The organism is Streptomyces caeruleatus, assembly GCF_001514235.1.
Taxonomy (GTDB): domain Bacteria; phylum Actinomycetota; class Actinomycetes; order Streptomycetales; family Streptomycetaceae; genus Streptomyces; species Streptomyces caeruleatus.
In genome coordinates this window covers 113707-171377 of the sequence record NZ_KQ948927.1, presented here as the reverse complement: position 1 = coordinate 171377, position 57671 = coordinate 113707, and the positions used below count along the sequence as shown (strand labels likewise).

The following is a 57671-nucleotide window of genomic DNA, read 5'->3' as shown; positions in this document are numbered from 1 at the left end:
GGTTCTTCGACTTCGTGGACGAGCACGGCCCCGGTTTCTCCGCGCTGATGCGGGGCGGCCCGGCCGTCGGCTCCACGCGGACGAACGCGCTCATCGACTCCGTGCGGCAGGCGGCGTATGTCCAAATCCTTTCGCATCTGAACGTGGAGAACCCGCCCGCGCGTCTGGAACTGGTCGTCCGCTCCTGGATCTCGCTCGCCGAGTCCACGGCCCTGATCTGGCTCGACGGCCGGCGCATCCCGCGCGCCGAGCTGGAGGTGCAGCTGGTGCACGACTTCGCCGCGCTGGCCGCGGTCAGCGCCGCCAGTGACGAGGAGATGGGCGCTCTGTTGCGCCGCATGCTCAAGGACGAGCCGGCCGACGGCCCGTTCAACGAGCTGATCGGCCGGCTGATCTCGCTGGCTTCCTAGGGCGAACGCCCTAGCGTTCGAACTTGCGATACGACGGGTCGAGGTCGCGTACCTCGGCGGAGGCGTGCAGGACGACACCGCCGTCCTCCACGTGCTTGCGCAGCAGTTCCAGGACGGCCTCGGTCAGCCTGGCCTTCGTCTCGTCGGTGCGCCCGGCGAGCAGGCCGAGCGTGACGTGCACGATCGCGTGGCCCTGCGCCTCGGGGTCCTCGTAGCCGAACGCCGTGTACTGGCTCTGCCGGAACTGCGTCTTGCACGCCTCCGGCTTCGCCGCCGCGATCTCGACCGTGGCCGCGTGCAGCGCCCGCGCGAAACTCTCCCGGTCGAAGGCGTCGGCCAGTACGCCGGAATAGTCGACGGTGATCTGCGGCATGGGCACTCCTGTTCTACAGCGGCAACTGGGCTCACCCTAACCGCAGGGCCAGCATCGCGATGTCGTCCTCCTGGTCCCGCCCGAAGCACTCAAGCAACGTGTCGCACAGCTCGTCCCCGCCGGTCGGGGCGTCCGCGGCGGCCTTGCGGAGCTGCTCCAGGGAGACGGAGAGGTCGGTGCCGCGGCTCTCGATCAGACCGTCGGTGACCATCAGCAGGCAGTCCTCCGGGGTCAGCACCAGCTCGGTGGGCGCCGGCCGGTCCAGGCCCAGGCCGAGCAGCGGACCGTCCACGGGAACGTACGCGGTGTCGCCCTCGGACCGCACGATCAGCGGCGGGATGTGGCCCGCGTTGGCGATCCGGGTGCGTCCGGTGCCGGGGTCGACCAGGGCCAGGCAGACCGTGGCGGTGACGTCGGGGTGGTAGTGCAGCAGCATCCGGTCGAGGCGTTCGGCCAGCGTGCCCGGGTCGCTCTCCTCGACGCAGTAGGCGCGCAGCGCGTGCCGGATCTCGACCATGACGGTCGCCGCGTCCAGGGAGTGTCCGACGACGTCGCCGACCGCGGTGAGTAACCCGTCCGGGGTGCGCAGGGCGGCGTAGAAGTCGCCGCCGATCTCGGCCTGCCGGGAGGCGGGGACGTAGCGGACGACGACCTCGACGCCGGGGAGGGAGGGGAGGCGGTAGGGCTGGGGCAGGAAGCTGTGCTGGAGGGTGAGCGCGACGTGGCGCTCCGCTTGGTAGCGGAGGAGGGGTTCTGCGGCTAGGGCGGTGGCCTGAGCGAGGCGCTCCTCGGGTTGCGCCGCGGTAGGTGGTGCCGGGTTGTGCAGTCGGGCGGGTGCGGGTTCGTGGTGGCTGGTCGCGCCCCGCGGCGGAGCCGCATATCGATACAGCCCCGCGCCCCTTAGGGGCGCTGCCGGTGTCGCGATGCAGACTCGGGCTCGGTTCTCCTGGCCCGAGGCCAGGATCAGGTGGGCATCCTCGCGGACGCCTGGGTGGAAGAAGCCGGCGGGCCAGAGGGAGGCGGGGACGATGGTGCTGTGTACCTCGGTGCGGCCGGTCCGGCCTTCCGCGAGGCGGGTGATCAGGCGGGCCGCCGCGATGTGCGGGGCGGTGTCCGGCACGGCGGTGGGGGCGTCCGTCGGGCGGGTGAAGCCGTGGCCTCGGGGGCGGTTGAGGGAGGTGCCCCAGTGTGGTTCGCCGTCCGGGCCGATGACGAAGACGACCGCGGGTGTGCCGGTGAGCCGGGACATGCCCATCGCGGCCGCGTCGGCCAGTTCCCCTAGGCAGCGCGCGGTCTGCACGGTGACGATCGCCTCGGACAGCAGCGTCAGCCGGTGTGCGAGCACCTCGGCCGCGCTGCGCCGGCGCGCCCCGCGGACGGCGGCCCGTACCACCGCCTCGATCTCGCTCGGCTCGGCCGGCACGGTGAGGTAGGCGTCGGCGCCCGCGTCGAGGCCCCGCCACCGGTACCCCGCGTCCACGGCCATGGCGGAGAAGTGGACGACGGGCAGCGCGGCCGTGGACGGCCGGGCCTTGACCAGGCGGCACAGTTCGAATCCGCTCATGTCGGGCAGTCCGACGTCGACGAGGGCCAGGTCGGGCAGGGCGCCCGCGCGCAGCCGTAGGTCGAGCTCGCTCAGCGCCTCGCCCGCGCTCGCGACGGGGACGACGTCGTGGCCGGCGCGGCGCAGTACGGCGCCCATGGCGAAGCGGCTGGTCGGGACGTCGTCGACGACCATCACGGTCGTACCCGACTGCTTGCCGAATCCGTCCATCGTCGGGAGCCCTTGGAGACGCGTGAGTGGGGCGGCCCCGCTGCACCGGGACCGCCCCACTCACGTTAGTGCGGTGTCAGGACGTCCGTGAGAAGACCGCGACAGTACGCCCCGGAACGGCGAACGTGCCCGATTCCCTCTCGAACGACGAGGACTTGACGATAGGGTCCGCGCCCGAGGCCTGCACCGGATGCAGCCGGTAGCCCTCACCGGCCAGCGAGGCGACCTTCTGCTCCTGCTTCTCGGGCGTCGCGTTGAAGACGACGACCAGGTCACCGAGGCGCATGGTGATCACGCCGGGCGTCTCGTCCTTCCCGGACAGCGGGAAGGAGAGCTTCGACTGCACCTGACCGGCCGTGTCGAGAGAGAAGGCGCTCTCCGTCGTACGGATCCGCAGCAGGTCCTGGTACGCCGCCGAGCTGCCCTCGATCTGCTCGCAGCCGACCTTGACGGTGCCGAGCAGGGGCTTGGCGTACGGCCACTTGGACGCGTTGTCGGCCGCCGGCGGCAGCCCCCGTCCGAAGCCGTTGCCGTCGGCGCAGTTCCAGTGGATGGCGTTGAACCAGTCGCCGCTGTCGTAGGAGTTGCGGTCGAGGGACTTGGAGCGCAGCAGGTCGGTGCCGGCCTGGGAGAGGGCCGGGCCCTGCGACAGGGTGGCCGTGGCCATGGCGAGGACCTGCATCCGGGCGCGCTCGGCGGCGCTCACCGAGGTGGGCAGCTTGAAGGCGAGGGCGTCGAAGAGCGACTCGTTGTCGTGCGCGTCGGCGTAGGCGAGGGCGTCGCCGGGGGCGGCCGCGTAGCCGGCGGGTGCGCCGTTGTAGTCGACCTCGGAGCCCTTGACCTCCTTGCCGTCGGTGTCGGTGAAGCGGTAGTCGGCGAGGTTGCCGGACAGGCCGACCTTGATCAGGTCCTGGTAGTGCAGCAGGCGGGCCTTCTGTTCCGCCGAAGTGCCGTTGTTCTTCGAGGAGTTGGGGTCGGTGTACAGGCCGGAGGCGAAGCCCTGGACGCCGGGGTCCTCGTCGAAGGGGCCGCCGCCGCGCACCGCGTCACGGGCGCGGTCGGAGAAGGTGGCGATACCGGTGCCGGCCATGTTCTTCTGGGTGGCCTGGACGAAGCGGGCGTCGTCGGCGATCTCGCCGAAGTTCCAGCCCTCGCCGTACAGGATGATCTTCTTGCCGTCGACGCCGTCCTTGGCGGGGGTCAGCTCGTCCAGGGCCTTGCGGACGGCCAGGATGTTGGCCTTCGGGTGGTGGCCCATCAGGTCGAAGCGGAAGCCGTCGACCTTGTACTCCTTGGCCCAGGTGACGATCGAGTCCACGACCAGCTTGCCCATCATGGCGTTCTCGGTGGCCGTGTTGGAGCAGCAGGTGCTGTTGGCGACCGAGCCGTCCGCGAGGAGCCGCTGGTAGTAGCCGGGGACGATCCGGTCGAGGACGGAGGTGTCCGCCTGGCCGCTGGCCGCCGTGTGGTTGTAGACGACGTCCATGACGACCCGCAGGCCGTCCTCGTTCAGCGCCTTGACCATCTCGCGGAACTCGACCGTACGCGCGGTGCCGTCGGGGTCGGAGGCGTACGAGCCCTCCGGGACCGTGTAGTGGTACGGGTCGTAGCCCCAGTTGAAGGCGTCCTTCGCCGCGATCTTCGCCACGCACTCCTGCTGCTTTTCGGAGTCGGCCGGGAAGGAGGCCAGGTCGCAGTCGGTGGTCGCCTGCTCGGACTTCTTCTCGGGGATGGTGGCGATGTCGAAGGCGGGCAGGAGGTGGACGTACGACGTGCCCGCCTCGGCCAGCCGCTTCAGGTGCTTGGAGCCGTCGCTGAGCTTGTCGGTGAAGGCGCGGTAGGTGCCCCGGTCCCCCGCCGGCACCGTCTTGTCCGCCACCGAGAAGTCCCGGATGTGCAGCTCCTGGATCTGGGCGTCCTTCAGCGGTACGGCCTTGGGCTTGGTGTACGTGGACCAGCCGCTCGGTGCCAGGGACCGGTCGGCGAGGTCGACGACCAGGCTGCGCTCGGAGTTCGCGGTGAGCGCGACGGCGTAGGGGTCGGTGACCTTGTTGGTGACGACCTTGCGGACGCTGGGCGCCCAGACCTGCACGACGTACCGGTACGGCTTGTTCTTCCAGGACGCCGGGCCGGTGACGGACCAGACGCCGGTGCTGTCGTTCCGCTTCATGGCGACGGTGGCCCCGGTGGAGCCGCCGATCTCCAGCTTCACCGACTGGGCCGTGGGCGCCCAGACGGCGAGCGTCGGACGGCCCTTGGCGAAGGTCGGACCGAGGTCGGCCTTCGTCGCCCCGGGGTACAGGTCGTCCAGCACGCCCGCGATCTGTACGCCCGTCGCGGCCAGGACGGCACCGTTGGCCGCCCGCTGGGAGGCCACGAGCTGGCCGCGCAGGGCCTCGCGGACCCGGTCGCGGTCACGCGGGTCGACGGTCCAGGCGGCGTAGTTCTTCAGGTGCGGGAACCTCGCCTTCTGGGCGTCGGTGAGCGTGGACTTGGACAACCGGAGCCAGCGCTCGTCGTCGCTGGTCAGCGCGCCGTCCTTGACCTCGATCGAGCCGTCGCGCGAATACAGCAGCTGGGTGGAGGCGGCGGTCTCGGCGCCGTTCCAGGCAACGGTGTCCCGGTCGATCCAGATCGCCTTGGAGGTGGTCAGGTCGAGCGCGGCGGCGGAGCCCGCGGGCTGCGGGAGCAAGTACTTCTCCTGGCCGCTCAACAGCCACACCTCATGGCCGTTCGCCGTGAGGTCGAGCGACTGGTCGGTGGGCAGATCCTTCTCGTCGCCCTTGTGGAGGATGTAGCTGAGGCTGCTGGCACCGTCGGTGAGCGGTACCTCGAAGACTGCGCCATAGCTGTCAGTCTTGACCGGCTTGAGGGGGTTCGACCAGTCGGTGGGGCCGGCGGCACCCGTCCAGACGTGCAGGCCCCAGCCGTCGTAGTTCCCGTCGGCGCGCTGGTAGTGCAGGACGGCCTTGGTCTTGTCCGGGGCCGGGTAGTCGGCCGCCGGCTTCTCGGTGCGGACGGTCTCCTTGCCCTGCTCGATCCAGATCTCGCCGGTCTTGGTGACGTCGATCGTGCGGTCGGCGGAGACGTCCTTGTTGCCGTCCTTGTCGATGACGAGAAAGCCGACGCTGGAGGCGCCCGGCTTCAGCTTGACGTAGGCGAAGGCACCGTAGGCGTCACGGCCGACGAAGGGGTGGCTGTCCGGCCAGTTCGTGGACTCGCCGTCGGCGAGGTCGCCCCAGGCGTACAGGCCCCAGTTCGCGTAGTCGCCGTCGGTGCGCTTGTAGTGGACGACCGCGTAGTCACGGGAGGAGGCGGAGGGCGTCTCGGGGACGGGCGGCGTGCCGGTGGTGCTCTCCGCCGTCGCGCTCGCCGTGCGGCCCGCCGAGTCGATCACGACCGCCTTGTAGCGCAGGGCCGTTCCGGCCGGTACGTCCTTCCCGATGGCCTGCGTGACCTTGTACGGGGCGTGGTCGGCGGAGCCCAGGGTCTTCCACTTGCCGCCGCCGACCTGCGCGGCGAAGACGACGCGGTTGAGCCCGCCGCCGTCGACGTCGGCGTCGATCTCGACGGTACCGGTGGCGCCCGCTGCCGGGGCCTTGAGGGTGATCGTCGGCTCGGTGGCCGGCTTGGCGGGCCTGCCTGCCGCCTTGAGGACGATCGCCGAGCCGGCCGGGACGGTGACGGTGAGCTTCTTGTCGCCGCCGCTGCGGAGCGAACCGTCAGTCCCGTAGAGGCCCTTGTACGTCATGTCGGCCGCACCGGTCGCGAAGGTCGCCGACTTCGCCTCGCCCGCGTTGTTGAAGGCGACGACGTACTCGGTGCCGGTCCTGGCGTCGGTGCGGGAGAAGGCGTAGACGCCGGGGCCGTCGGCTGCGTGGCGCTCGGTCTGGATGCCGTCGGCGAGGGCGGGGTTGGCCTTGCGGAGCTTGGCGAGGGCGCTGATCTGCCGGTAGAGCGGGGCGCCGGTGTCGTAGGCGTCGCTCGCGTGGGTGCGGTCGGTGCCGAGCTGGTCGTCGTCGAGGTAGTCGGCGGTCTTCGAGGCGAAGAGGGTCTGGCGGGCGTCCTTGTCGCCGCCGGCGCCGGTGAAGCCCTGCTCGTCGCCGTAGTAGACGACGGGGTTGCCGCGGCTGAGGAACATCAGCTCGTTGGCGAGCTTGTCCTTCTTCAGCAGTTCGGCGTCGGTGGCCTTCGGGTTGTCCTGGTTCAGGAAGTACCCGATGCGGCCCATGTCGTGGTTGCCGAGGAAGGTGACCTGCTCGTAGGCGTTGGCCTTGTCGGTCGTGTACTTGTAGTCGTCGCCGAAGACGCTCGCGAGCTTCTGCGCGCTGCCGCCCTGGGAGGCGTACTGCCGTGCCGCCTCCTGGAAGGGGAAGTCAAGCGTGGCGTCGAGGCGGCCCTGGGTCACGTACGGGGCGGTGACGTTCGTGTCGGCGGAGTAGACCTCGCCGAACATGAAGAAGTCGTCTCGGCCCTTCTTGGCCGCGTAGGAGTCGAGGGCCGTGGCCCACTGGGTCCAGAACTCCGGGTTGACGTGCTTCACGGTGTCGATGCGGAAGCCGTCGATGTCGAAGTCCCTGACCCACCGCTGGTAGATCTTCTCCATGCCGCTGACGACCTCGGGACGCTCGGTCCACAGGTCGTCGAGGCCGCCGAAGTCGCCGTGGGTGGAGCTCTCACCGGCGAAGGTGGAGTCGCCGCGGTTGTGGTACATCGTCGGGTCGTTGAGCCACGCCGGGACCTTGGCGTTCTTCTTCGCGGCGGGGACGGTCGGGGTGCGCGGGAAGGAGTCGGCGTCGACGGCCGGGAACCGGGACTTTCCGTCCGCGTAGTCGGCGTCGTCGAAGGGCCTGCCATCCTTGGTGAGGTAGGGGAAGGCGCCCTTGGAGAGGTAGTCGTAGGACTTGCCCTCGTAGTCGACGACGTCGGCCGTGTGGTTGGTGATGACGTCGAAGAAGACCTTCATGCCCTTGGCGTGGGCCTTGGAGATGAGGGTCTCCAGGTCCTTGTTGGTGCCGAAGTGCGGGTCGACCTGGGTGAAGTCGGTGATCCAGTAGCCGTGGTAGCCGGCGGAGGCGTCGCTGCCCGTCCCCTGCACGGGCTGGTTCTTGAAGATCGGCGCCATCCAGATGGAGGTGGTGCCGAGGCCCTTGATGTAGTCGAGCTTCTTGGTCAGACCCTTGAGGTCGCCGCCCTGGTAGAAGCCCTTGTCGGTGGGGTCGTAGCCGGTGGTGAGGCGCGAGCCGGTCAGACCGCCCTTGTCGTTGGACGAGTCGCCGCCTGCGAAACGGTCCGGCAGGACGAAGTAGAACTGCTCCCGGGTGGCGTCGTGCCGGGCGGGCTCGGCGGCCAGCCTGGCGTCGGACGGGGGCGGAGGCGGGGTGTCCGCCCGCGCCGCGAGAGGCTGGACGAGCGCTGCGGCCAGCGCGGTCACGGTGACCGCAGCGACCCGCCCGGCATGAGCTGTTCGGCGCCTCGACGGCGACGGCCATCTCGGTATCACAGATGGACTCCTTGCGATTGCGGCTCTCTTGGGTCCGACCCCGCGTGACCGTATCGCCGTCGAAAGGTTTACAGCAAGACTTCTGAAACCACTGGAAAGAACTTTCAGCAGAGGGAGTTCGTCTGCGTCAGCAGGCCCAGGCGCCAGGGCAGGGTGTTGTAGGGGCCGCTCGCCGAGGGGTCCAAGCCCTGGTAGAGGAACTGGAGCCGGCACGGGTTGATGGTGAGGGACTGGTCGCTGGAGTGGCGGACCATCTCGCCGTGGCTGATGTCCTGGCTCCAGGGTGTGCCGCTGAAGGCGACGTTGTTCGACCGCGCGAAGGGGTTGGACTCGGTGTCGGCCAGCGGGGTCCAGGTGCCGGCGATGCTGTTCGACGTCCAGGAGCGGAAGTACCGCTTGCCGTTGCCGCCGATCGCCTCGTTGAGCAGCAGGTAGCTGCCCGAGTCCTTGAGTTTGTAGACGTTGGCCGCCTCCCACAGGCGGTACTTGTTGGCGTCCTGCAGCGCGATGACAGTGTTGGTGAAGCCGTTCGGGAAGTTGGCCAGCGAGGTCTCCGAGCGGTACAGGTGCCCGTTGTCGTCGGAGGAGAACAGATAGCACTTGGAGCCGTCGCAGATGTTCCAGAAGTCGACCCAGTAACCGCTGCCGATGTTGTCCCTGATGATCTGCGGCATGCCGTTCGCGTAGAACTTCTTCGGCGCGGTCCACGAGGCGGGGTTGGAGATGTCGGCCGTGGTCGAGTACGCCGCGTTGTCCCCGGTCTGGTAGACGAGGTACCACAGCTTCTGCGGCGCGAACCAGAACACCTGCGGCGCCGCCTTGTACCCGGCGCCGATCGCTGTCCGGTCCAGGTAGTGGTGCTGCGCGGCGCCGGCCTCATGCCAGCTGGCGAAGTTCAGGTACACCATGCTGTACGTGCCGCTGGTGGACGCGGTGCTGGCGAACACGTGCCACCGGCCGTTGTGGTACACGACCGACGGATCCTTGATCGCACTGAGCTGGTGGGTCGCGTCCGACTTCGGGGAGATCAGCACCCCGCTGGAGTTCCACTGGAAGCTGTTCGGCAGTGCGGCGGCCGACGGCGACGCCATGGCACCGAGCAGCAGGGCGAGGGCTCCGGCCAGGATCCCGAGCACTCTGGTCACACGCATGGCGACTCCTATCGCTTGACGGTGTAGGTGACGAGGGAACGGGCCGGGACGGTGGCCGTCAGCGAGCCTCCGCTCACGGGGACGGCGGCCTGCCGGGCCATGCTGCTGGAGCTGTTGGTGAGGTACGGCGTCGCGGTCCCGGTGGCGATCCCGGTGTTCTGGAGGCTGTACGACACCTGCTGGGCGGCGGTGCCCGCATTGAGCGCCACGACGGTCAGCGTGCCGTCGGTGTTGCGGAACGCCGACAGGCGGAGGTTGGCGTCGGGGGTGGTGGCGGCGATGCGGGTGGCGCCGGGCCGGATGAAGCGGCTGTAGTTGGCGAGCGCCCACAGCCGCTTGGAGACGTGGTAGTTCGCCCCGTCCATCTGGATCAGGCCGCGGGTGGCACCGACCGAGGCGCCGTACCAGTACACATAGCCGCTGGTGTTGCCCTTGGTGAGGGCGTCGTGGACGGCGGAGGCGACGGTGAAGCCGTCGTAGCCGCTGCCGTCGTCCCAGTTCTCGTTCCAGGTGGTGCCGTCGGGCGACCACTCCGACATCCAGGTGCGCTTCTGGGTCGGCAGCGGACCGTCGACCCGGCTGGCGTAGGTGTGGCCGGTGTGGGTGGCGACGAGGTTGCGGGCGGTGGCGTCGGCCTCGATCGCGCTGGTGTAGGCCTTCTGCTGGTTCCAGCCGAAGGAGTCGCAGCAGGCCACCTTGTACCCGGCCGCGCTCGCGACCGGCCCGAAGACCTTGGTGAACTCGACGGCCTGGGCGGGGGTGAGCCGCATGGAGTCGTACGTCGCCGTCCAGTCGGGCTCGTTCGTGAAGCCGAGGTCGGTGATCCCGATGCCCTCCTGGCCGTAGAACCTCGCGTACTGGACGAGGAAGTTCGCGTACGCCCGCCGCCAGTCACCGCTCGCGCAGGTGGCGCCGGAGAGTCCGCACAGGGTGCCGCCGCCCGCGTCCGTGCCGTTGGTCTTCATATAGCCGGGCGCGGTCCAGGCGTCGGCGTAGAAGCGGTTCACCCCGTATGCCTTGGCCTGCTGGGCGAGCCACACCTGGCCCTTGTCCTGGCGGTCCCAGACGTACTTGGGGGTGGCGTTCGGGCCGCCGGGGTCGGTGGGCTGGATGCCCGAGTCGATGCCGAGGCGCAGGATGCTGAGGCCGGCGCCGGTGGTGCGGCTGAGCAGCAGGTCGAGGAGCTCGCGCTGTTTCTGGGCCGGTAAGCCCTGCGAGCCGCGCATGATGTCGGCCCGTCCGAAGTGCTCGGAGAAGCCGAAGCCGTCGATGGGCTGGTGGGTGGTGGAGGCGTTGATGGTGGCCGTCGTGGCCGCGTAGGCGTTCGGTGTGCCCGCCGCGGTGAAGCCGGCCGCTGTCAGCAGCACCGACAGCGACGTCAGCGTCCAGTTCCTGAGTCTGCGTGTCATGATCCGCCAATCTTGGGAGCGCTCCCATTCACAGGGCGGAACGTAGGACGATGTTCTGAACACGTCAATCCCACCGCTGCCGCCCTCGTCGGGCGATCTGGTCCTCGACGTCGTGGACGGCCGGATCATGTACATCGAGATACTCGGACGGCCACCCCTGCGCCGGCGTGGTCAGCCGTGACCGGGGTGGCCGCATCGCGCGTGCGGGGAACTCAGCAGCTCGACTTGCCGGAGTAGATCGCGAGGGCGGTGTTGGAACCCAGGGTGGCCGTGAACTGGCCGCTGGAGTTCACCGTCACCGTCGTGTTGTTCTGCACGTTGCAGTACGTGCCCGCCGCCAGTGACGTCTGGTAGGTGCGGGTCAGGCCGCTCGACTCGTGGTTGATGGCCACGTAGCCCTTGCCGCCGCGGCCGAAGGCGATGGCGTCGCCGCCGTTGTCCCACCAGTTGGTGACCGACTCGCCGCGGGTGGCGTTGCGGAAGGCGACCATGCGGAGGATCTCCGGCCAGGCGTGCTGGCACTTCCAGCCGTCCTGCCAGCAGGCGGTCACGGAGCCGTTGTTGGGCGGCCCGGCGTCCGTGCTGGACCACTCGTAGCCGGAGTTGATGTCCGGGGCGCCGTAGGGGTAGGCGAGCATGAAGACGTTGGCGAGGGTGTAGTTCGCCCCGTCCTTGTAGTTCAGGGTGCTGCCGTTGCGCTCGGTGTCGTGGTTGTCGACGAAGACACCGGAGACGCCGCTGCTCATGTAGCCCCAGCCCTCGCCGTAGTTCTTCAGATACGCGAGGTTCTCGTTGTTGAAGACGCGCTTGAGGTCGTAGGCGTAGCGGAACTCCTGGACGTCGCCGTTGCCCGTGTACTCGGTGGGCTGGACGGCCTCGCCGCTGCCGTAGATGGCCTCCTGCTTCCAGTACACCGACGGGTTGCTCAGACGCGACTTGATGTTGGCGAGGTCGGCGGCGGGCATGTGCTTGGCCGCGTCGATGCGGAAGCCGTCGACGCCGTAGCCGAGCAGGGTGTTCAGGTAGCCGGCGATGGTGGCGCGGACGTACTCCTCGCCGGTGTCCAGGTCGGCGAGGCCGACGAGTTCGCAGTTCTGGACGTTGGTGCGGTTGGTGTAGTCGCTGATCGTGGCCGTGCAGTCGTTCATGTCGGCCGCGGAGTACAGGCCGGGGTAGTCGTACTTCGTGTACGACGAGCCGCCGGTGCCGGTGCCGTTGCCCGCGGACATGTGGTTGATGACGGTGTCGACGACGACCTTCACACCCGCGTTGTGGCAGGTGTTCACCATGTTCCGGAACGCGGTGGCGTCACCGAGGCGGCCGGCGATCTTGTAGCTGACGGGCTGGTACGAGGTCCACCACTGCGAGCCCTGGATGTGCTCCTGGGGCGGGGAGACCTGCACGTAGCCGTAGCCGGCCGGGCCGAGGGTGTTGGTGCACTCCTTGGCGACCGAGGCGAAGTTCCACTCGAACATCACCGCGGTGACGTCCTTGGTGCCGGGCGGGGCGGCGGAAGCGGTGGTGCCGGGGACCATGACGACCGCCGCGGCGGCTGCGGCGAACGCGGTGAGGGCGGCGGTAACGGTACGGCGCCTCGGGGGCGCCTGCCATCTCGATATCACGGGCGAACTCCTTGCGAATGCGGCTCAGTTGGATCCCCCCTGCACCGCGGCACGGCTTCCTTGCCGGGCGTGGCGGAAACGTACCGCCGCGAAAGATTTACTGCAAGAGAGTTGAAATTCATAGCAAGTAGTTTCATCCGCAACCTTGACGTGCCCTCCCCAACTCCCTCACTCTCACCAGTGGTTGGACCCCTGAGCGCAAGCAAAGAACCCGCTGCTCCTCCCCGGAGCAGCGGGTCCCCTGCTGATGACGGGCCGTCAGGCGGTGGTCCACCACACCGTCGTGTCCCCCGGCACCTTCGCCTCGCCGTCCGTCTCGCTGATCTCGCCGCTGGCGAGCAGGAGACGGCCGTACGCCGGGGTCGTCACGGACTCGCCGCCGGTGTTGGCGACGCAGACGAACTCGCCGCGGCGGAAGGCGAGGACGCCCTCGGGAGCCTTCAGCCACTCCACCGTCTCGCCGGCGCCGAGGTCGGGCTGCTCGCGGCGGGCGGCCAGCGCGGCGCGGTACAGCTCCAGGGTGGACTCGGGGTCACCCGTCTGCGCCTCGACGCTCAGCTCGCCCCAGCCCGCCGGCTGCGGCAGCCAGCTGCCGCCCGCGCCGAAGCCGTACGACGAGCCCTCGCGCGTCCAGGGGATCGGCACCCGGCAGCCGTCGCGGAAGCCGTCCTGACCCTCGCCACGGAAGTACGCCGGGTCCTGGCGGACCTCGTCGGGCAGGTCGACGACGTCCGGCAGGCCCAGCTCCTCGCCCTGGTAGACGTACGCCGAACCGGGCAGCGCGAGCATGAGGAGCGTGGCGGCGCGGGCGCGGCGCAGGCCCAGCTCACGGTCGCCGGCCGTGCGGATCTGGGTGCCGAGGCCGGGCGGGTTGGCGAAGCGGGTGGCGTGGCGGGTGACGTCGTGGTTGGACAGCACCCAGGTCGCCGGGGCGCCGACCGGACGCATCGCCTCCAGGGTGCGGTCGACGACCTTGCGCAGTTCCTCGGCCTCCCACTCCGTCGACAGGTACTGGAAGTTGAAGGCCTGGTGCAGCTCGTCCGGGCGGACGTAGTTCGCGGTGCGCTCGACGGTCGGCGTCCAGGCCTCCGCCACGAAGATCCGCCCACCCGTCTCCCACCACCGCCCTTCTGACGAAGGCCCTTCGGGCCCCTTCCTTTCTGCGTACTCGTCGAGGACCGTGCGCCACTGCCGGTAGACGTCGTGCACGCCGTCCTGGTCGAAGAACGGCATGACATCGTTGCCCAGCAGCTTGAGCTGGTCGTGGGATCCGAGGTCCGGCAGCCCCTCCGCCTTCACCAGGCCGTGGGCGACGTCGATCCGGAAGCCGTCGACGCCCATGTCGAGCCAGAAGCGCAGGATCGAGCGGAACTCGTCCCCCACCGCCGGGTGCTCCCAGTTGAAGTCGGGCTGCTCGGGCGCGAAGAGGTGCAGATACCACTCCCCGTCGGCGACGCGCGTCCAGGCCGGGCCGCCGAAGATGGACTCCCAGTCGTTGGGCGGCAGTTCACCGTCGGCGCCCTTGCCGGGGCGGAAGTGGTAGCGGTCCCTGAGCGGGGAACCGGGCCCCTCCGCGACCGCCCGCTTGAACCACTCGTGCTGGTCGGAGGAATGGTTCGGGACCAGGTCGACGATGATCCTCAGCCCCAGCTCGTGGGCGTCCCGGATCAGCGCGTCCGCGTCGAGGAGGTTGCCGAACATGGGGTCGACGGCCCGGTAGTCGGCGACGTCGTAGCCGGCGTCGGCCTGCGGGGAGGCGTAGAAGGGGCTGAGCCACACGGCGTCCACGCCGAGGTCGCGCAGGTACGGCAGGCGGGAGCGTACGCCTTCCAGGTCGCCCATGCCGTCGCCGTTGCTGTCGGCGAAGCTGCGGGGATAGACCTGGTAGATCACCGCGTCCCGCCACCAGTCGCCACGCTTGGCTTTGGCGGGGTTCGGGGCCGGGGCGAGGGCGGAGTGCTGCTGGCTCATGGCGTCCTTGGAACGTAAGGGGGTCATGGGGTCAGGTCGTACGTACGAGTTGGTGACGAGACGGCCGCGGTAGCAGCGGGGTCGGATGGCCACCGCGACCGCCTCGGGTTCAAGGGAAGGGGAGGGCAGCGCCCCTGCTTTTCAGGGGCGCGGGGCTGTGTTCGATGTGCGGCTACCGCCGCGTGGGCGCGACCAGCCACGACGGCGCCGCAGCAGAACGACGGCCCATCACTGCTGAAGCGGCGCTCAGCCCTTCGTGCCGCCCGCGGTAAGCCCCGTCACCAGGTTCTTCTGCACGAAGTAGAAGAACGCGGAAACCGGTATGGCGACCAGCACGGCCGTGGCGGCCATCAGGTTGCGCTGCGCGTCATGCTCACTGATGAAGGTCTGCAGACCGACCGCGAACGTGTACTTCGTGTCGGACAGCATGAACGTGGACGCGAACGCCACCTCACCGAAGGCCGTGAGGAAGCTGTAGAACGCGGCGACCGCCAGGCCCGGCTTGGCGAGCGGAAGGATCAGTCGCGCGAACGTGCCGAAGGGGGTCAGCCCGTCGACGCGTCCTGCCTCGTCGATCTCGAACGGGATCGTGTCGAAGTACCCCTTCATCAGCCAGGCACAGTACGGCACGGTTGTCGTGCAGTACACGAGGACGAGGCCAAGGTAGCTGTCGATGAGCTGGAGCTCGGACAGGATCTGGTACATCGGAACCATGAGGACGGCGACCGGGAACATCTGGGTCACAAGCAGCACCCACATGAACTTCTTGTAGCCCGGAAAGCGCATGCGCGAGACCGCGTAGCCGGTGGTGGCGGCGATGACGACGCCGATGAGCGTGGTGCCCAGCGTGACGATGAGGGTGCTCGTCAGCCAGTCGAGGAACTTCGTCTCCGTCAGGACGTACGTGTAGTTGTCCAGCGTCATCTTTTCCCAGATGCCGCCGGGGTGGAGGTAGTCGTCCTTGTCCGGGCCGAGGGACAGGAAGAGCAGCCAGACGACGGGGAAGAGCGCGATCAGGCTCGCCAGGACGAGGATGCCGTGCGAGACGAGGGAGGTGCCGCGGCCGCGGGTCCTGCGCGGGGGCGCGGCAGGCACGGAGTCCTGCTTGTTCACCGGGGTCTCAACAGTGGTGGTGGTCATGGGGACTCCTGCCTCAGATCGCGAGCTGCTGGTCGTTGCGGTTCAGCCAGCGGCGGTAGAAGGAGGTGAAGACGATCAGGATGGCCAGCAGCAGCATGCCGTAGGCGGCTGACTGCGCGAAGTCACGTGGCTGCTGTCCGAAGCCGAGGCGGTAGGCCCAGGTGACGAGGATGTCGGCGTCCGGGGCGGTCTTGCCGAACAGCAGGAAGATGATCGCGAACTGGTTGAAGGTCCAGATCACGCCGAGCAGTACGACGGTGGAGCTCACGGACCGCAGGCCCGGCAGGGTGACGTACCGGAACTGCTGCCACTTGCTCGCGCCGTCCATCTCGGCGGCCTCGTACAGCGCGGAGTCGATGGACTGCAGTCCGCCGAGCAGCGAGAGCATCATGAACGGCACACCGCACCAGGTGTTGACCATGACCGCGGCGAACCGCTGCCAGAAGGTGTCCTCCAGCCACAGCGGGGTCGGCAGGTGAAGTGTCTCCAGGAAGGAGTTCACGACGCCGCCGTCGGCGAGCATGATCCGCCAGCCGAAGACGGTGACGAAGGTCGGCACGGCCCACGGCAGGATGAGGATCAGCCGGTACAGGGTGCGCCCGCGCAGCTTCTGGTTGAGCAGCAGGGCGAGGCCGAGGCCGATCGTGTAGTGGAGGGTGACGCAGGCCGCCGTCCACACGACCGTCCAGATGAAGTGCGACCAGAAGCGGTCGTAGGCCGTCTCGCCCCACAGGATGTCGGCGTAGTTGTCGAAGCCGATGAACTTGTAGGTGGCCTCGATCTCGTTGACGCCGATGGTGCGGGCGCTGTTGAGGCTGGTGGCGTCGGTGAGGGTGAGGTAGAAGCCGTAGACCAGGGGGTACACGACGAGCACGCCGAGGACGATCACCACGGGGGCGATCATCGCGTAGGCGTACCAGTGCTTCTGGTAGCCGTGCTTCAGGCGCTGGCCGAGCCCACGGCGTGGCCCGCGTTCGCCTCGGGTCTTCCCGGTCGCGCGGTCGATGGCGACTGTCATGGTTCGACAACCTTCATAAGGATCGACAGATCAGGGTGTACGGCGCACAGCCGGTGGCCGCCGGATCCTTCCCCCCATGATCAGGAGGATCCGACGGCCACTCGGGGTCACTTGCTGAAGTCCGGGACCAGCTTGGTGATCTCGGTCTCCGCGGTGCTCAGGCCCTTGTCGAGGGACTCCTTGCCCCCGGCGATCTTGAGCAGCTCGGTGTCGAGCGGAACCCACAGCGAGCTGTACTCGGGCAGGGCCGGCCGCGGCTGGGCGGCGGCGAGGACGGTCTGGTAGCCGGCGATGCCCGGGTCGGCCTTGACCTTGTCCGTGTAGGCGTCGTCACGCGTGGGCAGCGTGGAGTTCTTCAGCGCGATGGTCTCCTGGGCCTTCGCCGACGTCATGAAGTTCACGAACTTCAGCGCGGCCTTCTGGTGCGCCTCGTCGGAGCCGGCGTACACGGAGAGGTTGTGGCCGCCGGTCGGGGCGCCCGCCTTGCCGGCGGAGCCGGCCGGGACGGTGGCGATGCCGAGGTTGGCCTTGTCCTTGAACGCCGAGCCCTTGTAGAAGTTGGTGATCTCCCAGGGGCCCTGCGTGATCGCGGCGACCTTGCCGTTGACGAACGCCTCCTGGATGTGGGCGTAGGCGTCGGCGGTGGTGTCGGCCTTGTGCAGGCCCTTGCCGTCGAAGAGGCTCAGCCAGGTGCCGTAGCCCTTCTTGGCCTCGGCGGAGGCGACGGTGATCTTCTTGGCGTCGGCGTCGACGGTGTCGGTGCCCTCGCCGTAGAGGAACGTCTGGGCGTAGTAGGCCTGGGTGGAGCCCCAGTAGCCGTCGACGCCGGTCTTGTCCTTGATCGTGGCGGCGGCCTTCTTCAGGTCGTCCCAGGTCTTGGGGGCCTCGACGCCGGCCTTCTTGAACAGGGCCTTGTTGTAGACGAAGGCGAGGGTGTCCGTGGTGAACGGGACGCCGTACGTCTTGCCCTCGTACTTGGCCTGCTCGATCAGGCTGGGCTGGAACTTGGCCTCGTCGGTGAGGGCCTCGGTGCCGTCCAGCGGCGCGAAGAAGCCCTTCTTGGCGAAGGCGGGGGTCCAGCCGACCTCGGAGCGCAGGACGTCCGGGGCACCCTTGGAACCGGCGGCGGTGTCGAACTTGTTCTGCGCCTGGTCGAAGGGGACGTTGACGTACTTGACCTTGACGTCCTTGTTGGCGGCCTCGAACTCCTTGACCAGGGCCTGGTACGTCGGCGCCTCATTGGTGGCGTTGGAGGTGTCCCACCAGGTGATGGTGACCGGCCCGCTCGAGTCGCTGCCACTGTCGTCCCCGCCGCACGCCGTCGCCGCGAGAGCGAGGGACGCCACCAGCGCGGTGGCCGCTATGCCACGCCGCATGAGTTCTCCTTGAGGGTGAAAGCCCGTGTGGTGCAGGGGCGGCCCCGTCTGCCTGCCCCTGCTGTCTTGCCGACTGCGCCGTTGCGGCCGCCGGGCGACGTGAACGTAACAGCGTTGAAAGATCGACGAAAGACCTTGCAGAAAAAAAGTGCAAGAGATCTCCGAAGTTATCCGCGTGTGACCAGTCGGCGACCGGCATGAGACGCTTCTTTCCCAGGGTGGAGCACCACGCGAGCCACTTGTGCAAGACTCTGCAAGCTCTTGCCACCACTTTCACGAGGGAGCGCGATGACGCAGCAAACCGGAGCGGGCCGGCCAACAGGTCGCCCCCGGCGTCCGATTGGTGTGCAAGGCGACTTTCGGCCGGTACAGTCCAGTGCCGTGACCACACGGCTTGCAGACATCGCTGCTCAGGCGGGGGTGAGCGAAGCGACCGTCAGCCGCGTCCTCAACGGGAAGCCGGGCGTCGCCGCCACCACTCGCCAGTCCGTGCTGGCCGCGCTCGACGTGCTCGGCTACGAGCGCCCGGTGCGGCTGCGGCAACGGAGCGAGGGCCTCGTGGGCCTGATCACCCCGGAGCTGGAGAACCCGATATTCCCGGCCCTGGCCCAGGTCATCGGCCAGGCGCTGACCAGGCAGGGCTACACCCCCGTGCTGGCCACGCAGACGCCGGGCGGCTCCACCGAGGACGAGCTCACCGAGATGCTCGTCGACCGCGGAGTGGCCGGCATCATCTACGTCTCCGGCCTCCACGCCGACACCACCGCCGACATGCAGCGCTACGAGCGGCTGCGCGCCCAGGGCGTCCCCTTCGTCCTGGTCGACGGCTTCTCCCCCAAGGTCCAGGCGCCTTTCATCTCGCCGGACGACCGCGCCGCGATGAGCCTGTCGGTCACGCACCTCGCCTCGCTCGGCCACACCCGCATCGGCCTCGCGCTCGGCCCCAAGCGGTTCGTGCCGGTCCAGCGCAAGATCGAGGGCTTCGTCCGCACCATGCAGGACCAGCTGAACCTGCCGCCGGACACGATCGAGGCGGACCTGATCCAGCACTCCCTCTACACACTGGAGGGCGGTCAGGCGGCCGCCACGGCCCTGATCGACCGCGGCTGCACCGCGATCGTCTGCGCCAGCGACATGATGGCGCTGGGCGCGATACGCGCGGCCCGGCAGCGCGGCCTGGAGGTCCCCAGGGACATCTCGGTCGTGGGCTTCGACGACTCCCCCCTGATCGCCTTCACCGACCCGCCCCTCACCACCGTCCGCAAGCCGGTCCCGGCGATGGGCCAGGCCGCGGTACGCACGCTCCTGGAGGAGATCGGCGGGACCCCCGCCCCCCACAGCGAGTTCGTGTTCATGCCGGAGCTGGTGGTGCGCGGTTCGACGGCTTCGGCACCGGGGAACAGAAACCATCCCTAGGACGGGGAATCCCCGCGCCCACCACACCGTTGGCAGGAGAACGGGGCTCTACGCCCGCCGTAGAACGTGCGTCCTGCCCCCGACCGGAGGATGATCGGTCGGGGAAGTCTTTTCTGGCAGACTCTGTGCCCATGGGTGACACGACCGTGACGACACTGGAAGGCCGGGAAGCGGCCGTTCTTCCCCCCGTCGCGGACGAGACGGGGCGGGGCCCCCTGCGCCGTCTGCGCAGTCCCCGCCGCCCCCGCCTCTGGTTCGAGATCCTGCTGATCGCGGTGAGTTACTGGACGTACTCACTCATCCGCAACGCGGTCCCGGAACAGAAGGCGGAAGCCCTCCGCAACGCGGACTGGCTCTGGAACCTGGAACACCACCTCGGAATCGCGGTCGAGCAGTCGGTGAACCACGCCGTGAACTCGGTGACTTGGCTCATCGTCGGCATGAACTACTACTACGCGACGCTGCACTTCATCATCACCCTGGCCGTCCTGGTCTGGCTCTACCGCAGCCACCCCGGCCGCTACGCGGCGACGAGACTGGTCCTCTTCGCCACCACAGGCGTAGCCCTGATCGGTTACTACCTGTATCCGCTCGCTCCCCCACGGCTGATGACCAACACCGGCTTCATCGACACGGTCCTGGTCCACGACACCTGGGGTTCCATGGCCTCCGGCGACCTGAAGAACATGTCCAACCAGTACGCCGCCATGCCCTCCATGCACATCGGCTGGTCCGTCTGGTCAGGCCTGACGATCTTCGCCCTCGCCAGAATCCCCTGGGTCCGCCTCCTGGGCCTCCTCTACCCCGCGGCCACCCTCCTGGTGATCGTGGCCACGGCCAACCACTTCTGGCTCGACGCGGTAGGCGGCCTGATCTGCCTGGCCTTCGGCTACACGGTGGCCCGCCTCTGGTACGGCGCCCTCCCCCACGCACTGCCGAGGCGGGTGGCACCACCACAGACCCACCCGCAGTCGCCCACGGCGGAGAGGGGACGTGCCGGGGGGTGCCCGCCCGCAGCGGCGGGCGTCAACGCCGAGCACTCTGCTGAGGAACCGAGCCGCCCGACCGAGGACGGACACCCCCCGGCACGGCCCCGCACCACACCCCACGCTTAGGCGCTACGCGCACCTCCACCGAACCCGCGCAGGCCGCCGCAGGCACCCCGGCCCAACCGCCGGAGGCACCGGTCACCCCCCGTAGAACAGCTCCTCCACGACCCCCCGAGCCCTCCGCGCCGTACGCCGGTACGCATCGAGCATGTCCCCCACATGCCCGGGCTCGTACCCCAGATACCGCCCCACCGCGGCCAGCTCACGACTGTCCGAGGGAAACGTGTCCCCGGCCCGCCCCCGCACCAGCATCACGGCATTGCGCACCCGAGTGGCCAGCACCCACGCCTCGTCCAGGATCCCCGCCTCCTCCTGCGGGATGAGCCCGGCCGAACACGCGGCGGCGAGAGCTTCCCGGGTCCGCGTGGTCCGCAGCCCGGGCTCGTCCCACCCGTGCTGCAACTGCAGCAGCTGCACGGTCCACTCCACATCGGACAGCCCCCCGGGCCCGAGCTTGGTGTGCAGCTTGGGATCGGCCCCGCGCGGCAGCCGCTCGGACTCCATCCGGGCCTTCAGCCGCCGGATCTCCCGCACGGCCTCGTCCCCGAGCCCCTCCGCCGGATACCGCAGCGGATCGATCAACTCGACGAACCGAGCCCCCAGCTCGGTGTCCCCCGCGACCGGCACGGCCCGCAGCAGCGCCTGCGACTCCCACACCAGCGACCACCGCCGGTAATACGCCGCGTACGACTTCAGCGTACGAACGAGCGGCCCCGACTTCCCCTCCGGCCGCAGATCGGCGTCGATCAACAGCGGCGGATCCGCACTCGGGAGCTGCAGCAGCCGCCGCATCTCCTCCACGACCCGGTTCGCCGCCACCGCGGCCTCGTGCTCGTCGACCCCGTCCCGCGGCTCGTGCACGAACAGCACATCGGCGTCACTGCCGTAACCCAGCTCCTGCCCGCCGAACCGCCCCATGCCGATGATCGCGAACCGGGTGGGCAGCGTGTCGCCCCATCCTTCCCGCACGACCGCCCGCAGCGTCCCCGCCAACGTCGCCGCCGTCAGGTCGGACACCGCGGCCCCGACCCGGTCCACCAGCGCCCCCTGGTCGGCCTCGGCCGGCTTGGTCTCGGTGCCGTAGGAGTCGACGACGTCGGCGGCGGCCGTACGGAACAGCTCCCGCCGCCGCACACCGCGGGCCGCCGTGACGGCCTGCGCGGCGCCGTCCGCGCGGCGCACCGCGGCGAGGATCTCCTGCTCCAGGTGGCCCCGCGACCTCGGCTCAAGACCGGTGCCGCCGTCGCCGTCCCCGAGCAGTGCCACGGCCTCCGGGGCCCGCATCAGCAGATCGGGGGCGAGCCGGCCGGCCGACAGCACCCGGGCGAGGTTCTCGGCGGCGGCGCCCTCGTCCCGCAACAGCCGCAGGTACCAGGGCGTCTTGCCGAGGGCGTCCGACACCTTGCGGAAGTTCAGCAGACCGGCGTCCGGATCGGCGGAGTCCGCGAACCAGCCCAACAGCACGGGCAGCAGGGTCCGTTGGATGGCCGCCTTCCGCGTCACCCCGGAGGCCAGCGCCTCCAGATGCCGCAGCGCGGCGGCCGGGTCGGCGTACCCGAGCGCGACCAGCCGCTCGCGGGCCGCCCCTGCGCTCAACCGGGCCTCGCCCGGGGCGAGTTGGGCGACGGCGTCGAGCAGCGGCCGGTAGAAGAGCTTCTCGTGCAGCCGCCGTACGACACCGGCGTGCCGTCTCCACTCGCGGCCCAGCTCGGCGACCGGATCGACGCGCAGGCCGAGGGAGCGGCCGATGCGCCGCAGGTCGGCGTCGTCCTCCGGCACCAGGTGCGTCCGGCGCAGCCGGTAGAGCTGGATGCGGTGCTCCATGGAGCGCAGGAAGCGGTAGGCGTCGTCGAGCTGCGCGGCGTCGGCGCGGCCGACGTAGCCGCCGGCGGCGAGGGCCTGGAGGGCGTCCAGGGTGGTGCCGCTACGCAGTGACGCGTCGTCCCTGCCGTGCACCAACTGGAGCAGCTGGACGGCGAACTCGACGTCCCGCAGTCCGCCGGGGCCGAGCTTGAGCTGCCGGTCCAGCTCGCCCACCGGGATGTTCTCGACGACCCGGCGGCGCATCTTCTGCACGTCGGCGACGAAGTTCTCCCGCTCGGCGGCCTTCCAGACGAGGGGTTCCAGCGCGGCGACGTACTCCTCGCCCAGCTCGATGTCGCCGGCGACCGGGCGGGCCTTGAGCAGGGCCTGGAACTCCCAGGTCTTGGCCCAGCGCTGGTAGTAGGCGAGGTGACTGCTGAGGGTGCGGACCAGGGGGCCGTTCCTGCCCTCGGGCCGCAGGTTGGCGTCGACGGGCCAGATCGATCCCTCGACGGTCGTCTCGGAGCAGATCCGCATCATGTGCGAGGCGAGCTTGGTGGCCGACCGCAGGGCCTTGCCCTCGTCGGCGCCGTCGGCGGTCTCGCCGACGAAGATGACGTCGACGTCGGAGACGTAGTTGAGCTCGTGGCCTCCGCACTTGCCCATCGCGATCACCGAGAGCCGGCACTGTGCGGCGTCCTCGGGTGCGGCGGCGCGGGCGAGGGCCAGGGCGGCGCGCAGGGTGGCGGTGGCGAGGTCGGCGAGTTCGGCGGCGGTCTGGGCGACGCCGGTGGTGCCGCACACGTCGCGGGCGGCGATGGACAGCAGGCAGCGCCGGTAGGCGACGCGCAGGGAGACCGGGTCGGTGGCCTCGGCGAGGCCATGCTCGAACTCCTCCACCTCGGGGTGCAGGTCCCGCGGCTCGTACATCACCAGGGCCTGCCAGTCGCCGGCGTGCTTGGCGAGGTGGTCGGCGAGGGCGGCGGAGGCGCCGAGGACGCCGAGCAGGCGGTCGCGCAGGGGTTTGGCCGCTATCACCGTGTCGAGCAGTTCGCGCTGGGCGGCGTGGCCGGGCTGTGCTTCGAGCAGGCGGACGAGGCCGTGCAGGGCGAGGTCGGGGTCGGCGGTGGCGCCCAGGGCCTCCAGCAGGACCGGGTCGTTCTTGATCGGCGCGAGCTCGGGGCTGTCCAGCAGCCGGTCGGCGGCCGAGGGGTCGGTGAATCCGTGCCGCAGCAGCCTGCTGAAGGTACTGCTTCTGCGCCCCGGCGCCGTCATGCTCGCCCTCCCGTCCGATCGGGGTACGCACCCGATCAAGGTCGTACGCGTTCGAGCGTAGCCGCTGCGCTGGGCTTGGGCGGGGTGCCTGTGCCTCCGGCGGTTGAGCGGGGGTGCCTGCGGCGGCCCGTTGCGGTGGGTGGGGGCTGGTCGCGCAGTTCCCCGCGCCCCTGATATGCCTGCGGTGGCCCGTCTCGGTAGGTGGGGGTACGCGCCATGAGGGTTCGCCCGCCTCGCGGCCGACGCCGGTCCGGGTCTTTCAGCCCGTCCGGCGTTTGAGGACGAGGCCCCTTCAGGGCCGAAGCGGGGGCCTGGGGGCGGCAGCCCCCAGCAGGGTCCCGCAGCGGCGCCGGTGTCCTCGAAAGATGCGGAACCTGAACCTCACGTGGCGCAGAGCATCGTTTTCCGCTTCGGTTGGGGGGAGCCGTTCAGCCAGACCCGCTGGCGATTCCCCATGGAGGACCGGTAATGGACTTCACCCTCGAAGTGATCCCGCTGCCCGTGAGCGACATCGACCGGGCCCGTGACTTCTACCGGGACAAGGTGGGCTTCCACGTCGACATCGACCAGGAGGTCATGCCGGGCATGCGCATCGTCCAGCTGACCCCGCCGGGCTCCGGCTGTTCGATCGCCCTGGGCGACAGCATCTGGGACCTGACCAAGGGCGAGACGGTCCCCGAGCCCGGCTCCTACCAGGGGCTCCAGCTCTGCGTCGCCGACATCAAGGCGGCACACGCGGAGCTGGTGGAGCGGGGCCTGGAGATCTCGGAGCCCGTCCAGTACTCCCCCGACGACGGCGCCACCTTCATGTACTTCAAGGACCCGGACGGCAACGGCTGGTCGATCCAGGAGTACCGGCGAAGGGCGACGGAACCCCTGCATCAGGTCCTTGCGGATCTGGCGAACAAGCGCGAGCAGTGACACCGTAATGGGGCGCGGAGCCGCATATGGATGCGAATCCCGCGCCCCACGGCGATCAGGCGCTAGAGGACAGGCAGGTTCTTCCGCAGCTCGAACGCCGTGACCTCGCTGCGGTACTCCTCCCACTCCTGCCGCTTGTTGCGCAGGAAGAAGTCGAAGACGTGCTCCCCCAGCGTCTCGGCGACGAGGTCGCTGCGTTCCATCAGTGTCAGGCCCTCGCCGAGGTTCTGGGGCAGGGGTTCGATGCCCATGGCGCGGCGTTCGGCGTCGGAGAGGGCCCAGACGTCGTCCTCGGCGCCCGGAGGGAGCTCGTAGCCCTCTTCGATGCCCTTGAGGCCGGCGGCGAGGAGGAGGGCGTAGGCCAGGTAGGGGTTGGCGCCGGAGTCCAGGGAGCGGACCTCGACTCGGGCGGAACCCGTCTTGCCGGGCTTGTACATCGGGACGCGGACGAGGGCCGAGCGGTTGTTGTGGCCCCAGCAGATGTACGAGGGGGCCTCGCCGCCGGCGCCCGCGGTGCGCTCGGAGCCGCCCCAGATGCGCTTGTAGGAGTTGACCCACTGGTTGGTGACCGCCGAGATCTCCGCCGCGTGGCGGAGGAGGCCCGCGATGAAGGAGCGGCCGACCTTGGAGAGCTGGTACTCGGAGCCGGACTCGTAGAACGCGTTCCTGTCGCCCTCGAAGAGGGAGAGGTGCGTGTGCATGCCGCTGCCCGGGTGCTCGGAGAACGGCTTCGGCATGAACGTCGCGTGGACGCCCTGTTCCAGCGCCACCTGCTTCATGACCAGGCGGAACGTCATGATGTTGTCCGCCGTGGACAGCGCGTCGGCGTAACGCAGGTCGATCTCCTGCTGGCCGGGGGCGCCCTCGTGGTGGGAGAACTCGACCGAGATGCCCATGGACTCCAGCATGGTGATCGCCTGGCGGCGGAAGTCCATGCCGACGTTGGTCGGGGTGTGGTCGAAGTAGCCGGAGTTGTCGGCCGGCTGCGGCCGTGAGCCGTCCAGGGGCCGGTCCTTCAGCAGGAAGAACTCGATCTCCGGGTGGGTGTAGAAGGTGAAGCCCAGGTCGGAGGCGCGGGCCAGGGCGCGCTTGAGGACGTAGCGCGGGTCCGCGAAGGACGGGGAGCCGTCCGGCATCAGGATGTCGCAGAACATGCGGGCGGTGCCGGGGGCCTCGGCGCGCCAGGGCAGGATCTGGAAGGTCGAGGGGTCCGGCTTGGCGATCATGTCGGACTCGTAGACCCGGGCGAAACCCTCGATCGCCGAGCCGTCGAAGCCGATGCCCTCGTCGAATGCCTGCTCCAGCTCGGCCGGGGCCACGGCGACCGACTTGAGGAAGCCCAGCACGTCCGTGAACCACAGGCGTACGAACCGGATGTCGCGCTCCTCCAATGTCCGGAGCACGAACTCCTGCTGCTTGTCCATCTTCCGCTTCCCCATCCTTGCTGGTCAGGCCGCCTGTCTCCGGTCCAGCGGGAGGCGGTCGGGCACCTGAGCATCACACCACAACACCGTTTCAGGCGCGTTGCGCACCTTGATCGCCGAAGCGACCTCGGGTCGAACTCCCGGCATACGGCGGGTGTCCCGCCGTGGTGCCGGTGCACTGCTCTGCCGCCCATCTTGCCTGCTCGGACCGACATCCGTAATGCCCGGCCCCACAGGACCCACCCCGCTTTAATTTGCATCTTGGATGCAAGTTTTAATGGTGGCACCGGATCGGCCCGATCGAGCCTGAGGAGACCCGATGCTGTCCGAGCAGTCCGCCGCCACCGTGCGTGCCACCCTTCCCGTCGTCGGCGGGGCCATCGGTGAGATCACCGAGCGCTTCTACGCCCGCTTGTTCGCCGCCCGCCCCGAGCTGCTGCGCGACCTGTTCAACCGCGGCAACCAGGCGGCCGGCACCCAGCGGCAGGCCCTCGCCGGGTCGATCGCCGCGTTCGCGACGTACCTCGTGGACCACCCCGAGGAGCGGCCCGACGCGATGCTGGGCCGCATCGCCCACAAGCACGCCTCCCTGGGCGTCACGGCGGAGCAGTACGCGCTGGTCCACGAGCACCTCTTCGCCGCCATCGTCGAGGTGCTCGGCGAGGCCGTCACGCCCGAGGTCGCGGCCGCCTGGGACGAGGTCTACTGGCTGATGGCGAACGCGCTGGTCTCGATCGAGAAGCGGCTCTACGAGGAGCGGGGCGGCAACGAGTGGCGGGAGTGGGAGGTCGTCGGGCGGGTCGAGGAGACCTCCGATGTCGCCACCTTCCGGCTGCGTCCGGCCGACGGGCGCCCGGCGCCGGACTTCCGGGCCGGGCAGTACGTCTCCGTCCAGGCCGAGCTGCCGGACGGGGCCCGGCAGATACGCCAGTACAGCCTCTCCGCCGCCCCCGGCTCACCCGTACGCCAGATCAGCGTGAAGCGGGTGGTGGGTGACGCGGCTCCCGACGGCGAGGTCTCGAACCACCTGCACGCGCGCGTGCGGGTCGGCGACCGGCTGAGCCTGTCGGCGCCGTCCGGCGATCTCGTGCTCGGCGACACGGACGCAGCCGCCCCGCTGCTCCTCGCCTCCGCCGGCATCGGCGTGACGCCGATCGTCGCCATGCTGGGGCACCTCGTGGACACCGGGCACGAGGGCCCGGTGCTCGTCGTGCACGGCGACCGCTCCCCCACCGAGCACGCCCTGCGCGCCGACCACGAGGCGTACGCGCGGAAGCTGGCGGACGCGTCCGTCCACTTCTTCTACGAGGCGGGCGCCGACGACGCCGAGGCGTCCCACCGCACCGGCCTGGTCGACCTCGCCGACGTCGCCGTACCGCGGGGCACGCGCGCGTACCTGTGCGGGCCGCTGCCCTTCATGCGGGCGGTACGGGCGCAGCTGATCGGCAAGGGGGTCGCGCCGGCCGACATCCACTACGAGGTGTTCGGGCCCGACCTCTGGCTGGCGCAGGCGGGCTGAGCCGAGCCGGGGCTCAGGGCGTGCGGCCGATCTGCAGCAGGAGCGGCCCGGTGGGGTCCGCGGTCACGTCGGTCACCGTCAGCGGGTCCAGTGAGGCGTAGAAGGCCTCCTGGGCCCGCCGCAGCGCGCCGCGCAGCCGGCAGCCGGAGTGCAGCGGGCAGGGGTGGTCGCCCTCGCACTCGACGACGTCGCCGTCGCCCTCGAAGGCCCGCACGACCGCGCCGACCGACGCGGTACGGCCCCGGTCGCTGAGCGAGAGCCCGCCGCCGCGCCCCCGGCGGGCGTCCACCAGGCCCATGTGCTGCAGTTCGGCGACGACCTTGGCGGCGTGCGTGTACGGCACCTCCATGTCCGCGGCGACCTCGCGGGTCGTCGGGGTGGCGTCCCCCAGCACGGCGAGCCGCATCAGAAGGCGCAGTGCCAGGTCGGTGGAGCGCAACAGCCGCATGTTCCGCAGCGTAGATAATGCGCATCCGCGATTCAAAATATTGGCCGGATCGGAACGATCCGGCCGTTCCGCCGGCCTTTCCCGCGCCCGCCCTACGAGAGGTCCGACCTTCCCCCTTACGATCAGCGGACCCGACCGTCCCTTTCGCCAGAAGGACAACGCCTCATGGGCTCCGCCAAGAACAAGGGCAACACCTCGCGCCAAGCGCGGATAGAAGAGATGCGGCGTGCCGAGCGTGCTCGGGAGCGCCGCAACCGCATCCTCACGATCGTGACCAGCACGGTGGTCGTCGCCGGTCTCGTCGTCGGCGGTGTCGTGCTCATCCGGTCGCAGTCCGACGACGGCGCCGCGGCGGTCGACTCCAGTTCCCCCGGCAAGTTCGTCACCGGCAAGGACGGCGTGCGGACCTGGGAGGGCAAGCTCGGGCGCACCCATGTCGCCAAGAGCGTGAAGTACTCCTCGGAGCCCCCGGTCGGCGGTGACCACAACCAGGTGTGGATGAACTGCAACGGCGACGTCTACACCAAGGAGCTGAAGAACGAGCACGCCGTGCACTCGCTGGAGCACGGTGCCGTCTGGGTGACGTACACGTCCAAGGCGTCCAAGAGCGACGTCGAGGCGCTGGCGGCGAAGGTGAAGCAGACGCCGTACACGCTGATGAGCCCGGACGAGAAGCAGCAGGACCCGATCATGCTGACCGCGTGGGGGCACCAGCGCACGGTGACGGGTGCGGCCGACCCGAACGTCGCCAAGTTCTTCGAGACGTACGTCCAGGGCAAGCAGACGCCCGAGCCGGGCGCGCCGTGCACGGGTGGTCTGCCGGAGTGAAGAGGCACGTCGGCTGGATCGCCGGGACCGCGGCGGCCGTCCTCGTCGCGGTCGGCGCGCTCACCTACGCCGTCGCCGAGGACGGCGGTTCGAGCGATACGCCGGGCGCCGACTCGGCGGACGCCGGGTTCGCGCGGGACATGGCGGTGCACCATCAGCAGGCCGTGGAGATGTCGTACATCGTGCGGGACCGCACGGACGACAAGGAGGTGCGGCTGCTGGCGTACGACATCGCGCAGACGCAGGCCAACCAGCGCGGCATGCTGCTGGGCTGGCTGGATCTGTGGGGGCTGCCGAAGGTGTCGGCGCAGCCGCCGATGACGTGGATGGGCATGGGCGACATGCCCTCCGCCGGGGACGGCTCGCTGATGCCGGGCATGGCGACCGACGCGCAGATGAAGAAGCTTCAGGGCCTCAGCGGCAAGCAGGCCGAGGTCTTCTACCTCCAGTTGATGACGGCCCATCACAAGGGCGGCATCCACATGGCCAAGGGCTGTGTCGACAAGTGCGACGTCGAGGTGGAGAAGCGGCTCGCGCAGGGCATGGTGGACGCGCAGCAGTCGGAGATCGACCTGATGACGGACCTGCTGAAGAAGCGGGGCGCGAAGCCGGAGGCGTAGTGCGTACGGCGGTGGTCCGTACTGTGAAATGGCGTTGTCATTAGGTTAGTTGGGACCTTCTTGGTCCGGGCATTCCCCTGGCGTGAACGGTTCGGCGATTGAGTGGCCACCGTCGGGTGATCCACTCGCACACGAATCGCACAGGGGGTTCCATGAGATCTCGACGTGCCGCGCTGCGCACCTCCGTGAGTCTGGCGGCGACACTGCCTCTGCTCACCGGCGCACTGGCGCTCGGCATACCGGTGGCGCACGCCGCGGACAACCCGGGGCGTGACCGGCTCGCCGGGACCAAGCCCGCGTGGGCCACGGCCAAGGCGGACCAGGGCGCGACCTCGGACGGCTCCCGGGTCGCCGTGCGCGTCTACCTCGCGGGCCGGGACGCGACCGGCCTCGCCGCCTACGCCAAGGCCGTGTCGGACCCGCGCTCGGCCTCGTACGGCAAGTACCTGTCGGCGGACCAGGCGCGGGCCCGCTTCGGCGCGACCAAGGCTCAGGTCGCCGCCGTCAAGGAGTGGCTGACCTCCGCCGGGCTGAAGGTCACGGGCGTCACGCAGCACTATGTCGCCGTCTCCGGCGATGTGGCCGCCGCGGAGAAGGCGTTCGGCACCCAGCTGCACAACTACACCAAGGGCGCCAGGACTTACCGCGCTCCCATGGCCGCCGTCACGGTGCCGGACGCGCTGAAGGGCGCCGTCCTGACCGTCACCGGCCTGGACACCGCCCCGCACCTGGCGAGCCACAAGGACCAACTGCCGCCGCCGGAGACCGTGTTCCGCAACTCCGGGCCGTTCTCGACGTACCACGGCTCGAACGTGGCGAGCACGCTGCCGGACGCGTACGGCACGAAGATCCCGTACGCCGTGAAGGGTTACACGGGCAGGCAGCTGCGCGCCGCGTATGGCGCGGGCAAGCACACCGGCAAGGGCGTGCGCATCGCCATCACCGACGCGTACGCCTCCCCGACCATCGCCTACGACGCGGCCACCTACGCCAAGCGCAACGGCGACGCGGCCTGGACCACCGGCCAGCTGCGTCAGGACCTGCCGGCGAAGTACACCCGGACCGAGGAGTGCGGGGCGGCCGGCTGGTACGGCGAGGAGACCCTCGACGTCGAGGCCGTGCACGCGGTCGCGCCCGGCGCGCAGGTCACGTACGTGGGCGCGGCCTCCTGCTACGACGAGGACCTGCTCGACTCGCTCGGCAAGATCGTCGACAACCACCTGGCCGACATCGTCTCCAACTCCTGGGGCGAGACCGAGGCCGCCCAGACCCCGGACCTCGCGGCCGCCTACGACCAGGTCTTCCAGTTCGGCGCGGTCGAGGGCATCGGCTTCTACTACTCCTCCGGCGACGACGGCGACGAGGTCGCGAGCAGCGGCACCAAGCAGGTCGACATCCCGGCGAGTTCGGCGTGGGTGACGGCGGTCGGCGGCACCTCGCTGGCGGTCGGCAAGGGCGACAAGTACCTGTGGGAGACCGGCTGGGGCACCGAGAAGGCGGGCCTTTCGGCCGACGGCAAGAGCTGGACCGGCTTCCCGGGCGCGTTCACCTCGGGCGCGGGCGGCGGCACCAGCAGGACCGTCGCCGAGCCGTACTGGCAGCAGGGCGTCGTGCCGGACGCGCTGGCCAGGGCCAACAGCGCCGACGGCAACCGGGTCGTCCCGGACATCGCGGCCATCGCCGACCCGAACACCGGGTTCCTGGTGGGCCAGACGCAGACCATGCCGGACGGGAGGACGCAGGCGTACGACGAGTACCGGCTCGGCGGCACCTCGCTGGCGGCGCCGGTCATCGCGGCCGTCCAGGCCCTCGCGCAGGAGGCCGGCGGCGGGAAGCCGATCGGTTTCGCCAACCCGTCGATCTACGCGCGGTACGGGTCGAAGGCGTACCACGACGTCACGGACAACCCGACGGGGGCCGGGCTCGCGGTGGCGCGTGTCGACTTCGTCAACGGCTATGACGCGACGGACGGTCTGGCCACGTCCGTACGCTCCCTCGGCAAGGACAGCTCGCTGAGCGCCGTGAAGGGCTACGACGACGTCACCGGCGTGGGCACGCCCGCGGCCGGCTACGTGGAGTCGTACCGCCGCCGCTGACCGGCGTCGCGGCGGGGGTGGCGCGGCACGGGGGGACGCGCCACCCCGGTCGTTCACCGGGTGATCGGGGTGGCGCCGGTCGCCGCCACGGACAGGTCCCACAGCCGTGCCGCGGCTTCGGGGTCGACGGCGTAGGCGCGGACGCCGCCGTCGTCCATGGGCTCGTCGGGAGCCGAGATCCGCGTGACGTCGCAGTCCTCCAGGTAGAGCCCGCCGTGGCCGTCTAGAAGGGGTGAGGTGGCTGCCCACAGGCCGGTGGCGGCTCCCTGGGAGGGCGTCTTGAAGCCGGCGCCGATCACGGTGCCGTGCTCGTCGACCCAGCCGCGTTCGATCTGCTCCTGAAGGGTCATCTCGCGCTGGAGGCCGGTGATGATCCGGCCCGGGTGCAGGGCGAACGCGCGGATGCCGTCGGCGCGGCCGAGCGCGTCGAGCCCCACGGCGAACAGGGAGTTGGCCGTCTTGGACTGGCCGTAGGCGAGCCACTTGTCGTAGCCGGTGCGGAAGTGCGGGTCGTGCCAGCGGATGTCGGTGAGGGCGTGTCCGGCGGAGCTGTTGACGACGACGCGGGCTCCGTCGGCGGCGGCCAGGAGCGGGTGGAGCGCGCAGGTGAGGGCGAAGTGTCCGAGGTGGTTGGCGGTGAACTGGCCTTCCCAGCCCGGTCCGACGCGGCGTTCGGGGGTGGCCATGACGCCGGCGACGGCCATGAGGAGGTCGATCCGGTCGACGGAGTCGGCGATCCGCGCGGCGGCGGCACGCACACTGTCGAGGTCCGTCAGGTCCATGGGGACGACTTCGCACCGGTCCAGCTCCGCGAGAGCGGCGCGGGCGGTCCCGGGCCGGCGGGCCGGAAGGACGACCCGGGCTCCGGCGGCCGCCAGACCCCGGGCGGTCTCCAGGCCCAGCCCGGAGGAGCCTCCGGTCACCACGGCGGTCGTACCGGAGAGGTCGAGGCCCGCGAGGACGTCCTCGGCGGTGCTGGAGGCGGAGTAGGGCGAGCCGAGCGGCTGTTGAGCGGTGGTCGTGAGGGTGGTCATGCCGATGACGCTAGGAACTAGAGCGGGGTCTAGATCAAGTCCTGGGCCGGCTCCTAGGCTGGGCCGTATGACGACTGCCGAGACTCGCGGGGAGTCACTGAGCATCGGCGAGGTCGCCGAGCGGACCGGACTCAGCGTGCACGCCCTGCGTTTCTACGAGCGCGAGGGGCTGCTGGTCGGACCGGTGCGGCGTACGACGGGCGGTCGGCGCCGGTACACGCGCGTGGACGTCGACTGGCTGCTGATCTGCGTCAAGCTGCGTGAGTCCGGTATGCCGCTCGCCGACCTCAAGCGCTTCGCCGAGCTGGTGCGGCAGGGCCCGGGCAACGAGACCGAGCGCCTGCGGCTTCTCGACGCCCATCAGCAGCGCGTCGAGGAGCAGATCCGGGCGTTGGAGGAGTGCCGGTCGGTCATCGCCTGGAAGGTCGGCGTCTACGCCGACCACCTCGCCCGCGGACAGGCCGACGGCCTCTGGGACCCGACGGCCTGAGGGAAGCACGGCCCAGCCCTTCCCTCCCGCCCCACACAGCAACCATCAATTGAGCCACCACGACGGCGAGCAACCACCTCCGCGAGAGCGGCGCCGGCTTAGGCGCAAAGGCAGACAGCCCGCCGACGGGGGAAGATCGGCGGGCTGTCGTGGTGGTGCCGCAGTGGCTCTGTGGGCCCCGGTGGGGCTCAGTGGACGGAGTGCTCCTCCAGCGGGAACGTTCCGCCGACGACGTCGTCCGCGAACGCCTTCGCCGCGTTGCCCATGACCTCGCGGAGGTTGGCGTACTGCTTGACGAACTTGGGGACGCGGCCGCCGGTCAGGCCCAGCATGTCCGTCCAGACCAGGACCTGCGCGTCCGTCTCCGGACCGGCGCCGATGCCGACCGTCGGGATGTGCAGGACGCGGGTGACCTCGGCCGCGAGCTCCGCCGGGACCAGTTCGAGGACGACCGCGAAGGCGCCCGCGTCCTGGACCGCCTTGGCGTCGCGCAGCAGCTGCTGGGCCGCCTCCTCGCCGCGGCCCTGGACGCGGTAGCCCATGGCGTTGACGGACTGGGGGGTCAGGCCGATGTGGGCCATGACCGGGATGCCGGACTCGACGAGCAGGCGGATCTGGTCGTGGGAGCGCTCGCCGCCCTCCAGCTTGACCGCGCCGACGCCGGCTTCCTTGACCAGCCGGGTCGCCGAGCGCAGCGCCTGCACCGGGCCCTCCTGGTAGGAACCGAAGGGCAGGTCGCCGACGATCAGGGCGCGCGAGGTGCCCCGTACGACGGCGGCCGACAGCATGGTCATCTCGTCGAGCGTGACGGGCACGGTGGTCTCGTATCCGAGGTGACAGTTGCCCGCCGAGTCGCCGACGAGCATGACCGGGATGCCGGCCTCGTCGAAGACGGACGCGGTCATCGCGTCGTAGGCGGTGAGCATGGGCCACTTCTCGCCCCGCTCCTTGGCGAGTGCGATGTCCCGGACAGTGATGCGGCGGGTGCCCTTCCCCCCGTACAGCGCCTTGCTGCCGTCGGAGGTCTTCGCCTGTGGCGTCTGGGCAGCCGAAAGCTGCGTCATTGCAACGGCTCCTTCACGTCATCTCGAGGCGCCCTGACGGCGTCCCCGGACTCCCCTCCATGGTGGCACTTCGTGCCAGGGAGGGCTAGGCCGTGCCGCGTGACTTCCGCCGCGTGGCCGCCGCACGTAAGTTCTCGGTAAGAAATTAAGATACGAGACGGTTCCGTATCGTAAATCAGGTACGTTCGACAGCATGACTTCTCCCGCCGCCACAGCCCCCCGCATACCGGAAGCCGTGCACCGGCGCCGCTGGGCGATCCTCGGCGTGCTGATGCTGAGCCTGCTGATCGTCGTCCTCGACAACTCCATCCTCAACGTCGCCATCAAGACCATCTCGACCCCGGCCCCGACCGGCCTGGGCGCCACCCAGAGCGAGCTGGAGTGGGCGATCAACGCCTACACGCTCGTCTTCGCCGGCCTGCTGTTCAGCGCGGGCATCCTCGGTGACCGGCTCGGCCGCAAGAAGGTCCTGCTGGGCGGGCTCGCGGTCTTCGGCATCGGCTCCGCCCTCGCCGCGTTCTCCGGCTCGCCCGGCGAGCTGATCGCCTTCCGCTCGGTGATGGGCCTCGGTGCCGCCTTCGTCATGCCGGCCACCCTCGCCGTCCTCATGAACGTCTTCGAGCGCGACGAGCAGCCCAAGGCCATCGGCATCTGGGCGGGCGGCGTCGGGCTCGCCATCGCCATCGGGCCGATCACCGGCGGTGTGCTGCTCGACCACTTCTGGTGGGGGTCCGTCTTCCTCATCAACGTGCCGATCGTGCTGCTGGCGCTCGCGCTGATGCTGTGGCTGGTGCCGGACTCGCGTGATCCGAACCCGGGGCGGATCGACCCGATCGGCGTCGTGCTCTCCGTCGTCGGGCTCGTCCTGCTCGTCTACGGCATCATCAAGGGCGGCCAGCTCGCCGACTTCACGGACGCCACCGTCCTCGCGACGATCGCCGCCGGGCTCGCCGTCCTCGCCGCCTTCGTGGTGTTCGAGAAGCGCAGCGACCATCCGTCCATCGATGTCACGTACTTCCGCAACAAGGTCTTCTCGGCCGCGATCGGCGTCATCGCGCTGGTCTTCTTCGCCCTGATGGGCGTGACCTTCTTCTCGGTCTTCTACACCCAGAGCGTGCGCGGCTACTCGCCGCTGGAGACCGGTCTGCTGATGCTGCCGCTCGCCGCCGCCCAGATGATCTTCGCGCCGCGCGCCCGGCTCGTCGTCGACCGGTTCGGCAACCGGGCCACGACCACCGGCGCCATGCTGCTGATCGCGCTCACGCTGGCCGCGTTCGCCACCTTCGAGGCGGACACGCCGATCTGGCTGCTGGAGGTCGTGTTCTTCCTGATGGGCGCTGCGATGGCACACATCATGACCCCGGTCAGCGTCGTCATCATGCAGGCCCTGCCCCGCGAGAAGGCCGGCTCCGCCTCCGCCCTCAGCAACACCTTCCGCCAGGTCGGCGGCGCACTCGGCATCGCCGTCCTCGGCTCCGTCATGTCGACGGCCTACCGCAACGGCATCGAGGACCGGCTCACGGTGCTGCCCGAGGGCGTACGGCACACCGCGGGCGAGTCCATCGAGGCCACGCTCGGCTTCGCGGACCGGCTCGGCCCGAAGGGCGACTCCCTCGTCGGCGCGGCCCACGACGCCTTCCTGCACTCCATGCACGTCACGGCGCTGTGGGGCGCGGGCGTCGCGGTGCTCGGCGCGGTGGTCGTGGCGCTGTTCCTGCCGGGGCGGCCGACGCCGGCTCAGGAGGACGAGGGCAAGCGGGAGTTGGTGTCCACCGAGTAGCAGCGGGCGGGGCCGTCGGCGGGCGCCGCGTGCGGGACCTGTCGTACCGGGAGGAGAACCGGGGGGAGAATCAGCACAGCCCAGCGAAAGGACCAACCACGTGAGCCTCGCCGACAGCCACCCCCGGCACGACGGCCCGGTCAGGGGCCGCCCCCGCAGCGAGGCCGTGGAACGGGCCATCATGGAGGGCATCCTGAAGCTGCTGGAGGACGGCGTGCCGCTCGCAGAGCTCTCCATCGAGCGCATCGCCCGGACCGCGGGCGTCGGCAAGGCCACCATCTACCGTCGCTGGCGCGGCAAGGAGGAGCTCTTCGTCGACGTCGTGCGCGCCGCCGAACCCCCGGACCCCGAACTGCCCGGCACCTCCATGCGCGACGACCTCGTGGCGCTGCTGGAGCAGTTGCGCCAGCGCGGTCTGATGACCCGTTCGTCGGTGCTCCTGCACAACGTCATCGCCCAGATGAAGAGCACCCCGAAGATCTGGGACGCCTACCACGCGATCGTCGTCGAGCCGCGGCGCAGGAAACAGCACGCGATCCTGCGCCGTGGGCAGGCCAACGGCGAGTTGCGCACGGACCTCGACGTCGACGTGATGAACGACATGATCTTCGGCCCGATGCTGGTGCGTGCCGTCATGCGGCCGGACGCCGACCTTCCGGAAGGGCTCGCGGAGCAGATGGCCGACGCCGTGCTGGAAGGTCTACGGCCCGTCAGTTCGCCCTCCCCGTAGCTCACATGTGCGCGTTTCGTCACAGAGCGCGCTTTCCCCCGCCGCAACCGGAACTCCCGAAGGCGACTTGTACGTCCTCGCCCCCGTACGGCCGTCATGAGTACGGCATGAACGGAGCCGATCATCCCCTAGGGTTTCTGTGGGCGCGGGGGGACGACGGTGTGCACGGCAGGTAGTGAGGCGACGGTATGGCGCAGCAGGCGTACGTGACGGAGACGGACAACGGCGGCTCGGGACCCGAGCGCCGGGAATCCGGGCTTCGGCGCCTGACGAACCGCCTGAAAGGCCTGGCAGCGGGCTGGCGCGGCGATCGGCGGATCTGGCGTCGCGGGATCGTGCTGGCCGCGCTCGCGGCGATCCTCGCCCTGGTGATGGGGCTGCACGCGAAGATCCCGAACGCGATCGGCAACCTCGGCAGCCTGACCGAGACGTTCCTGCCCTGGCTGGGCCTGTGCATCCCGGTGCTGATCCTGCTGGCCCTGGTGCGCAGGTCCGCGACCGCGCTCATCGCCGTGCTGCTCCCGGCGATCGTCTGGCTGAACCTCTTCGGCGGCCAGCTCACCGACAAGACCGGCACCGGCGGCGACCTGACGGTGGCCACGCACAACGTCAACGCGGACAACGCCGATCCGGCCGGCACCGCCCGGGACGTGGCGGCGTCCGGCGCCGACGTCGTCGCGCTGGAGGAGCTGACGACGGCTGCGGTCCCGACGTACGAGGCTGCGCTGGCGGCGACGTACAAGTACCACACGGTGCAGGGCACCGTCGGACTGTGGAGCAAGTACCCGCTGAGCGGCGTCAAGCCCGTCGACATCAAGCTGGGCTGGACCCGCGCGATGCGGGCCGCGGTGGCCACGCCGGCCGGGCAGGTCGCGGTGTACGTCGCCCATCTGCCGTCGGTACGGGTGAAGGTGGAGGCCGGGTTCACCGCCCGGCAGCGCGACAAGAGCGCCAACGCGCTGGGTGAGGCCATCGCAGACGAGCCGGTGCGGAATGTCGTCCTGCTCGGTGACCTGAACGGCACGATGAACGACCGCGCGCTGCGCGCCGTCACCGCGCAGATGCGTTCCACGCAGGGCGCCTCGGGCAGCGGGATGGGGTTCAGCTGGCCGGCGTCGTTCCCGATGGCGCGGATCGACCAGATCATGGTGCGGGGGGTCGAGCCGATGAGCTCGTGGACGCTTCCGGCGACCGGGAGTGACCACCTGCCGGTGGCGGCGCGTGTGAAGGTCGACACATCCGCGTCCTGACGCGCTTGTGAAAACCCCTGGTCAGCCCGTGGTGGGCGGCTGACCGGCCGCGTCTGGACGGGTTTCGGCAACCTGATCGTCAGCTGCCGGAATACTGGGCCTGAGAGGCTTTGTTCCGTAACTGAACATACAAAGTTCGGAACCCTGCTCTCGACCCCCTGAAAGGCACAGGCTCTTTTCATGCCCCTGGCCCTGCTCGCCCTGGCCGTCGGCGCCTTCGGCATAGGTACGACCGAGTTCGTGATGATGGGCCTCCTGCCCGAAGTCGCGAACGACCTGGACATCTCGATCCCCACCGCCGGGCACCTGGTCTCGGCGTACGCGCTCGGCGTCGTCATCGGCGCCCCGCTGCTGGCGGCGGTCACGGCCCGGATGCCGCGTCGCACGGTCCTGATCGGCCTCATGGCCCTGTTCGTCACGGGCAACGCCCTGTCGGCCTTCGCCCCGACCTACGACTGGCTGATGGCCGCCCGCTTCCTGAGCGGTCTGCCGCACGGCGCCTTCTTCGGCGTCGGCGCGGTCGTGGCGACCGGCATGGTCGCGCCGGAACGCAAGGCACGCTCCGTGTCGCTGATGTTCCTGGGCCTGACGATGGCCAACGTCGCGGGCGTTCCCGTGGCCACGCTGATGGGGCAGAGCCTCGGCTGGCGGGCCACCTTCCTCGGCGTGAGCACCATCGGTCTGGCCGCGATGGCCGCGCTGGCGCTGCTCATCCCGCGCGGCAAGGCGCACGCCGCTCCGCCGGCCGGCCTGCGCGGCGAGCTGGCCGCCCTGCGCTCCCTGCCGGTGTGGCTGGCGCTCGGCACGACGGTCGCGGGCTTCGGCGCGCTGTTCGCCGCGTACAGCTACATCACGCCGATGCTGACCGACGCCGCCGGGTACGCCGACGCCAGTGTGACGGTGCTGCTGGCGCTGTTCGGTGTGGGTGCGACCGTCGGGAACCTGCTGGGCGGGCGGCTTGCGGACCACTCGATGCGCAGGACCCTGTTCGGGGGCCTGCTGTCGCTGGTCGCGGTGCTGGCGCTGTTCCCGCTGCTGATGTCCACGGCGTGGAGTGCGGCGCTGGCGGTGGCGCTGCTCGGCATGGCGGCGTTCGTGACCGGGTCCCCGCTCAACCTGATGGTGATGGAGAAGGCGTCGTCGGCCCCGTCCCTGGCTTCCTCGGCCAACCAGGCCGCCTTCAATCTCGCGAATGCCGGCGGCGCGTGGGTCGGTGGCCTTGCCCTGGCGGCCGGGTTCGGTGTGACGTCTCCGGCGCTGGTGGGCTCCGGGCTGGCGGTGCTTGGGCTTGGGGTCGCTTCCGTCGCGTATGCCGTCGATCGGCGTCGTGCTCCGCGGGGCGCTTCGCTGGGGGCGCGGGAGCGGGTCGTCGCGGGGCGTGTTCCGGAGCGGGTCGAGGCGGTTCGACACTGACGGTTCGACTACGGATGTGCCGCGGTGTGTGGTCTGTCGGGTGCTGCGCCGTCGTGGCTGGTCGCGCAGTTCCCCGCGCCCCTAGGGGGCCCTCCGGGCCCCTGGGGCGGCGGGTCGGCTGTCGGTGAGCTGTCGGTGGTTTGTCGGTGGGGGCTGGCACCGTCGTTCTCATGACGCGAATGGAGAAGGAACCGGGCGGTGCCGGTGTGGCTGTCTCGGTACGGGGGTTGGTCAAGCACTACGGCGAGACCAAGGCGCTGGACGGGGTGGATCTGGAGGTGCGGGAGGGCACCGTGATGGGGGTGCTCGGGCCTAACGGGGCCGGGAAGACCACCCTGGTGCGGATCCTGTCCACGCTGCTGGCGCCGGACGCCGGGAAGGCCGTCGTCGCCGGGTACGACGTCGTACGGCAGCCTCGGCAGTTGCGGCGGGTGATCGGGCTGACCGGGCAGTACGCCTCCGTGGACGAGAAGCTTCCCGGGTGGGAGAACCTGTATCTGATCGGGCGGCTGCTCGATCTGCCCCGCAAGGACGCACGCGCGCGTGCCGATGAGCTGCTGGAGCGGTTCTCGCTGACCGAGGCGGCCAAGCGGCCCGCCGGCACGTACTCCGGTGGCATGCGGCGGCGGCTCGATCTGGCCGCATCCATGATCGGGCGGCCGTCGGTGCTGTTCCTGGACGAGCCGACCACCGGCCTCGACCCGCGCACCCGCAACGAGGTGTGGGACGAGGTCAAGGCCATGGTGGGGGACGGTGTGACCGTGCTGCTGACCACCCAGTACATGGAGGAGGCCGAGCAGCTCGCCTCCGAGCTGACCGTCGTCGACCGGGGCAAGGTCATCGCGGGCGGCGGCATCGAGGAGCTGAAGGCCAAGGTCGGCGGGCGGACCCTGCGGATCCGGCCGGCCGACGCCCTGCAGCTGCGGCCCCTCGCCGGCTACCTCGACGACCTCGGCATCACCGGCCTCGCGACCACCACCGTGGACACCGAGGCCGGCACCCTGCTCGTCCCGGTGCTCAGCGACGAGCAGCTCACCGCCATCGTCGGCGCGGTCACCGCGCAGGGCATCACGCTCGCCTCCATCACCACCGAACTGCCCAGCCTGGACGAGGTGTTCCTGTCCCTCACCGGCCACCGCGCCAGTGCCCCGCAGGACGCCACGCCCGCCGACGCCCGCGAGGAGGTCGCCGTATGAGCTCCCACCCGTCGCCCACCACCACCCTGAACGAGGCGCTTCGCGCCGCCCCTTCGAACACTGTCACCCCGGCCCCCGTGGCCACCGGCACCGACGACGCCCGCATCACCCTGCGCGCGCACCTTCGGCACACCGGCGCCCTCGTCCGCCGCAATCTGCTGTGGATCCGGCAGGACCCGGAGTCGATGGCCGACGCGCTGCTGATGCCGGTGATCTTCACCCTGCTGTTCGTGTTCGTGTTCGGCGGCTCGATCGGGCAGGCGCTCGGCGGCGGCCAGGACCAGTACGTGCAGTACGTGATCCCGGGCATGATCGCGATGATGAGCATGACGCTGTCGCAGGGCGTCGGCACCGGGTTCAGCCAGGACTTCAACTCCGGTGTCATGGACCGCTTCCGGTCCCTGCCGATCGGACGCGGTTCGGTGCTGTTCGCGAAGATCTCGGTGGAACTGCTGCGGATGCTGTTCGCGACCACCGTGCTGATGATCGTCTCCGTGGCCGTCGGGTTCGACATCACCAACTGGCCCGGTCTGTTCGCGACGGTGGCCCTGTCCACGGCGTTCGCCTCGTCGATCATGTGGGTGTTCCTCACCCTCGGCGTGATCATGAAGAACGCGCAGTCCGTGCAGGCCATGGGCTTCCTGGTGCTGTTCCCGCTCCAGTTCGGCTCGTCGATCTTCGCGCCCACGACCTCGATGCCGGGCTGGCTCCAGGCCTTCACCGACTACAACCCGCTGTCCACGCTCGCGGACGCCGCGCGCGGCCTGATGGTGGGCGGCCCGGTCGCGCACGACCTGTGGGTGACGCTGGGCTGGTCGGTCGCCATCACGGCGATCATGGCGCCGATCGCCATCCACAAGTTCCGTACGAAGAGCTGACACGGCCGGGGAGCCGGTGCGTGTCAGACGAGGGCGGCGGCCTCGTCGGGAGAGAGGCCGCCGCCCTCGGCGTACGCCGACTCGTAGGCCGCGTCCCCCAGTACCGCGCGCAGCCTGCGCGTGGCCCGTGCGCGGGTCTCGCGTTCGATGCGCGTCCGGACATGGCCGGGCGGCAGCAGCGTGTCGCCGGCACTGACGCAGAGGGCACCGTCGCGGGCGCGTCCGCCGTCGTCGAGGCCGGCGAGGGCATGGCCGGCGATGTGCAGGAGCAGGGTGCGCATGCTGGGCGCGATGGCCAGGGACAGCGGGTCAGCGGCCCGCTCCAGCGCCCGGCGGACCTTGACCAGGCACTCCTCATGGCGGCCGTCGACGGACTCCAGCCAGGCCTCCGAGCCGAGGATGACGGCGTCGAAGAGGACGAAGCCGGCGACGGCGAACTCCTGGCGCAGCAGCCGCAGTTGCTCCCGTGCCTCGACGATGCGGCCGGTCATGCCGAGGTGGCCGGCGAGGAACATCCGGGCGGCCGGCATCGCCTCGTTGCGCGCGCCGTCCCGGTGAGCGATCACCTCGTGCAGCAGGCGTTCACCGCGCTCGGTCTCGCCGGCCTCGATCAGCGCGTTGCCGAGGCGGGCGTTGAGGACGGAGATCTGGGCGCGGGCGCCGAGCCGTTCAGCCCGCTCGATGGCCGCCTCGTAGTTGGCGGCGGCGGCCTCCCACTCGCCCTTGCGCTCGCATGCCTCGGCCCGCGCGGAGAGGGCTTCGGCGGTGCCCCAGAGGTCACCGAGGCGCTCGTAGATCTCCAGCGCCTCGTCGGCGTCGCGGGTGGCGTCGCCCGCCCAGTCGCTGCGGTTGGCGAGCAGGTTGGCCCGCGCGTGCAGGCTCGCGGCGAGCTCCCAGTCGTACCCGGGCGTCTCACGGGACGTGCGGACGGTGGCGTCGACGACCTCCCGCAGCCGCTCCATGTCCCCGGTGAGCATGACGGCGAAGAACCAAAGGGAGCCGGGAAGCCGGCAGGTCTGCGGCATGCCGGGCTCGTAGGTGGCGGCGATGGCACGCAGTTTGGCCTGTGCCTCGGGGGTCTGCCAGAAGTCCAGCTCGGTGTCCATGCAGGCGAGATGGACGAGATGGACTCCGCGCCGGGCCTCGTCGAGGATCTCCCCCGTCCACGGCGGCGGGGCGTCCGTGCACCGCTCCCGCACGGGCCGCGCGCGACGGACCGGCTCGGCGAACGGGTCCGGGCCGAGGGTGTGCACCTCACGGGACCAGTTGCGGGCCTCGATCCGCAGATCGCGCATCTGCCAGTACCAGGACAGCGACAGGATCAGGCACAGCCCCTCCTGCTCGTCGCCGTCGGCGACGGCGTGGCGCAGGGCGATCCGCAGGTTCTCGTACTCGCGCTCCAGCCGCCTGATCGCGGCGAGCTGGCCGGGGCCCCGCAGCAACGGGTCGGTGGCGCGGGCGAGCTCGCGGTAGTACGTCAGATGCGCGCGCTCGGCCCGCGGACGCCGTCCCGTCTCGTCGAGGCGCTCGCCCGCGTACTCGGCGACGGTCTCCAGGAGCCGGTAGCGCATCGCGCCGTCCGCCGAAGGGGCGGCCACCACCAGGGACTTGTCGACGAGCGAGCCGAGGGTGTCGAGGGCGGCGGGACCGCAGACGGCCTCGGCGGCCGTGAGGTCACAGCCGCCCGCGAAGACGGACAGCCGCCGCAGCACCTCCCGTTCGTCCTCGTTCAGCAGCTCCCAGGACCAGTCGACGACCGCCCGGAGGGTCTGCTGGCGGGGCCGGACGGTACGACTGCCGGAGGTGAGGAGTCGGAAGCGGTCGTCGAGCCGGTCGGCAATCTGGCGTGCCGTCAGCATCCGCAGCCGGGCGGCGGCGAGCTCGATGGCGAGCGGGAGGCCGTCGAGACGCCGGCAGATCTCCACGCAGGCCGCCGCGGTCTCGTCGTCGGCGTCGACCCGGAAGCCGGGCCGGGCGGCCGCGCCCCGGTCGGCGAGCAGCCGCAGCGCGACGGGCTCCGGCAGCGGCTCGACGGGCCGCAGCAACTCCCCCGGTACGCCGAGGGGTTCGCGGCTGGTGGCCAGCACCGTCAGCTCCGGGCAGCGCTCCAGCAGCTCCGCCACTAGGCGGGCGGCGGCCTCGACGACATGCTCGCAGTTGTCGAGGATCAGCAGGATCCGTCGCTTGCCGAAGTGCTCGGCGAGCCGCTCGACAGGGTCGTCGTGCCGTTCCGATCCGGCGCGCATGGCCTCGGCCCCGGCGCCGTACAGCACGGTCTCGCGGGCGCCGACAGCGGTGAGCACGGCCTCCGGCACCCCGTCGGGGACGTCGACCGGCGCGAGCTCGGCCAGCCACACCCCGTCCGGCGCCCCGTCCCGCACGCTCTCGGCGGCCTCCTGCGACAGCCGCGTCTTACCGGCGCCGCCGGGGCCGAGCAGGGTGACGAGCCGGGTGGTGGTGAGATCACCGCGGATGGCCTCGATGTCGGCTTCACGTCCGACGAAGGAGGTGAGACGGGCGCGGAGGTTGCCGGAACAGCCCCCACCCCCAACCTGCGCGGCACCCTTCGACCCAGCGGCCCCATCCCACCCCCACCCGCCACCGGACGTGCCCGTGCCGGCACCCGCCGACATGCCGGACGCACCCGCGAACGCCGGACGGCGGGCCCTCACGTCGAAGTCGCCGCGGGGCCGGGCCCCTTGGCCGTCGCGGGCGGCACGCGACGCACCGTGGGCCTGTTTGAGCCCGTCACGTGCCCGCGGACCGCCCCCTGCCCCGTACGCACTTTCCCCCGACCGAAGCAACTCCCCATGCAGCGCGCGCAGTTCGGGCCCCAGGTCGGAACCGAGCCGGTCCGCCAGCAGTCGTCGTACGTCCTCGTAGGCGGCCAGCGCCTCCGCCGTGCGGCCCGCGTCGCGCAGGGCGCGCAGGCGCAGGGCGCGCAGGCGCAGGGCGTGGAGAGGTTCGTCCAAGGGGTGGGTGTCGCACAGGGCGGCCAGCTCGGGCAGGGACTGTTCGGGGTGGCCGAGGGCGAGGGCGGCGGTGTGGCGGGCGCGCAGTGCGGCGAGGCGCCGGGTCTCCCAGCGGGCCACTTCGGCGGTGCGGTCGGGCAGGTCGGCGAGGGCGGGGCCGCGCCACAGGGCGAGGCCGTCATCCAGGACGACGGCCGCCTTCGCCGGGTCACCGCCGGCCAACGCGCGCGTGCCCTCGCCGACGAGGCGTTCGAAGCGGTGCAGGTCGATGTCGTCGGGCGGGGCGGTGAGCCGGTATCCGCCCTCCACGGAGGCGACGGCGTCGGCGCCCAGGGCGCGGCGCAAGCGGCCGACCAAAGCCTGCAGAGCGCCCGAGGCGTCGGCGGGCGGGTCGCCGGCCCAGACCTCGTCGACCAGGAGGCCCGCGGGGACGGTGCGGCAGGGACGCAGTGCGAGCACCGTCAGCAGCGCACGCAGCCGCGCGCCGCCGACCGGGACGACCGTGCCGTCGGGGCGGAATGCCTGCGTGGTGCCGAGGATGCGATAGCGCACTGGCCCATTGTCTCCGGTGCCCTCGGGGACAGTCACCGGTTTTCTCCCCTGCGGCGCGGTGAAGCAGGACGGGCGGCACCACTTCCTGTCCAGGAAAGATCCATACGGGCAGTTTACGTAACTCTCAGCCTCTTAGATACAAACACGCTACCCTCAAGCCATGACACGACCTGTCAGGGCATTGATCGCTGTCCGGCTGACGGTACGAACCGACTCGACGACCAGTCCTGAGCGGCAACTCGATGGGTGCCGCGCCTTCTGTGTGTCGCGCGGCTGGGATGTCGTCGGCGTTGCCGAGGACCTTTCCGTCTCGGCCACCGCCGTGCCGCCGCGGCAACGTCCAGAACTGTCCCGATGGCTCGACGACCGTGCACCTGAATTCGACGTCATCGTCTTCTGGCGACTCGATCGGTTTGTTCGCCGGGTCGGCGACCTGCACGAGATGATCGAGTGGGCCGAGTGCCACGGCGGCAAGGGGCTGGTTTCCGCTACCGAACCGTTCGATCTCACGAGTTCGACGGGAAGGGAGACAGCCACCATGATCGCCACATTCGCCCAGATGGAAGCCAACGCTGTGGCTGAGCGGGTCGCATCGTCGCGTGCGCATTTGCTCACGTCCACGCGATGGGGCGGCGGTTCACCCCCTTTCGGGTATCGCACCTACGCGAAGGACGGTGCCCGCTACCTGGAGATCAACCCGAAGACGGCCGCCATCGTTCGGGAAGCTGCTCGGCGCGTCATCGACAGTGAGTCGGTCAACGCCATCTGCCGAGACTTCGAAGACCGCGGGCTGCCTGCACCTGCGGACACGTATCACCGAAACAAGTCCGGAAAGGACTTCCTCTGGTATCCCCGTACGCTCAAGGGGATCCTCACTTCCCCCACCCTGCTGGGCTGGAAGACACGCAGCGAGGACGTCCCCGGCAAGAAGTACAAGAATCGAGTCCTGGTGCACGACCAGGAGGGCCGTCCCATCCGCGTAGCCGAAGCGGTGCTGGACCAGGAAGTCTTCGATCGCCTTCAGGACGCCCTGGCCCGTTCCTCACCCCCCGTCGCCCAACGCTCGGCAACGCCCAAGACCCCGTTCCTCAACGTGATCAAATGCGGCGGGTGCGGCAAGAATCTTCAGCTTCACACATCCAGGAAGCGGCGCAAGGACGGGACATACCGGGTGACCGAGAAGGTTCGCTGCCTTTCACGAGTCGGCTCCCCGGCGTGCCCCGGCTATGTGTTCCAGACCGGCGCGGAGATCGTCACCCCTGTCCTGCACATGCTGGTCCAGGCAGTCGGGGCCGAGCCCGTCACTCGCCGCGTGTATGTCCAACGGGCCCGAGCCAGGGATGAGTCGTTTCCGTCACAGGATGTCGGAGGGGATCACTGGCGGTTCGTACCAGTCGGTACCACCTTCGCCGAGCGTTGGCAGAGCATGGGGGTCACCGACATCGGTGAGGATCTGGTCCATGCCGGCATCACAGTTCGATGCCACCCGCGAGAACGCGGCGGTCACGTACTCGACATCCCCGAAGACTTCCAGGAACGTCTTGCGAAGTTCTTGAGGTAGACAAGCCCCTACAGCTGCCGGGACCTGCGCCCTCCCGCGCCCCTCTGCTCTGGGAAACTCTCAGGTACACGAGTCTGTGTTCCCATATCAACTGGCACGGTCGAGGTTCCCTCGGCTCGACCGCCACGCACCAGGAGTCCGCCATGACCACCGCCTCTCGCACCGGCGAACAGCGGATCAGCCCTGTCTTCCTAGGAATCACCGCTGTCACGGCAGTCACCGGGTGGGCGGTGTGGACGGACTTCGCTGCGTCGCCGGGACTAGCCGTGTTCCTCTTCGTGACCTCGGCCTGGGTGGTTTCTCTGTGTCTCCATGAGTACGCACACGCTCGTACCGCACTGCACTCGGGCGACATCACCGTGGGAGCCAAGGGCTACTTGAGCCTCAATCCTCTCGCCTATACACACGCGCTGCTCAGCATCGTGCTCCCGGTCATCTTCGTGATCATGGGCGGCATCGGCCTGCCCGGCGGGGCCGTCTTCATCGAGCACGGGCGGATCCGGGGGCGCTGGCGGCACAGTCTGATCTCGGCCGCCGGGCCGCTGACCAACGTGCTGTTCGCCGTCGTATGCACGGCCCCGTTCTGGCTGGACGCGCTGGACGGCGTCCCCCCGGACTTCCGGTTCGCGCTCGCCTTCCTCGCGCTGCTCCAGGTCACGGCGGCGATCCTGAACTTCCTGCCGGTCCCGGGCCTGGACGGCTACGGCGTGATCGAGCCCTGGCTGTCGTACAAGATCAAGCGCCAGGTGGAGCCGTTCGCCCCGTTCGGTCTGCTTTTCGTGTTCGCACTGCTGTGGGTGCCGTCGATCAACAGCACGTTCTTCGACGTGATCGACGCGGTGCTGCGCGGCCTGGGCATCAGCGACTTCGAGACGTACTGCGGCTACGACCTGTTCCGCTTCTGGCGGGACTCGAACGAGCTCTGCTCGATGAGCGCGTAACCTCGGTCAGCCAGTGACGGAGCCGTTCCGGGCGTCCCGGCCGCGCTTGACGTAGTACCAGGTCATGTTCGACGACAGCCCGGCCAGCAGCACCCAGATGATCCCCAGAAAGCTGCCCTGCGCGAAGGACACGATCGCCGCGGCAACGGAGAGAAGACAGACGATCAGGGCATAGATGGCGAGGCGGGGCATTTCGGTCGGCTCCTTCGGGGGACACTGCTACGGCGACCAGTGTCCCCCATCTTCCGAAGGTCTCGTCCGGGGCCCTCACACGTCCGTGACGCGCAGCCCCGCGTGTGCCTTGTAGCGCCGGTTCACCGAGATCAGGTTCGCCACGAGCGACTCCACCTGGTGGGCGTTGCGCAGCCGTCCCGAGAAGATGCCGCGCATGCCGGGGATGCGGCCGGCCAGGGCCTGGACGATCTCCACGTCCGCCCGCACCTCCCCGAGCACCATCACATCGGTGTCGATCTCGTCGACCTCCGGGTCCTGGAGCAGTACCGCCGACAGATGGTGGAAGGCGGCCGTCACCCGGGAGTCCGGCAGCAGGGCGGCGGCCTGCTCGGCGGCGCTGCCCTCCTCCGGCTTGAGCGCGTAGGCGCCCTTCTTGTCGAAGCCGAGCGGGTTGACGCAGTCGACGACCAGCTTGCCGGCCAGTTCCTCGCGCAGGGACTGAAGCGTCTTGCCGTGGCCCTCCCACGGCACGGCGACGATCACGATGTCGCTGCGCCGCGCGCACTCGGCGTTGTCGGCGCCCTCGACGCCGTGGCCGAGCTCGTCGGCGGCGGCCTGGGCGCGGTCGGCCGCCCGCGAACCGATGATCACCTTCTGTCCGGCCTTGGCGAGCCGGTAGGCGAGGCCCTTGCCCTGCGGCCCGGTCCCGCCGAGTACGCCGACGACCAGCCCGGAGACGTCGGGGAGGTCCCAGGGGTCCTTGGCCGGGGCCTTCGCGGGGGCCCCGGCGGCCTGCTGTGCACTGTCGGTAGAGGTCATGGGCCGACTTTACGTGGGCGTACTCGACGGCTGCCCCTGCCGTCTCCGGCGCTCAGGTGAGGTCCGTCACGGGCACCCGCCGGAAGGTGATGGTCTCGTACGGGCCGAAGTCGCCGGTCTCGTAGAGGAGTCCGACCGTCGCGTCGTCGATCCGTACGAGGTCCGAGTACGCGGCGGGCAGCCCGTCCACCGGGTGCGCGGGCCGCCAGGTGAGGCCGCCGTCGGTGGAGGCGCGGATGGTCATCAGGGCGCGGGCGACGGGGTCGGCGGGGCCGGAGAACAGGAGGACGTCGGGGTCGCGGAGCTGCAGGACGCTGCCCTCGCAGATGGGGGCGGACAGGCCGGCCTGCGGGCGGAAGGGCTTGACCAGGGTCGCGCCGCCGTCCGTGGAGTAGGCGTCGGCGCGGTTGCCGGGGGACGGGGAGTCGTTGCGGGTGTTGAAGTAGACGCGGCCGTCGGGGAGTTCGGCGGCGGTGGTCTCGTTGACGTTGACGTAGCCGTCGGTGTTCTCGTCGACGTAGCCGATGCGCCAGGTGGTGCCCCGGTCGTCGCTGAGGAGACAGTGCCCGCTGTTGTATCTGGCCTCGTTGCCGATGTCGTCGCCGGTGGGCGGGACCGTGTGGTTGGCGGGGACGACGACCCGGCCGGTGCTCAGCTGGATCGCGTGGCCGGGGGTGGTGGCGTACCAGCGCCAGTCCGGCCGCTTCACCTGCGCGGTGATCTCCTTCGAGCTCGACCAGGTGACGCCGTCGTCGTCGCTGTACCGCACCCAGATCCGACGCCCGTCGGCGTCGCTCACCTCGCCGCGCAGGATGGCGGCCTCGGTGGCGGTGGCGTGGTTGCGGATGTAGACCAGCAGGATGCGGCCGGTGTCGAGGACGACGGGGGCGGGGTTGCCGGCGAGGTGCCAGTTGTTGTCGGCGACCACTTTGAGCGGACCCCAGGTGCGGCCGCCGTCCGTGGACCGCTTCAGCACGATGTCGATGTGCCCGTGGTCGGCGGCGGACTCGACCCGGCCCTCGCAGAAGGCGAGCACCGTGCCCGCACCGCTGACCACGACGGCCGGGATACGGAAGGAGGCGTACCCCTCCTGACCCGCACGGAAGGGAACAGTGGTCTCGGTCATCGTCGGACTCCTCGCCTTGGCCGCCGGGGCCCACTGCTTCCCCAGGCCGGGCGAATTCGGGGTGAACTCGCGGTCACGAGTGGCCGACTACGGCAGGATGCGGTCGCATGGATGCGGTGCGGGTGGCGTTGTTGCGCGAAGTACTCGCCGGGACCGAGTGGTTGGGGGCCACGCGGCGGTTCGCGGGGGCGCTGCGGGCGTCCGCTGTGGCGCACGGGGGTGGGCTGCTGCTGGTCGGCACGCCGGAGTACGAGCCGTGGCATCTCGCGGCCCATCTGGTGGACGAGGCCGCGTGGTCGGGGACGCCGGAGCTGGCCCCGACCCTCGTACGGCATGCCGCGCGCGCCTCGGATCCGGCCCATCTGGCGGTCGGCCTGGGCCGGTTGGCGGCGGCGCGGCGCGGGGAGACCCTGCTGGTGGTGTCGCCGGACGAGCCCGGGGCGCCGCTCCTGGAGCGGGTGTACGACGTCCGACGGGCCGGCGCGACGGTGTTGGCGCTCGGCCCCGGCGAGGGCGAGCTGACGGCCATGGCCCACGAGGCACTGGCCGTGCCGGAGGGCGGGGAGCTGGACCTGGACACCGTGCAGCATCTGGTGAGCGCGGCGAGCGGCGAGAACGCGGTGCCCTCCGGGCGGGGGCAGGGGTGGTTTCGGGACCGTCTGTCCAGGCTGGCGGAGTCTTTGACGGCGCCGCCACCGGCGCGGTGGTGATGCGCCGGGAGGGGGGTGGTTTCTGCCGCTCGGCGGGTGCGGGTTGTGTGGGGCTGGTCGCGCCCGCGCGGCGGAGCCGCAAATCGATACAGCCCCGCGCCCCTTAGCGGCGTTGCCCTCACGCCACTTGAAGCCCACGCGAAATCCGGTTGCCCCGCTACCAACCCGCCCCGACCATGACCCCTCGTGAAGAGTGACACTCCCGCATCCGGCTCCCGCATCCGCGCCCTACTCCCCGACCTCACCCCTTGGCGGGCCTCGGCCGACTTTCGGCGGCTGTGGCTGGCGGGGCTCGTGTCCTCGTTCGGGAGCTTCCTGACCTTTGTCGCGCTGCCGGTGCAGATCAAGGAGCTGACGGGGTCCGCGGCGGCGGTCGGGGCGATCGGGGCGGTGGAGTTGGTGCCGTTGATCGTGTTCGGGCTCTACGGGGGTGCCCTCGCCGACGCGCTGGACAAGCGGAAGCTGATCGTGTGGTCGGAGGCCGGGCAGGCGGTGCTGAGCGCGGCACTGCTGGTCAACGCGCTGCTGCCGAGCCCCGCGATCTGGCCGCTGTACGTCGTCGCCGCCCTGTCCTCCGCGCTGGTCTCGATCCAACGCCCCGCCCTGGACGCCCTGTTGCCCCGGATCGTCGCCCACGACCACCTCCCGGCCGCCGCCTCGCTCAACGCGCTGCGCTGGCAGGTCGGCGGGGTCGCGGGCCCGGCCCTGGCGGGTGTGGTCGTCGCGTACGCGGGGCTCGGCTGGGCGTACGGCGCGGATCTGCTGACCTTCGTCGTGTCCGTCCTGTTCGTCGTCGGCCTCGCCCCCTCCCCCGCCTCCCACGAGGCCGCCAAGCCGTCGCTCAAGGCCATCGCCGAGGGCGCCCGCTACGCCTGGAGCCGCAAGGAGCTTCTCGGCACGTACGTCATCGACATCGCGGCGATGCTCTTCGCGATGCCGCTGGCCGTACTGCCCTTCCTCGCGGACGAGTTGGACGCCCCGTGGGCACTGGGCCTGATGTACGCCTCCGTGCCGGCCGGCGCGATGCTGGTGAGCCTGACCAGCGGCTGGACCTCGCGGGTGCACCGGCACGGGCGGGCCGTCGTGGTGTCGGCCGCGCTGTGGGGCGTGGCCATCGCGGCGGCCGGTGTCTCGGGGAACGTATGGCTGGTGCTGCTGTTCCTGACCGCCGGCGGCGCGGCCGACATGGTCAGCGGCATCTTCCGCGGGGTGATGTGGAACCAGACGATCCCGGACGAGCTGCGCGGTCGGCTCGCCGGGATCGAACTGCTGTCGTACTCGGTGGGCCCGCAGCTCGGCCAGACCTATGTGGGCGGCGTCGCGGCCTGGCGTGGCGTGCGGACGTCCGTCTGGTCGGGCGGGCTGCTGTGCGTGGGCGCGGTGGGGCTGCTGGCGCTGTGCCTGCCGAAGCTCATGACGTACGACGCGCGGACGAACGAGCACGCGGTACGGCTGCGCGAGCAGCGGGCGGCGGCAGCCGCAGCGGCAGCAGCGGCGACCACGGCACGGACCACGGCACGGACAACGGCACCGGCACCGGCACCGGCACCGGCACCGACCGAGGGGTGATCAGGCGTCGTCCGCCGGACCGGCCTGGGCGTCGTGCCAGCGGGGGTCGTTCTCCCACTCCAGGTTGCGCTCCCGTGCGAGGTCCATCGCCTGCTGGGCCTCCTGCCGGCTGGTGTACGGCCCGAAGCGGTCCTTGGCCGGGCACTCCGGCCCCTCCTCGACCTTCTTGTGGACGAGGCAGTAGTACCACTCGCCCGGCTTGCCGACCGTGCGCTTCTTGAACAAGGCCATGTCCGGCTCCTCTCGCCACCGACATGTTCCCCCATGCCCGCTGGTTAGACTCGCTGGCATGTCTGGCCAGTCGCTGCTCGTCCCAGGGGAGCTGTCCCCCACCCGTTCCGTGCCCGGAAACATCCGCCGCCCCGAGTACGTCGGCAAGCCCGCGCCGACGCCGTACAAAGGCCCGGAGGTGCAGACCCCGGAGACCGTCGAGGCGATGCGCGTCGCCGGCCGTATCGCCGCGCGGGCGATGGCCGAGGCGGCGAAGCTGATCGCGCCCGGTGTCACGACGGACGAGCTGGACCGGGTGGCGCACGACTACATGTGCGACCACGGCGCCTACCCGTCCACTCTCGGCTACCGCGGCTTCCCCAAGTCGTTGTGCACCAGCGTCAACGAGGTCATCTGCCACGGCATCCCGGACTCCACGATTCTGCGTGACGGCGACATCGTCAACCTCGACGTGACGGCGTACATCGGCGGGGTGCACGGCGACAACAACGCCACATACCTGGTCGGTGACGTGGACGAGGAGAGCCGGCTGCTGGTCGAGCGCACCCGGGAGTCCCTGAACCGCGCGATCAAGGCGGTCAAGCCGGGCCGCCAGATCAACATCATCGGCCGGGTCATCGAGTCGTACGCCAAGCGCTTCGGCTACGGCGTGGTCCGTGACTTCACCGGGCACGGCATCAACTCGTCGTTCCACTCCGGCCTGATCATCCCGCACTACGACAGCCCGCACGCGACGACGGTGATCCAGCCCGGGATGACCTTCACGATCGAGCCGATGCTGACGCTGGGGACGCACGAGTACGACATGTGGGACGACGGCTGGACGGTCGTCACCAAGGACCGCAAGCGCACCGCGCAGTTCGAGCACACGCTGGTGGTGACGGAGATGGGGGCGGAGATCCTCACCCTCCCCTGACCCGCGCGAACACCGGAAGAACCCGCCCCCTGCGGAGGGCGGGTTTTCTTTGTACGCTTTTACCGACACGGCGTCGGCAAACCTATTGACTTAGGTAAGCCTAACCTCAGAAAATGGGTGCCATGGACTCCTTCGCGACAGTCATCCGCACCGCGTCCCACGAGCAGCACATGGAGGCGGAGACCTCGACGTTCATGAGCGACCTGCTCGGCGGCCGGCTGGGCGTGGACGCGTACGCGCGGTACACGGAGCAACTGTGGTTCGTGTACGAGGCACTGGAGACCGGCGCCGAGCGGCTGGCCTCGGACCCGGTGGCCGGCCCCTTCATCCGGCCCGAGCTGCTCCGGCTGGCGTCGCTGGAGCGGGACCTGGCGCATCTGCGGGGTCCGGAGTGGCGGACGGGGCTGTCCGCGCTGCCCGCCACGCGGGTCTACGCGGACCGGGTGCGCGAGTGCGCCGAGGACTGGCCGGCCGGCTACATCGCGCACCACTACACCCGCTACCTCGGCGACCTCTCCGGCGGCCAGATCATCCGGGACAAGGCGGAGAAGACCTGGGGCTTCGCACGCAAGGGCGACGGGGTCCGCTTCTACGTCTTCGAGGAGATCCCCAACCCGGCCGCGTTCAAGCGGGGCTACCGCGAGCTGCTGGACGGAGTCCGTGCGGACGACCTGGAGAAGCAGCGGATCGTGGCGGAGTGCAAGAAGGCGTTCGCCCTGAACACGGCGGTGTTCCGGGCGCTGGGCGAGGAGTTCCCGCTGTCGGCGTGAGCGGCTGTGGCTGGGGCTAGCGCTCCAGGAACACCCGGCCGCCGACCTCCACCCAGCCTCCCGGCTGCGGTGCCGTGAGGATCTGGGAGCCCGCGCCCTGGGTGATGTTCAGGGCGCGGCCCAGCTGGTCGGTCAGGAGCAGCGCCGCCGCTCCCGTGGCCTCGTCCTCCTCGATGCCGTCGCCCCGGCCGGGGAAGCCCCGGGCCCGCACCCGCCCGGCCGCCTCGTCCTCCCAGGCCCAGGCGTAGATCCACTCCCCCGGCGCCGGTACGGCCAGATCGTCGACCTCGGCGGCCGTGGCGTACCGGCGGAGCGTCCTCGGGGGCGCCCACTCCGCCCGCGCCTCGATCCAGCAGAACTCCCCGTCCTGCCGCGCCCCCACCACGCCGGCCGGGGTGACCAGCTCGGGCACGTCGAGCAGCCACGCCGTCCCGACGCACGGGTGCCCGGCGAAGGGCAGGCGCAGGGTCGGTGTGTAGATGTCGACGACTCCGCGCTCGGGGTCGTCCACGAACACGGTCTCGCTGAACCCGAGTTTCGCGGCGAACGCCTGCCGGTCGCTCCGCTCGGGGATCACGGAGCCCTCGCGGACGACACCCAGTTCGTTGCCGTAGCCGCCGGTCGGTCCGCAAAAGACGCGGAGGACGTCGTAGTCAGTCACGGGGGCATTGAAACACCCTTGAGGAAAGTGAAGTGGCGAAGGATGCAGGACGAGAAGGGGAACGCGGCATGACCGTGCTGGAGAAGGCCGCGTCCGAGGCCGTGGTCGACGTGCCGCCCCGCGGACGGCACACCGCCGCCTGGCTGCTGACCGTCGGCATGGGTGTCGCCCTGCTCGTCCTCGTGCCGGTCGCCGCGGGGATCGGCGCCTATCCGGTGCCGGTCGGGGACGTCCTCGCCTCCGCGCAGCACAAAGTCGGGCTCGGGGGCGGTGAGTTGGACCGGGTCGCCGAGTCGGTGCTGTGGAACGTGCGGTTCCCGCGGATCGTGCTCGCGCTGCTCATCGGGGCGTCGCTGGGGTGCGCGGGGGCGCTCATGCAGGGCGTGTTCGGCAACCCGCTCGCCGAGCCCAGCACCATCGGCGTCTCGTTGGGCGCTGCGGTCGGGGCGGTGGCGTCCATCTCGCTCGGGCTGACCTTCCTCGGGAACTGGACCCTGCCCGCGATGGCCTTCGTCGCCGGGCTCGGGACGGTGCTGCTGGTGTACGCGATGTCCCGGTCGGGTGGCCGTACGGAGGTCGTGACGCTGATCCTCATGGGTATCGCGGTCAACGCCTTCGCCGGGGCGTTGATCGGCCTGTTCATCTTCCTCGCGGACACGGCCGCGGTGAACCAGATCACCTTCTGGCAGCTCGGGTCGCTCGCGCAGTCGACGTGGCCGAAGGTGACGGCGGTGCTGCCGTGCGCGGTGGTGGGGCTGGTGGTGGCGCCGCTGTACGCGCGCCGCCTGGACCTGCTCGCCCTCGGTGACCGGCCCGCGCGGCATCTGGGGGTGGACGTGGAGCGCATGCGGGTCGCGTTGATTCTCGTGGTCGCGCTGCTCACGGCGGCCGCGGTGAGCGTTTCCGGGGTGATCGGCTTCATCGGGCTCGTCGTGCCGCATCTGCTGCGGATGGCGGCGGGGCCGGGGCATCGGTTTCTCGTTCCGGGCAGTGCGTTGGGTGGGGCGGTGGTGTTGCTCGCGGCGGATCTCGCTGCGCGGACGTTGGCGGCGCCTGCGGAGTTGCCGTTGGGGGTGCTTACGGCTCTGCTGGGCAGCCCGTTCTTCTTCTGGCTGCTGCGTCGGACTCGGCGGCGGCAAGGGGGGTGGGGGTGAGGGGGGAGGGGGTGAGGGGGGAGGGGGTGTGCCGGGGGCGGTGGGTGAGGCTGCGGGTTGTGTGCCGGGTGCGGGTGGGGTGGGGGCTGGTCGCGCAGTTCCCCGCGCCCCTGGGACACTGCCGAACCCGGCGCCGCAGGGACCCCCTGCCGCAGATCCGGCGCAGAAGCCCCGCACCCCTGGGACACTGCCGAACCCGGCGCCGCAGGGACCGCCTGCCGCAGATCCGGCGCAGAAGCCCCGCACCCCTGGGACACTGCCGAACCCGGCGCCGCAGGGACCCCCTGCCGCAGATCCGGCGCAGAGGCCCCGCGCCCCTGGGGACGTGGGCGGGCCCGGCGACGACACCGATCCCTGGCACCCGCGCCCACGCCACAGCCCCTGTCCCCCGCCCCGAGGGGCCTCGACCATCCCCCGGCAACGACACCGGCCACCTACCTCACGCCCAAGCCACAGCCCCCTGCCATGAGTCACCCCACTCACCGACCTTGACCGGCCCCTGTCCAACCACCGCCCTCCCCTTCTCCGCCGCAACGGCGCTCAATCCCCACGACCTGTTCGGCGGTGCCGAATCGTCCGCAACCAGACCTCAAGGAACCCGCAGATGAGACTGCTCCGGCCGCGTCCCACGCCCCCCGCGCCCGCTGAAGCCGGTGAGGTGCTCGCCGCCGCTGAGTCGCTTCATGTTCGGCTCGGGGGGCGTGAAGTGTTGCGAGGGGCATCCGTCGAGGTCCGGGCCGGGGAGGTGTTGGCGCTGGTGGGGCCCAACGGGGCCGGGAAGTCGACCCTGTTGGGGGCGCTGGCCGCCGATCTTTCGGCTGTTGAGGGCGTCGTACGGATACATGGGCGGCCGGCGGCCGAGTGGACGGCGCCCGAACTCGCGCTGCGTCGGGCGGTGCTGCCTCAGTCGGCGGTGCTTTCCTTCCCGTTCACGGTGGAGGAGGTCGTACGGATGGGGCGGGCGCCGCACGCGGTTTCGCCTGCCGAGGACGACCTGGCCGCTGCCGAGGCCATGGCCGTCACCGAGGTGACCGAGTTCGCGGCCCGGCCGTTCTCCGCGCTCAGCGGTGGTGAGCGGGCCAGGGTCGCGCTCGCTCGGGTGCTTGCCCAGCGGGCGCCGTTGTTGCTGCTCGACGAACCGACGGCGGCGCTGGACCTCAAGCACCAGGAACTGGTGCTGCGGGTGTGCCGGGAGCGGGCGCGGGCCGGGGACGCGGTGGTGGTCGTGCTGCACGATCTGGGGCTCGCGGCGGCGTACGCGCACCGGGTCGCGATCCTGCGCGCCGGGCGGATCGCGGCGGACGGTCCGCCGGCCGAGGTGTTCTCCGAGCGGTTGCTGTCGGAGGTCTACGACCAGCCCGTCGACGTGCTTTCGCATCCCCGAACAGGAGCCCTCCTGGTGACCCCGCGACGCAACCTTTGACCTTCCTTTGACTCCTCTATGGGGTTGTTTTTGGCCACTTAGGTAATCCTTAGGTGCGTTAGGTGAGCCTCACCTTCCTGCCATGTGAGGCGCGTCACGCACACTTTTCGGCCATACCCTGGAGCCTTCATGCGACCCGCCAGACTCTCCGCCGTCGCCGCTGCCGCCACCGTTGCGGCCCTGACCGCCGTCACGGGGTGCACCGAGAAGGGCAGCTCGGCCGGCGGCGACCGGGTCGTCACCGTGACGGCGACGGACGACAAGTGCGAGGTGTCGAAGAAGGAGTTCCCGGCGGGGCACGTCGAGCTCGCCATCGAGAACAAGGGGTCCAAGGTCACCGAGGTCTACATCCTGTTCCCGGACGACCGCATCGTCACCGAGCGGGAGAACATAGGCCCCGGCACCAAGCAGACCGTCACCGCCGAGGTGAAGGCCGGCGACTACACCATCGCCTGCAAGCCCGGCATGAAGGGCGACGGCATCCGGCAGACCGTCAAGGCCACCGGCAAGGGCGCCGCCGCCAAGCGTGACCCGCGCCTCGACAAGGCCGTCGCCGCCTACCGCGAGTACGCGCAGGCGCAGGCCGACGAGACGCTGCCCAAGGCGGAGGCGTTCGCCAAGGCCGTCAAGGACGGCGACGTCGAGGCCGCGAAGAAGGCCTACGCCCCCTCCCGGATGGGCTGGGAGCGCACCGAGCCGGTCGCCGAGTCCTTCGGCGACATCGACCCGAAGGTCGACTTCCGCGAGGACGGCCTGGAGGCCGGCCAGAAGTGGACCGGCTGGCACCGGCTGGAGAAGTCCCTCTGGCAGGACAAGAAGATCGGCGCCGAGGAGAAGGCCCTCGCCGACCAGCTCGTCACCGACCTGAAGGACTGGCAGAAGCGGGTCGGCAAGGCCGACATCACCCCGACCTCCATGGCCAACGGCGCCAAGGAACTCCTCGACGAGGTCGCCACCGGCAAGGTCACCGGCGAGGAGGAGCGCTACTCGCACACCGACCTGGTCGACTTCAAGGCCAACGTCGAGGGCGCCGAGAAGGCCTACGAGCTGC

At 70.3% G+C, this 57671-nt stretch carries 44 protein-coding genes and 1 pseudogene (2 of these 45 only partly in view); 24 read left to right on the top strand and 21 right to left on the bottom strand.

Annotation, left to right across the window (positions count from 1 at the left end):
- On the top strand, positions 1 to 410 hold the 3' portion of the coding sequence (locus AQJ67_RS13125) for a TetR/AcrR family transcriptional regulator (RefSeq protein WP_107122871.1). It extends 280 nt beyond the left edge of the window; the window shows 410 of its 690 coding nt (coding positions 281-690); the start codon falls outside the window, past its left edge; it ends in the stop codon at positions 408 to 410.
- A gap of 10 nt (positions 411 to 420) precedes the next feature.
- On the opposite strand, the gene AQJ67_RS13120 is transcribed toward AQJ67_RS13125, so the two are convergent.
- The 10 genes and pseudogenes from AQJ67_RS13120 to AQJ67_RS13075 form a co-directional block, all read right to left on the bottom strand.
- A complete protein-coding gene (locus AQJ67_RS13120) occupies positions 421 to 783 on the bottom strand; it encodes a 5-carboxymethyl-2-hydroxymuconate Delta-isomerase (RefSeq protein WP_062718800.1) in 363 nt (120 codons plus the stop codon).
- 31 nt (positions 784 to 814) lie between these two features.
- Complete coding sequence (locus AQJ67_RS13115; RefSeq protein ID WP_062718798.1) at positions 815 to 2557, bottom strand: fused response regulator/phosphatase; 1743 nt, start codon at positions 2555 to 2557, stop codon at positions 815 to 817.
- Positions 2558 to 2633: 76 nt separating this feature from the next.
- Positions 2634 to 8060, bottom strand: a complete 5427-nt coding sequence (gene pulA / locus AQJ67_RS13110; protein WP_062718796.1) for a pullulanase-type alpha-1,6-glucosidase — start codon at positions 8058 to 8060, stop codon at positions 2634 to 2636.
- Positions 8061 to 8164: 104 nt separating this feature from the next.
- A pseudogene (locus tag AQJ67_RS13105) lies at positions 8165 to 9139 on the bottom strand (glycoside hydrolase family 62 protein); the annotation flags it as partial.
- An 80-nt stretch (positions 9140 to 9219) separates the two neighbouring features.
- Positions 9220 to 10620, bottom strand: a complete 1401-nt coding sequence (locus tag AQJ67_RS13100; protein WP_062718792.1) for a glycoside hydrolase family 30 protein — start codon at positions 10618 to 10620, stop codon at positions 9220 to 9222.
- Positions 10621 to 10832: 212 nt separating this feature from the next.
- The gene (locus tag AQJ67_RS13095; protein ID WP_107122884.1) at positions 10833 to 12155 is read right to left on the bottom strand and encodes an alpha-amylase; all 1323 of its coding nucleotides are present in this window, start codon (positions 12153 to 12155) and stop codon (positions 10833 to 10835) included.
- Positions 12156 to 12500: 345 nt separating this feature from the next.
- A complete protein-coding gene (locus tag AQJ67_RS13090; RefSeq protein WP_062718788.1) occupies positions 12501 to 14213 on the bottom strand; it encodes a glycoside hydrolase family 13 protein in 1713 nt (570 codons plus the stop codon).
- A gap of 246 nt (positions 14214 to 14459) precedes the next feature.
- Positions 14460 to 15353, bottom strand: a complete 894-nt coding sequence (locus AQJ67_RS13085) for a sugar ABC transporter permease (RefSeq protein WP_062718786.1) — start codon at positions 15351 to 15353, stop codon at positions 14460 to 14462.
- Positions 15354 to 15366: 13 nt separating this feature from the next.
- Positions 15367 to 16371, bottom strand: coding sequence for a carbohydrate ABC transporter permease (locus AQJ67_RS13080; RefSeq protein WP_062718784.1), 1005 nt, complete (start codon positions 16369 to 16371; stop codon positions 15367 to 15369).
- A 107-nt stretch (positions 16372 to 16478) separates the two neighbouring features.
- Positions 16479 to 17747, bottom strand: coding sequence for an extracellular solute-binding protein (locus tag AQJ67_RS13075; protein WP_062718782.1), 1269 nt, complete (start codon positions 17745 to 17747; stop codon positions 16479 to 16481).
- A gap of 381 nt (positions 17748 to 18128) precedes the next feature.
- On the opposite strand from AQJ67_RS13075, the gene AQJ67_RS13070 reads away from it, so the two are divergent.
- Complete coding sequence (locus AQJ67_RS13070) at positions 18129 to 19163, top strand: LacI family DNA-binding transcriptional regulator (protein WP_063807324.1); 1035 nt, start codon at positions 18129 to 18131, stop codon at positions 19161 to 19163.
- A 131-nt stretch (positions 19164 to 19294) separates the two neighbouring features.
- The gene (locus AQJ67_RS13065) at positions 19295 to 20278 is read left to right on the top strand and encodes a phosphatase PAP2 family protein (RefSeq protein ID WP_062718778.1); all 984 of its coding nucleotides are present in this window, start codon (positions 19295 to 19297) and stop codon (positions 20276 to 20278) included.
- A gap of 72 nt (positions 20279 to 20350) precedes the next feature.
- On the opposite strand, the gene AQJ67_RS13060 is transcribed toward AQJ67_RS13065, so the two are convergent.
- Entirely contained in the window at positions 20351 to 23350 is a 3000-nt protein-coding gene (locus AQJ67_RS13060; protein WP_062718776.1) for a bifunctional [glutamine synthetase] adenylyltransferase/[glutamine synthetase]-adenylyl-L-tyrosine phosphorylase, read from the bottom strand.
- A gap of 468 nt (positions 23351 to 23818) precedes the next feature.
- On the opposite strand from AQJ67_RS13060, the gene AQJ67_RS13055 reads away from it, so the two are divergent.
- Positions 23819 to 24271, top strand: coding sequence for a VOC family protein (locus tag AQJ67_RS13055; protein WP_062718774.1), 453 nt, complete (start codon positions 23819 to 23821; stop codon positions 24269 to 24271).
- A gap of 62 nt (positions 24272 to 24333) precedes the next feature.
- Here the strand turns inward: AQJ67_RS13055 and glnA are convergent, their stop codons facing one another.
- Positions 24334 to 25695, bottom strand: coding sequence for a type I glutamate--ammonia ligase (gene glnA / locus AQJ67_RS13050; RefSeq protein ID WP_062719336.1), 1362 nt, complete (start codon positions 25693 to 25695; stop codon positions 24334 to 24336).
- A 319-nt stretch (positions 25696 to 26014) separates the two neighbouring features.
- Between glnA and AQJ67_RS13045 the strand changes: the two genes are divergently transcribed.
- Entirely contained in the window at positions 26015 to 27214 is a 1200-nt protein-coding gene (locus AQJ67_RS13045; RefSeq protein ID WP_062718773.1) for a globin domain-containing protein, read from the top strand.
- A 13-nt stretch (positions 27215 to 27227) separates the two neighbouring features.
- Here the strand turns inward: AQJ67_RS13045 and AQJ67_RS13040 are convergent, their stop codons facing one another.
- A complete protein-coding gene (locus tag AQJ67_RS13040) occupies positions 27228 to 27662 on the bottom strand; it encodes an RrF2 family transcriptional regulator (RefSeq protein WP_062718771.1) in 435 nt (144 codons plus the stop codon).
- 165 nt (positions 27663 to 27827) lie between these two features.
- Here AQJ67_RS13040 and AQJ67_RS13035 point away from each other — a divergent pair, with 165 nt between their 5' ends.
- The 3 genes from AQJ67_RS13035 to AQJ67_RS13025 all read left to right on the top strand — a co-directional run bounded on the left by AQJ67_RS13035 (position 27828) and on the right by AQJ67_RS13025 (position 31206).
- A complete protein-coding gene (locus tag AQJ67_RS13035) occupies positions 27828 to 28490 on the top strand; it encodes a DUF3105 domain-containing protein (RefSeq protein ID WP_062718769.1) in 663 nt (220 codons plus the stop codon).
- Positions 28487 to 29110 (top strand): DUF305 domain-containing protein, encoded by a 624-nt coding sequence (locus AQJ67_RS13030; protein ID WP_062718767.1) that lies wholly within the window; start codon positions 28487 to 28489, stop codon positions 29108 to 29110. The genes AQJ67_RS13035 and AQJ67_RS13030 overlap by 4 nt, the downstream gene beginning before the upstream one ends.
- Before the next feature lie 152 nt (positions 29111 to 29262).
- A complete protein-coding gene (locus AQJ67_RS13025) occupies positions 29263 to 31206 on the top strand; it encodes a S53 family peptidase (protein WP_062718765.1) in 1944 nt (647 codons plus the stop codon).
- 53 nt (positions 31207 to 31259) lie between these two features.
- Here the strand turns inward: AQJ67_RS13025 and AQJ67_RS13020 are convergent, their stop codons facing one another.
- Positions 31260 to 32240, bottom strand: coding sequence for an SDR family NAD(P)-dependent oxidoreductase (locus tag AQJ67_RS13020; protein WP_062718763.1), 981 nt, complete (start codon positions 32238 to 32240; stop codon positions 31260 to 31262).
- A 67-nt stretch (positions 32241 to 32307) separates the two neighbouring features.
- Here AQJ67_RS13020 and AQJ67_RS13015 point away from each other — a divergent pair, with 67 nt between their 5' ends.
- Positions 32308 to 32730 (top strand): MerR family transcriptional regulator, encoded by a 423-nt coding sequence (locus AQJ67_RS13015; protein ID WP_062718761.1) that lies wholly within the window; start codon positions 32308 to 32310, stop codon positions 32728 to 32730.
- 188 nt (positions 32731 to 32918) lie between these two features.
- Here AQJ67_RS13015 and panB read toward each other — a convergent pair whose 3' ends face one another.
- A complete protein-coding gene (panB, locus tag AQJ67_RS13010) occupies positions 32919 to 33794 on the bottom strand; it encodes a 3-methyl-2-oxobutanoate hydroxymethyltransferase (RefSeq protein ID WP_062718759.1) in 876 nt (291 codons plus the stop codon).
- A 193-nt stretch (positions 33795 to 33987) separates the two neighbouring features.
- Here panB and AQJ67_RS13005 point away from each other — a divergent pair, with 193 nt between their 5' ends.
- The 6 genes from AQJ67_RS13005 to AQJ67_RS12980 all read left to right on the top strand — a co-directional run bounded on the left by AQJ67_RS13005 (position 33988) and on the right by AQJ67_RS12980 (position 41041).
- Complete coding sequence (locus tag AQJ67_RS13005) at positions 33988 to 35574, top strand: MFS transporter (protein WP_062718757.1); 1587 nt, start codon at positions 33988 to 33990, stop codon at positions 35572 to 35574.
- A gap of 100 nt (positions 35575 to 35674) precedes the next feature.
- Positions 35675 to 36304: a TetR/AcrR family transcriptional regulator gene (locus tag AQJ67_RS13000; RefSeq protein ID WP_062718755.1), complete on the top strand. Its 630-nt coding sequence runs from the start codon at positions 35675 to 35677 to the stop codon at positions 36302 to 36304.
- Between the two features lie 188 nt (positions 36305 to 36492).
- Positions 36493 to 37554: an endonuclease/exonuclease/phosphatase family protein gene (locus AQJ67_RS12995; RefSeq protein ID WP_062718753.1), complete on the top strand. Its 1062-nt coding sequence runs from the start codon at positions 36493 to 36495 to the stop codon at positions 37552 to 37554.
- 180 nt (positions 37555 to 37734) lie between these two features.
- Positions 37735 to 38967, top strand: a complete 1233-nt coding sequence (locus tag AQJ67_RS12990; protein ID WP_062718750.1) for an MFS transporter — start codon at positions 37735 to 37737, stop codon at positions 38965 to 38967.
- Positions 38968 to 39137: 170 nt separating this feature from the next.
- Positions 39138 to 40163, top strand: a complete 1026-nt coding sequence (locus AQJ67_RS12985) for an ATP-binding cassette domain-containing protein (RefSeq protein WP_062718748.1) — start codon at positions 39138 to 39140, stop codon at positions 40161 to 40163.
- A complete protein-coding gene (locus tag AQJ67_RS12980; protein ID WP_244190450.1) occupies positions 40160 to 41041 on the top strand; it encodes an ABC transporter permease in 882 nt (293 codons plus the stop codon). The genes AQJ67_RS12985 and AQJ67_RS12980 overlap by 4 nt, the downstream gene beginning before the upstream one ends.
- 23 nt (positions 41042 to 41064) lie before the next feature.
- Here AQJ67_RS12980 and AQJ67_RS12975 read toward each other — a convergent pair whose 3' ends face one another.
- On the bottom strand, positions 41065 to 44565 hold the full coding sequence (locus AQJ67_RS12975; RefSeq protein ID WP_244190449.1) for an AfsR/SARP family transcriptional regulator: 3501 nt from the start codon (positions 44563 to 44565) through the stop codon (positions 41065 to 41067).
- A gap of 160 nt (positions 44566 to 44725) precedes the next feature.
- Here AQJ67_RS12975 and AQJ67_RS12970 point away from each other — a divergent pair, with 160 nt between their 5' ends.
- Both AQJ67_RS12970 and AQJ67_RS12965 read left to right on the top strand, forming a co-directional pair.
- Positions 44726 to 46126 carry a recombinase family protein gene (locus AQJ67_RS12970; protein WP_079055936.1) on the top strand — a complete coding sequence of 467 codons (1401 nt, stop codon included), beginning with the start codon at positions 44726 to 44728 and terminating at the stop codon, positions 46124 to 46126.
- Positions 46127 to 46269: 143 nt separating this feature from the next.
- Positions 46270 to 47067, top strand: a complete 798-nt coding sequence (locus AQJ67_RS12965) for a site-2 protease family protein (RefSeq protein WP_062718743.1) — start codon at positions 46270 to 46272, stop codon at positions 47065 to 47067.
- 6 nt (positions 47068 to 47073) lie between these two features.
- Here the strand turns inward: AQJ67_RS12965 and AQJ67_RS12960 are convergent, their stop codons facing one another.
- The 3 genes from AQJ67_RS12960 to AQJ67_RS12950 all read right to left on the bottom strand — a co-directional run bounded on the left by AQJ67_RS12960 (position 47074) and on the right by AQJ67_RS12950 (position 49186).
- Positions 47074 to 47259: a hypothetical protein gene (locus AQJ67_RS12960; RefSeq protein WP_062718741.1), complete on the bottom strand. Its 186-nt coding sequence runs from the start codon at positions 47257 to 47259 to the stop codon at positions 47074 to 47076.
- A gap of 75 nt (positions 47260 to 47334) precedes the next feature.
- On the bottom strand, positions 47335 to 48060 hold the full coding sequence (gene npdG / locus AQJ67_RS12955) for an NADPH-dependent F420 reductase (protein ID WP_062718739.1): 726 nt from the start codon (positions 48058 to 48060) through the stop codon (positions 47335 to 47337).
- Positions 48061 to 48112: 52 nt separating this feature from the next.
- Positions 48113 to 49186, bottom strand: a complete 1074-nt coding sequence (locus tag AQJ67_RS12950) for a sialidase family protein (protein WP_062718737.1) — start codon at positions 49184 to 49186, stop codon at positions 48113 to 48115.
- A gap of 107 nt (positions 49187 to 49293) precedes the next feature.
- Between AQJ67_RS12950 and AQJ67_RS12945 the strand changes: the two genes are divergently transcribed.
- Positions 49294 to 49896 (top strand): hypothetical protein, encoded by a 603-nt coding sequence (locus tag AQJ67_RS12945; protein ID WP_062718735.1) that lies wholly within the window; start codon positions 49294 to 49296, stop codon positions 49894 to 49896.
- 186 nt (positions 49897 to 50082) lie between these two features.
- On the top strand, positions 50083 to 51465 hold the full coding sequence (locus AQJ67_RS12940) for an MFS transporter (protein ID WP_244190448.1): 1383 nt from the start codon (positions 50083 to 50085) through the stop codon (positions 51463 to 51465).
- On the opposite strand, the gene AQJ67_RS12935 is transcribed toward AQJ67_RS12940, so the two are convergent.
- Entirely contained in the window at positions 51466 to 51696 is a 231-nt protein-coding gene (locus AQJ67_RS12935) for a hypothetical protein (protein ID WP_062718733.1), read from the bottom strand.
- 58 nt (positions 51697 to 51754) lie between these two features.
- Here AQJ67_RS12935 and map point away from each other — a divergent pair, with 58 nt between their 5' ends.
- Together map and AQJ67_RS12925 are read left to right on the top strand one after the other, a co-directional pair.
- On the top strand, positions 51755 to 52612 hold the full coding sequence (map, locus tag AQJ67_RS12930; protein WP_062718731.1) for a type I methionyl aminopeptidase: 858 nt from the start codon (positions 51755 to 51757) through the stop codon (positions 52610 to 52612).
- A 122-nt stretch (positions 52613 to 52734) separates the two neighbouring features.
- On the top strand, positions 52735 to 53382 hold the full coding sequence (locus tag AQJ67_RS12925) for a biliverdin-producing heme oxygenase (protein WP_062719333.1): 648 nt from the start codon (positions 52735 to 52737) through the stop codon (positions 53380 to 53382).
- A 16-nt stretch (positions 53383 to 53398) separates the two neighbouring features.
- On the opposite strand, the gene AQJ67_RS12920 is transcribed toward AQJ67_RS12925, so the two are convergent.
- Positions 53399 to 54043, bottom strand: a complete 645-nt coding sequence (locus AQJ67_RS12920; RefSeq protein ID WP_062718729.1) for a PhzF family phenazine biosynthesis protein — start codon at positions 54041 to 54043, stop codon at positions 53399 to 53401.
- Positions 54044 to 54201: 158 nt separating this feature from the next.
- On the opposite strand from AQJ67_RS12920, the gene AQJ67_RS12915 reads away from it, so the two are divergent.
- The 3 genes from AQJ67_RS12915 to efeO form a co-directional block, all read left to right on the top strand.
- Positions 54202 to 55197: a FecCD family ABC transporter permease gene (locus tag AQJ67_RS12915; protein WP_425264155.1), complete on the top strand. Its 996-nt coding sequence runs from the start codon at positions 54202 to 54204 to the stop codon at positions 55195 to 55197.
- Between the two features lie 604 nt (positions 55198 to 55801).
- The gene (locus AQJ67_RS12910; protein ID WP_062718724.1) at positions 55802 to 56620 is read left to right on the top strand and encodes a heme ABC transporter ATP-binding protein; all 819 of its coding nucleotides are present in this window, start codon (positions 55802 to 55804) and stop codon (positions 56618 to 56620) included.
- 129 nt (positions 56621 to 56749) lie between these two features.
- Positions 56750 to 57671, top strand: partial view of an iron uptake system protein EfeO gene (gene efeO / locus AQJ67_RS12905; protein WP_062718722.1) — the 5' portion only. The gene runs 224 nt beyond the window's last position; only the first 922 of its 1146 coding nucleotides appear in the window; it begins with the start codon at positions 56750 to 56752; the stop codon falls past the right edge of the window.

Coding starts and splice junctions, on each gene's coding strand:
- AQJ67_RS13120 (WP_062718800.1), bottom strand. CDS start 783: ATGCCGCAGATCACCGTCGACTATTCCGGCGTACTGGCCGACGCCTTC.
- AQJ67_RS13115 (WP_062718798.1), bottom strand. CDS start 2,557: ATGGACGGATTCGGCAAGCAGTCGGGTACGACCGTGATGGTCGTCGAC.
- AQJ67_RS13100 (WP_062718792.1), bottom strand. CDS start 10,620: ATGACACGCAGACTCAGGAACTGGACGCTGACGTCGCTGTCGGTGCTG.
- AQJ67_RS13095 (WP_107122884.1), bottom strand. CDS start 12,155: ATGGTCCCCGGCACCACCGCTTCCGCCGCCCCGCCCGGCACCAAGGAC.
- AQJ67_RS13090 (WP_062718788.1), bottom strand. CDS start 14,213: ATGAGCCAGCAGCACTCCGCCCTCGCCCCGGCCCCGAACCCCGCCAAA.
- AQJ67_RS13085 (WP_062718786.1), bottom strand. CDS start 15,353: ATGACCACCACCACTGTTGAGACCCCGGTGAACAAGCAGGACTCCGTG.
- AQJ67_RS13080 (WP_062718784.1), bottom strand. CDS start 16,371: ATGACAGTCGCCATCGACCGCGCGACCGGGAAGACCCGAGGCGAACGC.
- AQJ67_RS13075 (WP_062718782.1), bottom strand. CDS start 17,747: ATGCGGCGTGGCATAGCGGCCACCGCGCTGGTGGCGTCCCTCGCTCTC.
- AQJ67_RS13065 (WP_062718778.1), top strand. CDS start 19,295: ATGGGTGACACGACCGTGACGACACTGGAAGGCCGGGAAGCGGCCGTT.
- AQJ67_RS13060 (WP_062718776.1), bottom strand. CDS start 23,350: ATGACGGCGCCGGGGCGCAGAAGCAGTACCTTCAGCAGGCTGCTGCGG.
- AQJ67_RS13055 (WP_062718774.1), top strand. CDS start 23,819: ATGGACTTCACCCTCGAAGTGATCCCGCTGCCCGTGAGCGACATCGAC.
- glnA (WP_062719336.1), bottom strand. CDS start 25,695: ATGGACAAGCAGCAGGAGTTCGTGCTCCGGACATTGGAGGAGCGCGAC.
- AQJ67_RS13045 (WP_062718773.1), top strand. CDS start 26,015: ATGCTGTCCGAGCAGTCCGCCGCCACCGTGCGTGCCACCCTTCCCGTC.
- AQJ67_RS13040 (WP_062718771.1), bottom strand. CDS start 27,662: ATGCGGCTGTTGCGCTCCACCGACCTGGCACTGCGCCTTCTGATGCGG.
- AQJ67_RS13035 (WP_062718769.1), top strand. CDS start 27,828: ATGGGCTCCGCCAAGAACAAGGGCAACACCTCGCGCCAAGCGCGGATA.
- AQJ67_RS13025 (WP_062718765.1), top strand. CDS start 29,263: ATGAGATCTCGACGTGCCGCGCTGCGCACCTCCGTGAGTCTGGCGGCG.
- AQJ67_RS13020 (WP_062718763.1), bottom strand. CDS start 32,240: ATGACCACCCTCACGACCACCGCTCAACAGCCGCTCGGCTCGCCCTAC.
- AQJ67_RS13015 (WP_062718761.1), top strand. CDS start 32,308: ATGACGACTGCCGAGACTCGCGGGGAGTCACTGAGCATCGGCGAGGTC.
- panB (WP_062718759.1), bottom strand. CDS start 33,794: ATGACGCAGCTTTCGGCTGCCCAGACGCCACAGGCGAAGACCTCCGAC.
- AQJ67_RS13005 (WP_062718757.1), top strand. CDS start 33,988: ATGACTTCTCCCGCCGCCACAGCCCCCCGCATACCGGAAGCCGTGCAC.
- AQJ67_RS12995 (WP_062718753.1), top strand. CDS start 36,493: ATGGCGCAGCAGGCGTACGTGACGGAGACGGACAACGGCGGCTCGGGA.
- AQJ67_RS12990 (WP_062718750.1), top strand. CDS start 37,735: ATGCCCCTGGCCCTGCTCGCCCTGGCCGTCGGCGCCTTCGGCATAGGT.
- AQJ67_RS12985 (WP_062718748.1), top strand. CDS start 39,138: ATGACGCGAATGGAGAAGGAACCGGGCGGTGCCGGTGTGGCTGTCTCG.
- AQJ67_RS12980 (WP_244190450.1), top strand. CDS start 40,160: ATGAGCTCCCACCCGTCGCCCACCACCACCCTGAACGAGGCGCTTCGC.
- AQJ67_RS12970 (WP_079055936.1), top strand. CDS start 44,726: ATGACACGACCTGTCAGGGCATTGATCGCTGTCCGGCTGACGGTACGA.
- AQJ67_RS12965 (WP_062718743.1), top strand. CDS start 46,270: ATGACCACCGCCTCTCGCACCGGCGAACAGCGGATCAGCCCTGTCTTC.
- AQJ67_RS12960 (WP_062718741.1), bottom strand. CDS start 47,259: ATGCCCCGCCTCGCCATCTATGCCCTGATCGTCTGTCTTCTCTCCGTT.
- npdG (WP_062718739.1), bottom strand. CDS start 48,060: ATGACCTCTACCGACAGTGCACAGCAGGCCGCCGGGGCCCCCGCGAAG.
- AQJ67_RS12950 (WP_062718737.1), bottom strand. CDS start 49,186: ATGACCGAGACCACTGTTCCCTTCCGTGCGGGTCAGGAGGGGTACGCC.
- AQJ67_RS12945 (WP_062718735.1), top strand. CDS start 49,294: ATGGATGCGGTGCGGGTGGCGTTGTTGCGCGAAGTACTCGCCGGGACC.
- AQJ67_RS12935 (WP_062718733.1), bottom strand. CDS start 51,696: ATGGCCTTGTTCAAGAAGCGCACGGTCGGCAAGCCGGGCGAGTGGTAC.
- map (WP_062718731.1), top strand. CDS start 51,755: ATGTCTGGCCAGTCGCTGCTCGTCCCAGGGGAGCTGTCCCCCACCCGT.
- AQJ67_RS12925 (WP_062719333.1), top strand. CDS start 52,735: ATGGACTCCTTCGCGACAGTCATCCGCACCGCGTCCCACGAGCAGCAC.
- AQJ67_RS12915 (WP_425264155.1), top strand. CDS start 54,202: ATGGGTGTCGCCCTGCTCGTCCTCGTGCCGGTCGCCGCGGGGATCGGC.
- AQJ67_RS12910 (WP_062718724.1), top strand. CDS start 55,802: ATGAGACTGCTCCGGCCGCGTCCCACGCCCCCCGCGCCCGCTGAAGCC.